Below are 57,671 nucleotides of genomic sequence, written 5' to 3'. Positions count from 1 at the left end.
CGGAACGGGTGCATGCGCCTTTTGAAAAATCTCCTAAGGACTATATCGCCTTTTTCAATGCAAAGGGGTTCTATTTTGCAAAAGGGGAGGAGGGGTTCGAGGTCAAATCCATATATACCGACAATATGACAAGTTACCGGTTGCCGAAAAGAACGAGCATATATTTGAATTCCATTCCAGATTTGAACGCATCATTGCAGGGACAACAAACCGTTATCAATGGCCTTGTTGAAGATGGTAGAAACGACCTTAAGAATCTATGGGCCGGCCACCTCATGGAAAGGAGGATGTACGATAGGACCGCCTTTATGGTATCGGTGGAAAAGGTTTACCCGAACCTACATCGGGATATCATACAACATCACATGGATAATGGGCTCCGCGAAATTCTGAAGGTGGCATCCGAAAAGCTATCGAGTATCCGACAGAACCGATCGTTACGGAAAGGCGTTTATGCGGTAAGTTCATTATTGGGTGATAGGGGCGAAAAACAAAAAGAGGTCTTTAACGGGTTCAAGGACGAGTTTACAGATTTTACAAATTACAAGGGGAAAGGTATGGGGCTTTCGTGGTAAAATTCAAAATGATGCTTTTGGACAGGCAAATTTGCGCCCTGTCGGGCGCTTTTTTGTGGATAGGGGAGAAGAAGTATGGTGCGCCGAGCAAAAGTACAGTTGCGCCCTACAAAGTTTCTTCTTAACGCTTACCTGTCGGGACGCTAAAGAAACTCCGCAGAATCCACGCGCAGGTAAGGTTATGGAAAGATTTTGGGGAGGATGGAAATTTTTCTCTTATATTCAATTAAGGGAATTGATGACTTGTGGACAATTTAATAAGAATAGGGAGAGAAAGGGCAAAGACGTTTAGAACCCTTGCGGTCCAATTTGTATCCAAAAAATCGGTTTTGCAATCTCAAATAAGTCCATATAAAACCAAATAACACCAATTTATGAGTGCAAATTGAGTGCAAATAAAAAAGACCTCAAAGAAATTAATCTGTAAAGTCTTGATTTTCAAGTGATCGCGGCAGGATTCGAACCTGCGACCGTCTGCTTAGAAGGCAGATGCTCTATCCAGCTGAGCTACGCGACCTCTTTGTTAATTAGCGTGCAAACTTACTAAAATTATGGATTTCGCAAGCTGTCAACAAGTCATAATTTTAAATTTGCCGAAATTTTTATACTGTCGCATAATAGTGGATGGTAACTACGGATCTAATAATATCTCTAAAATCTCGATGGCGGTATCCGTAAGCTTAGAACCCGGACCGAATATCGCGGTGACCCCGCTATCGAGCAGAAAATCATAGTCTTGTTGGGGAATAACCCCGCCAACGATAACCCTGATATCCCCACGCCCATAATTCCCAAGTTCCCTGATTACTTGGGGCACGAGAGTTTTATGTCCGGCCGCCAAGGAGGAAACGCCCAAGATGTGCACATCGTTTTCAACCGCTTGCTTTGCTGCCTCGGCCGGGGTTTGGAATAGGGGCCCTATATCGACATCGAAACCGAGGTCGGCGTAGCCGGTCGCCACGACCTTCGCGCCGCGGTCATGGCCGTCCTGTCCCATTTTTGCGATGAGGATGCGGGGCCGGCGACCGTCCTGTTCCGCAAAGCGGTCGGAGAGTTCGCGGGCCTTTTTAAAACTGTCGTTTTCTTGAATCTCTTTGGAATACACCCCGGTAATGGATTGAATTTTAGCCCTATGTCTGCCGAAAGCGGTTTCCAGGGCCTGGCTGATTTCGCCCAAGGTGGCCCGAACCTTGGCCGCCTCGACGGCTAAAGCTAACAAATTTTGGTCAGTGCCGTGCACATTGTTGACCGATTCGAGGCTTACTGGCGAGGTAGCGTTCAAGCTTCGGTGTTTGCCGGCAACTTCTTGGGAATCGGATTCGGAGCCATCCCTTTCTAAGGCATCGTTTTCTGCACGGGACGCTCTCGCATCTTTGGAAATATCCATTTTGCGTTGGGCCACAGCGGTCAATTTTTTCAATGCGGTTTCGACCGCGTCGTTGTCGCGCTGTCTCTTAACGGATGCCAAACGTTCAAGTTGTTCTTTTCGCACCTGTTCCGTGTCCACTTCCAAAATCTGTAATTCGTCCTCCTTATCAAGTCGGTATCTGTTCACCCCGACAATCGTTTCCTGTCCACTGTCTATCCGGGCCTGTTTTTGTGCCGCTGCCGCCTCGATGCGCATTTTCGGGATGCCCGCTTCGATGGCCTCCGTCATGCCGCCCAGATCTTCCACCTCCTGGATCAGTGCCCAAGCTTTATGCGCCAGGTCATGGGTCAGGCCTTCGATATAGTGGCTTCCTGCCCAAGGATCTACGGTCTTGGTAATCTTGGTTTCGTCCCTCAGGAAAAGCTGTGTATTGCGGGCGATCCTGGCGGAAAAATCGGTGGGCAGGGCCATCGCTTCGTCCAAGGCATTGGTATGCAGGCTTTGCGTTCCTCCGAAAACCGCAGCGGCCGCCTCGATGGTGGTACGGGCCACATTGTTGAAAGGATCTTGTGCGGTGAGGCTCCATCCACTGGTCTGGGAGTGGGCGCGGAGGGACATCGATTTTTCGTTTTTGGGATCGAAGTTTTTCACCAGCTTGGCCCAGAGCATCCGCCCGGCACGCAATTTGGCGATTTCGATAAAATGGTCCATCCCGATGCCCCAAAAAAACGATAGTCGCGGTGCAAAGTGGTCGATATACAATCCCGCATTTAGGCCTGTGCGAATGTACTCCAATCCGTCCGCCAGGGTATAGGCCAGTTCGAGTTCGGCAGTGGCGCCGGCCTCGTGCATGTGATATCCCGAAATACTGATGCTATTGAACTTGGGCATATGCTTGCTGGTGTATTCGAATATATCGGACACAATCTGCATCGATGGGGCGGGAGGGTAGATGTAGGTGTTGCGCACCATAAACTCCTTTAGGATGTCGTTTTGGATGGTACCGGTCAATTTTTTCAGGGGCACGCCCTGCTCTTGTGCTGCCACGATGTAGAAGGCCATGGTAGGCAGTACCGCTCCGTTCATGGTCATGGAAACGGACATTTCATCCAAGGGGATTCCCTCGAAGAGCATTTTCATATCCTCGACGGTGTCTATGGCCACGCCTGCCTTGCCCACATCACCGGTGACCCGTGCGTGGTCGCTGTCATACCCCCGATGGGTCGGCAGGTCAAAGGCAATGGAGAGTCCCTTTTGCCCCGCCTTCAGGTTTCGCCGGTAAAAGGCATTGCTTTCCTCGGCAGTCGAAAACCCCGCGTACTGCCGGATGGTCCAAGGCCGCTGTACATACATGCTGGCGTAGGGCCCACGCAGAAAGGGAGCCGTACCTGCCGTAAAATCGAGGTGTTCAAAATTATGAACCGATGAAATAGAATCTCGATTTTCAGGCAGTTTAATATGTTGTATATTTTTTCTTTCCATTGAATTTATTGCTTCCAACGACTAACGACTATTGACTAACGGTTACTCTCCAACCGCTCTTTCTCGATTCCCTCCGCCAAGCGCCTTTCGACGATGGGTTCGATCAGGGTTTTGCGTTGTTTTGTTTTAACAAAAGGATACAGTTCCAGGTTTTCCTTCATAGTATCCGCTGCATTTTGAAAGGAATTGGTTCCTACTAAAATTTCATCCCCTTTATCAAAGCGATGTTGCTCTTTGGCTGCGCTCTCCTTTATTTTTCTTTGGATGGTCTGGGCTTTTAACTGCTTCAAAAATCCTCCGTTTTGCTCGATACTCTTGAATAGTAACAAAGCTTTCTCCGCCAACTGTTTTGTCAACGATTCGATATAATAAGCTCCCGCGGCAGGATGTTCCCTGCCTTCGAAATAGCTCTCTTTCTTTAGGATAAGCAATTGGTTTCGGGCGATACGTTCTGAAAATTCATTGGATTTTTTATAAAGGGCGTCGTAGGGAAGGTTGCAGACGCTATCCGCTCCCCCGAGAATGGCGGACATGCATTCCGTAGTCGATCGCAGCAGGTTGACATTAAAGTCGTACAAAGTTTTGTTTCGTTTTGACGGAACGGCGAGAATATGGCAGCGCGGGGATACTTGATATTCTGCGGCCAAGGTCTGCCATAACATACGCATGGCCCTAATTTTGGCGATTTCAAAGAAGTAGTTGCCGCCCACTGCTATTTTGAAAGTGATTTTTTCATTGAGATTAGGCTCTTCAGTGGCAAGAGATCCTGTTATTAGACCTAGGTCCCCGGAAGTTTCTTTACTCCTCTCGCGTCCTCCAGCGTTGTGGCGGTCGTTCGTGTTCCTATCCTCAGAAAAACCACTCCCGTTCCGAAATTTCCCACATCGGTTCAGGTATTCGTTGGCATGAGCAAGGGCGTAGGCCAACTGTTGTACGATGTTGGCTCCGGCATTTTGGTACAGCGAGGCATCGACCCCGATAGTGTTCATGGTTCCGCCTTGCGTGTGAGCTGCCAAAAGCTCATCGAGCAATTTAAAGTCTTTCTCCAAATTATAAAACCAATTCCCGGTGCAGGCCAAATGGGCAATGATATCAAGGTTAAGATGGACATTCCCCAGGGAATCCCCGGCAAAATCCATCCCTTTTTGGATGTAATCCAGATTAAAGAATCGAAAATTGAAATGCAGTGGAACAGTGCCCGGGTCAATGTCCTTGAGCAGCACTCCCAAATCGACATCCTCGGATGGAATCGTAAAAATCAGACTCTCGGCACCCCGTTGCAGCACATCCCGTGCCTTGGCGTTCGCCCTGGCCGCGTCGGCGACAAAAACCTCTTGCGTAACCTGCCAGGAAAGCCGCTTTGTACGAGTGATTACCCCACCCTGTTGCGATAACGGCCGCTCTTTGGTAGTTTCAGCGGCCCTTTTCCCCAACGAAGGTTTCTCTTGAACCGTTTCAGCACCCTTATTTCCCGAGGAAGGCTGCTCTTGGGCAGTTTCGGCATCCCTTTGTAACCGGGAAAGTTGTTCTTGGGTAACATCGGAACCGACTTTTGGCAGGTCTTCCGCATGATAAAAAGGTTTGACCTTGATGCCTTCGGGCGATTCCCATACCACATGTTCATTGTAATCCTTGCCCTTTAGCCCGTACTGAATCTTCTGTTTCCAGGCTTTTGCGGGAACCGGATCGAATTCGGAGAACAGTTTCTTTTCCATTCCCACTAAGTTACGGAAATTCTTTTGTGCCAATAATCGCCTCCGCGTTATCTACGTCAAAACTTTTAGCGATTGTTTTAGTATATGATGGACTACCGATAAGGCGTTCCCTAAAATTAACTTAGTTTCGTCCTATAGTATTACCTAGAACCTGTTACTTTATTATGTCTTCAAAATCCGATACGGACTGGACCTTGGTCGTTACCTCCGAGACCAAATGGTCTGCAAGTACTGCACCTACTCATCCATCGGGGGCAGAGGTGTCTTTACGACATTGATTCTACTTTGTACGGCTGGGGGCTTTTGTTGCATGTGTTTATTGGGGTGAAAGGTGGACTAAATCCTATATTCTCGAACGGGGGGGTGCCATACTCCTTTGTTCAAATTAGGACGATTAGCAAACTACCATTTTAACCTTCTTAGTATGTTTCCATATCAATATATATATTTAACTCCATTACCTGAGTGACTGTTCCCAATCCGTTACATCGCTCAGCAACCAGATGGTGTCTCTGTTTTTGGTGCTGTTTTTGCGGTCTGCGATTGAGATTTTGTTCTCTGTGTTTAGATTGTTTACTTTGTCATCAAAATAGTAAGATAGTCAATTCAAGCCTGTCTTCCATCTTTGACAATACTTTGGTGCGTCATTTTATAGTAAAGCCTATATGTTGTAATTTGGCTATCGAATCGATATCAACTTAGAAATGAAATGGGTAGAAAAACCTTATATATCATAGCTTCCTTTGCGGTCGCAATAATTTTTACATCCTGCAAGGAAACCAAAAAGAGCGACAATATGAATGATGAAACCGCTTCAAAATCTGAAAAACCCATCCAAACTAATCTGCAAGAATCAGATTTCGAGACCGAAATCGACGGCAAGCCCGTCCGATTGTATTGGTTGAAAAAAGATGATTTGACAATGGCCATGACGAACTACGGCGCGCGTATCGTGGGGCTGTGGACGCCGGACAAGAACGGTGACCTTACCGATGTCGTTATCGGCCGCAGCAGCGCCCAAGCCTATGTTGACGGACCGGAATCTTACTTCGGGGCCACCATCGGAAGGGTCGGCAATCGTATCGCCCAAGGTAAATTCGAGGTTGACGGAAGGGAATATTCCATAGAGCCCAACAACAACGAAAATGCCTTGCATGGCGGAGAACACGGATTTCAGGACAAGGTATGGGATGCGAACCAGCCCAACGGCTATACTTTAGAGCTACGCTATACCTCTCCCGATGGGGAAGAGGGCTTTCCGGGGGAGCTCGAGGCCAAGGCGACTTATTCCTTGATTGACGACCATACCCTAAAAATCGAATATGAGGCCACTACCGATAAACCTACGGTGATTAACTTGACCAATCACGCCTACTTCAACCTGAACGGGGAGGGGAGTGGCAGCATTCTCGACCACAGGATCCAGATTTATGCGGACAAGTTTACGCCGGTCGATGAAGGTCTGATTCCCATCGGCGAGCTGAGGGAGGTCGCGGGTACGCCTTTCGATTTTACGAGTCCCCATACCATCGGCGAGCGTATCGATGCCGATAACGAACAGTTAGGTTTCGGGGGCGGCTACGACCACAATTTTGTGCTGGGCAGCAAGCGGGAGAAAGGCATGAACCATGCTGCCAAGGTCATCGGCGACAAGTCGGGCATTATTATGGACGTGTTTACCGAAGAACCGGGGGTGCAGTTTTATACCGGTAATTTTATGGCTTCGGAGAACACCTTGAAATCCGGTGCGAAAGACGACAAAAGATCCGCCTTCTGTCTGGAGACCCAACATTTCCCCGATGCACCGAACCAGCCGAAATTTCCATCGATTGAGCTACGGCCGGAAGATACCTATCGTACGGTTACGGAGTATCAATTTTCGACGGAATAAAATCCGAGGTGGAACATACCAATCCCTGTTCCCCCGGATCCGACATGCAGAATCAACTGTCCGCCGATGATGCAAAGGACAATAGGGGATTTATACGAGGCTCCATCCGACCTCTTCAACTTCTTCGCCATATAAATGAGGCCCGAAAGAACGGGGGCGCTCGAATCGATTTCGCATAAAGATGACCTAAATCCCCAAAAATGGGGATTGTTTCCTTTCATCCTTTTGATCATCTTACCACCCTTACCGACCAACCACCGACCGAAAAGCGGGTTTCAACATTAGCGTGAGCTACTCCCCACCGCTATGTTTTTCTACCCAGACCCTGAGGTTCCCCACCTTTACACTCCCCCAATACCAACGTTTTGACACCCGTCGACAGTACCCCAATACGTTCCCCCGATCCATTGGTTAATGACCTTATCGTATGATCGGAATAGCCTTAAAATTATTGCAGGACGAACTGGGCAGCTATATTTCCCTCAATAGCCCAGGCGACGACATTACCTCCGACGATGTCATCCTACACAATATTGCCTTGCTTGACAATGAGGAAGCCGATCTGAACAACAAGATTGTCATGACCTTGGTGAACATCGAGGAAGAAAGTACCCTAAAGAACTGTGGCAATACCGTAAAGGGTATCAACGGTACCCGATATGTCGAGCCCCCGGTATTTCTCAACCTGTACATGTTGATTTCCGCAACATTGGGACCCGATTTGGCCGATGCCTATGAGTTCGCGTTGAACAGGCTGTCGCTGATCGTCCAGTTTTTCCAATCGAAAAAAACCTTTACCGTCAAGAATTCCCCCTTTGCGACCCTTTCCGGGAATACGGTGGTCACCGAGGAAGTCAAGGAGGCACTGCGGCTGAACGTCGAACTGTACACCCTGACCTTCGAACAGATCAACCATCTGTGGGGATCTTTGGGCGGTAAGCAGGTGCCATCGGCCCTCTACAAGATTCGTCTGGTGAAAATTCAGGAGAACACAGGTCAGGAGGCCCCGGTCATCGAAAGGATCAAGACGGTTGAAACCCTGATAAACGCCGATTGTGATGAGTGAAATGCATTTTAAGAAACTGGCCGAGGTGCAAATCCTGCACGACTATTTTTTGACCACCGGTGACGGCACCTCCTTTTTTGAAAGGAACAAGGCCGGAAAGGAACCCGTCCTGGTCGAAAAATTGGCCTACGGAAATTATGACATCCACGGGGTATTGGATATCCGTCCCCTGGAACAAACGAATTCAACAATGAACGAATACCGGATGATACTATCGCGTACACCGCTCGGGTTTGTTCTCGGAATGGAAGTGACGGCCGAAGACCAGGCGGGCGACACCGTCTTCCGGCCCCGCCGCGACGTGCCCGATACCGTATCCCTCAGTTTTTCGATGCGGACCCGGATGCCGTTTTTCCGGTCGATTACCAATCTGGGCTTCCGATCGGCGCTTCCCGCCATCCATTACCTTACGAACAAAGGCAGGGCCGAACTCGATGAAGCGGTCTTTCCCACCTATAAATCCCTCCAGCTTACCGACAAATTGAGGCCGCACCAACCCGGAATGCAGTATGAGATGGGAGCCCTTGTCGATTTCGGGGGTACGCTGAGGGAAGCCCTGCAACAGACCGACGGATCAGAACCCGCCCATTGGGAGGATATCAAGCATCGGCGCTATGTGAGCGGGGCGGACCGCACCTTGCTGCCGCACGAATTCGATTATACGATAAAAAAGGAAGATGCGGTATTGGATATCGCCTTCGTTTTGGAGGATGCCGGTGGCACCCCGGTGAAGTCCATCTCAAAAAGCGCTACCGAGCCGTTGGAAAACCTATCCCTGAACTTCTCCACGGTTGGGGAAGAAGCCGATTCGGAAGGGATTCCCTCCGGCGGTTACGTCTTAAAGGTCACGGCCAACGCCGGGCCGGAGCTCGCCTATGCCGTGCACCTCGACGATACCCTCTATGACAAAACGCAATGGGGCGTTATCGATTTGCGCTTTGACGAGCCCGATTCCCCCTATAGTCTGCTGGATGGTGACGGGCTATTGAAGACCCGGATGACATCCGCCGACGTGCTGGAGCCGCATCCCGTTTTCGAGGTCCGGTTCAAGAACCGACGCGCCTACTGGCGCTATAACCGGGACACCCCCTTTACGGCGGTTGAAGTGGCCGATACGAGCGCACATCTGGCCCCGGAGACGGCGGCCAACGAGAGATTGGTATCTCTTGCGCCCAAAGCACTGACGGAAACCTTGGTGCCGTTTATGAACGGGGCGGAATTGATGCTGCCCCATCCCGAAATCTCGGGCTTGCGGGTGGAGAACGACAAAATCTATTCGGAGGTGTTTCTCGGGCTGTCGAACCGGTTATTGGACTCGTCTTGAATTTTGGTAAGGCACGGCTTCTATACAACACGTGCGGTAAACAATTGAAATTATAAACCTTAAAACAGTGCATTATGAATTACAAAACACCCGGAGTTAAGATCGAGGAGATCCCGAAACTCCCACCGTCGATCGCCCAGGTAGAGACGGCCATTCCCGCCTTTATCGGGTACACCGAAAAAGCCGAGGACCAGCGCGGCGACCCGTTAACCAACGAACCGAGAAGAATAACCTCTCTGTTGGAGTATGAGCGTTTTTTCGGGAATCCGGACGAGGAAACCGGACTAACGGTCGATATCTCCGGATCTCTCGAGAATCCCGGCGACATCAAGGTAAGCCTTGCCGACCGTTCAAAATACCTCATGCACTACGCGGTGCAGATGTTCTATGCCAATGGCGGGGGCCCCTGCTGGATCGTGTCGGTGGGCGACTATTCGACCCAGATCGTTGACAGCGACGTGCTAAAGGCAGGGCTTAACGCCACCGAAAAAGTGGACGAGATTACCTTGTATGTCTATCCCGATGCCCAAGGCATCGCAGACCAGGCCAATTTTTATAGCCTGTTCAAGGAGACTTTGGATATGTGCGTAGAGCTCAAGGATCGTTTCGCGGTGATCGATATTTGGCAGAACGAGCCGATTACCGCCCTGAACTATCTCGATTTTATAAACGGGATGCGGTCGGCCAACCTCGGTGCGAGCGAGGATATATTGAAATATGGGGCCACCTATTTTCCCAATGTGGAGACCCAACTGAACTATTACTACGGAGGGGAAGGCGATGGAGATGCCAATGTCAACGTCACAGGGGCCTTTGCGGGAACCTTAGACGGACTTAAGGCCGGGAACAACGCCCTCTATTTCCAGGCGCAGAGCAAAATAAGGGACTTTCCCATGGAGATGCCGCCCTCCCCGGGAGTGGTGGGCCTCTATGCGAGTGTCGATTCGTCCCGCGGGGTGTGGAAAGCTCCTGCCAACGTAGGCATGGACCTGGTAGTGCGGCCTATGTTGAAGATTACCGACAAACAGCAGCGCGACCTGAACGTGGATGCGGGCTCCGGGCGATCGGTAAATGCCATCCGCAGCTTTGTGGGTAGGGGCCCGGCCATCGTATGGGGTGCCCGCACCCTGGCCGGCAACAGCAATGAATGGCGCTATGTGCCGGTACGCCGCTTCTTTAACATGGTCGAGGAATCCGTGAAAAAGGCCACGATCCAGTTCGTGTTCGAACCCAACGACATCAATACCTGGTCGCGGGTCAAATCGATGATCGATAACTTTCTCGTGCAGCAATGGCGGGCGGGTGCCCTGATGGGAACCACCCCTGAACAGGCCTTTTACGTAAAGGTAGGCCTGAACGAGACTATGAACGAGCTCGATATCTGGGAGGGCAGGATGATCGTCGAAATCGGCATGGCGGTCGTAAGGCCCGCTGAATTCATCATCTTGAGATTCAGCCATAAAATGCTGTCGGAATAATTAGGATATAAAACCATAAAAAACAAGAGACATGGCAAGCAATAACGGCAACGATGGTGGAACGCAGACTCCCGATACGGTAGTTTGTGATTACCTGACCATTGTCAAAAAAGAACAGAACACGGCCACCAGCGAACAAATGGCCGACGAAACGACCCGGCTATCGAAGGAGACGGCCAAGGGATATAAGATCTGTTGTCTGGATCGGGCCTCCGAAACCCACAACATGTATCAAGACCTGCTGAGCTGTGTCGCCCTGGGGCAGTACAAAAAGACCGAGATCATCCAGACGAATATCGACGAGTTCATCAAAAAGGACGACGACATCGAAAAACTGATATCGGAATCCTCTAAACTGCTGGGCGACCTGTGTACGAAAATCGTGGAAGCCAACGATGAACTCTGTACCATGACCAACTGCGTCAAGAACAAGGTGCTCTCCAAATCCAGCAAAATAACCGAAGATGACCGAAAGGCCGTGGACGACTGTTTGAAGGAGCTGAACGGGGAATCCAACAAAATGGTCGAAAAGGGCAAGAATGCGGTAGAGTCGATAATTACCATTGCAGGCATCCAGACCTTTACCAATACAACAAGCTTGAAGGCCTTTGTCGATACCTTGGTCGAAAAGATGGCCGCCTTCAAACAGTGTACCGAAGACTATATCGAATCCACCGGGGAAGAGGTCGAGGCCGCCAGGGAAGAACTGAACGCGATTATGGAAGAGCTCGCCCAGATTGAATGCGACGCGGCCTCGGAAGGAACCACTGTCGAGGGCCTACAACTTTTGATCGATTTCATTTGCGATTGCGACTGTGACGGGGAGTGCCTCGACCTGTGCGAGGAGTTCGAGGAATGCTGTGAAGAAGCCGATGACACTCCCCCGCAAAAGGCGAGAACGATCAAAAAGGGAGATCAGAATTAATTAACCCATAAAAGAAAAATACGATGAGAAGCTTTATAAAAGACCCGCAAAGTACCTGCTGCGACGACAACGGGGGCAATGGGGACCCGGGATCCAAAACATGTCTCGAAAAATGGAGGGATGACCTTGAAACGGTCTGCGACCGGTACAGTGTCGAGGCGGCCGAGACCGCAAAACACAAAGAAGCCTACGACAATTCCCTGAACTGGGAGTCCAAACTCAAAAATTGGTGCACCCTCATCGAGACCACCGACGACAAGGTAAAAGCCGTCATCCAGGAACTCGATTTTTTGTTGGAACAGCTGAAGACCGTTTGTGTGAAATCGAAATGCACCTACGAGGTGCTACAGAAACTGACCTGTTTGGTCAAGACCATCTTCGATAGTTTCCAGACCTATGACGACAACGACCAGGGACTGAAGAAAAAGATCCTGTATTTCAAGGAGCTTATCAATTGCCTCAAGCATATCGGCGAAAACGACAAGGCCGAGGTCATCGCCTGTATCGAGGCCTATGAGGCCAAGATTACCGCCATTTGCGACCTGCAGAAAGAGGTACTAGACAAGTTGCTTGAAACCCTGAAATGTGCCGATCTGCTGTGGGCATACCTCTGCGGCGAACTGGGGCTGGAATATAAACTGGAAGGCATCCGCGATATCCTCAACGGGGAGACCACGTTCGGCGAAGACGATGATTGCGAACCGGGCGAGGAAGGCGAGGTGACCGAGCCGCAATATCCGTGTGACCACAAAGCGGCCAAACCCCAGCCGGAATTCCCCATTAGGGAAGAAACCGACGATTTGGATACCATCAGCGGAAACACCTACTACGTAAAGATCAAGGGGGAGTTCAAGGAAGCCGAGGGCCAGACCAAGGCCTTGAAGGACCTTTGGGTCGAAAGCAAAAAAACAAGCGACAAATCCCTCTCGGAAAAGAACAGCCTGACCGATGCCATTGCGGCGGCCGAGGCGCTCGAGACAGGCAAATAAGCAGTTAACCAACAATACAGCAGTACTAATATTAAAAATTAAGATATGGCAGCTATAGGAGATTATCCGTTACCCAAGTTTCATTTCTTGGTCGAATGGGGAAGCGATTTCAGGATTGGGTTCACGGAATGCAGCGGACTGGATTTTGAAACCGAAGTGATCGAATACCGGGAGGGCAGCAGCAAGAAATACAACAAGAGCAAACAGCCGGGCCTGACCAAGTACAGCAACGTGACCCTAAAAAGGGGAACGTTCGAAGGCGACTTCGACTTCTTTACCGAATGGCAAAAGACCTATTTCTTTCAGGAAGGCAACGAAACGGGATCGAAGTACCGCAGGGCCGTTACCATCAAACTGTTGAACGAGAACCACGAGCCTATCATCACCTGGGTACTCGAGAACGCCTGGCCGAGCAAGGTACAGTCCACCGACCTCAAGGCCGATGCCAACGAGGTGGCGGTCGAGACCATGGAGCTGGTCCATGAGGGGCTCACCATTTTGGAGGCGAAATAAGGAAAGCGTATGGAATTGGTATCGAATACGGTGCATCAGATCGTCGGCTTCCATTTTAGGGTGTTCTTTTTTGACCTCTCCGACGGAAAGGAAGCGGACCTGAAATTTCAGTCCGTTTCAGGGCTGGACGTGCAGATTGAAAAGGAAACCTTGAAGGAAGGCGGTGAAAACCGGTTTGAACACAATATTCCCGGTCGCAGAAAATACAGTGCCCTTACCCTCAAAAGAGGCATCCTCACGCCCGCCGATTCCGCCCTAACCGTCTGGTTGCAGAAAGCCTTCCAAGATTTGGAAATCACCCCCTTGAGCCGAGTAGACGTCGAGCTGCTGAACGAGAACCACGACATCCTCATGCAGTGGGAGCTGTCGCACGTATGGCCCGTCAGCTGGAAGGTGGGCGAGCTCAATGCCGAAAGGGGAGAGGTGCTGATCGAGACCCTCGAACTCAGCTATAACTATTTTAAGCTGGTCGCGAACTAGCGCAAACGCCCCCTTGGCAATTTCTTGATTTGGAATTGGTCCCTCGACTGCGCTCGGGATACCTTTTTTAGAAACAAGAAACAAGAAACAAGAAACAAGAAACAAGAAACAAGAAACAAGAATTTGGAATTTGGCCCCTCGACCGCAGCCGGGATACTTTTTTTGGAGTTTGAAAAGGATTCGGGATTTGGCCCCTCGACTATGCTCGGGATACTTTTTCTGGAATTTGAACCGAAGGTTTTTTAAGAGAAAGTTTTTCCCTCGTGGGTCGGCCAAAAACCGCGAACTAAAAAATAAACATTATGCCATTGGAAATCAGGGAATTGATCATCAAGGCCAAGGTCGATGAAAACGGCGGGGCCGCAACCGGGGGCGAAGGGGCGAAAACCGGCGAGGAAATCAAGGTCAACGAGATCGTCGAAAAGGTATTCGACATCCTTAAGCAAAAATCGGAAAGATAATGGACGAGAGCGGACAATTGATCAAGGTATTGATACACGCCTTTGACGACGAAGGTTTTCAAAGACGTTCCAAATTGGATAAAAATCCGATTTCCCTCCCGGTGAACCCCGAAAGTTTCAGCCAGAACTTCAAGGTAGAGCTGAACCAGCAACAGGGACAGGGCAATCAGGGCACCAATCCCGATTACATGGGCACCAAGCCCGAGGAGCTGAAGTTGGACTTCACCTTCGACGGCACCCAGACCATCGAGGGGTACGCCTACAACAGCGACGACCCTTCGGTAAAGGCGCAGCTCGACATTTTTATGAAGACGGTGTACGATATGAACGGGGAGATCCATCGGCCGCATTTTTTGTCCGTACAATGGGGCGATTTCACGTTTCCCTGCATCCTTTCGAACCTCGATCTCAACTACAGCCTGTTCAAGGCCAACGGAGATCCCCTGCGAATCAAGGCGAGCGCCACCTTTTTGAACTATATCGCACAACAGGAGCGGGTCGCCCGGGAGCGAAAAAAATCGCCCGATCTGACCCATGTCCGCCTGGTCAAGGCGGGCGACCGGTTAGACCACATGGTCCACACGATTTACGACGACCCCAAATACGTAACCCAGGTGGCCCGTGCCAACGGCCTGACCACCTTTAGAGAAATCGAACCGGGCGTTGAGATGGTTTTCCCGCCCTTGGATAAAACAGTGATATGAAAGACAGGATCATCCCGGTAGAGGCATCGCACAACGTATCCACCTTCGACATCTTGATCGATGGCCAACTGGTGGATCCGGGGTATCAGGTGATTTCCATTTCGATCATAAGGGAAATCAATGGAATTCCCTCTGCCAAGGTCGTGCTCAAGGACGGCGATGCGGCTGAGGAATCCTTTCAGATCAGTGAACAAGAAGAATTTTTGCCCGGAAAACCCATATCCCTAAAAATCGGACGCGACGGCAATAACGCCCAACTCTTTAAAGGGATTATCGTAAAACACGGGATACGCGTCAGGGAAAGCGGGGAGACCCAACTGATCCTCGATTGTAGGGACGAGGCCGTAAAAATGACCCTGGGCCGCCACAATCGCTATTATGAGAATCTAAGGGACAGTGAGATTATGGAAGAGGTGATCGACCGCTACGGGATGTTGGACCATGAGGTCGAGGCAACCGGCATCTCGCACAAAGAGATGGTGCAGCACCATAGCACCGATTGGGATTTCTTAATGCTGCGCGCCGAGGCCAATGGGAAACTGGTCCTATGCGACGACGGCAAAATCAACGTCAAGATGCCCAATACCGATACAGATGCCGCACTTTCAGTACTGTTCGGCGCGACCTTGATCGATTTTGAGGCGGAGATGGACGGCCGGACCCAGTGGAACGCGGTCGAGGCCAGATCGTGGGATTACGGGGCCCAAGGCCTGTTCGAGCACGAGACCGATAGCGTGGAGATCAACGAACCGGGCAATGTCGATGGGGCGGTGATGGCGGCTGACCTGTCCCCCGAAAAATACGAACTGCGGCACTCCGGGCAGGCCATCGCCGAGGAACTGCAGGAATGGACCCGGTCGATGATGCAGATCAGCCGCCTGGCCAAGATCAGGGGGCGGGCCAAGTTCACGGGATTCGGCGAACTGAAACCGGGGCAGCTGATCGACTTGCAGGGGGTAGGGAGCCGGTTTACCGGTAAGGCCTACGTGAGTGCGGTACGGCACGACGTGTACAAGGGCTCCTGGTACACCCAAGCCCAATTCGGACTGCCCCCCGATTGCTATTCGCGACAATACGACGACATCGCCGATGCGCCCGCCGCGGGCCTGGTACCCGCCATCAGCGGTCTCCAGATCGGAAAAGTGGTGCAATTGCAGGACGATCCCGACGGGGAGAACCGGATACTGGTGCGCTTGCCCATCATAGACAACGCGGCCAGGGGCGTATGGGCCAGGGTCGCCACCCTCGACGCGGGGCAGGGAAGCACCAATGGAGGAAGGGGCTCGTTCTTTCTCCCCGAGATCGAGGACGAGGTCATCGTAGGCTTCGTGAACGACGATCCCCGAGACGCGGTGGTGTTGGGAATGCTCAATAGCAGTCCCCAACCCGCCCCGATAAATGCTCAGGATGCCAATCACGAAAAGGGCTTTGTGACCCGGTCGAAAATGCGGGTCCACTTTAACGACGAGACCAAGACCATTACCATCGATACCCCGGCCGGAAACAGTATCACGCTCGACGAGGACAGTTCCTCGATCAGTATTGACGACCAAAACGGGAACACGGTTACGATGGACCCGTCGGGCATCGCGATCGAGAGTGCCTCGGACATCAAAATGGAGGCTACCGGAAAAATCGATATCAAGGCGGGGGCCGCCCTTACCCTGGCCGCTGCCCAGATGGCCATTTCGGCCCAGTCGAGTATGGAGGTCAAAGGTGCGACCGCCAAGCTTTCCTCCGACGGGATTACAGAGATCAAGGGTTCCTTGGTAAACATTAATTGATAAAACGAGAAACATGCCACCAGCGGCGCGAATATCCGATATGCATACCTGCCCCCTGTCCAACGGGCCGGTGCCCCACGTTGGCGGCCCCATCGTAGGGCCCTCGGTGCCCAACGTGCTGATCGGGGGGCAGCCGGCAGCGGTTATCGGCGATATGTGCGTTTGCACGGGCCCGCCCGATACGATCGTAAAAGGCTCTGGCACCGTGCTGATCGGCGGGAGGCCTGCCGCCCGGATGGGGGACAGTACGGCCCACGGCGGGGTCATCGTGCAGGGTATGCCCACGGTGATGATCGGGGGGTGAGATTGTCTTAGGTCGTACCCTCTTACGTCATGTTCGACAACGGGTCGTTAGGTAGAAAAGCATTAAAAAAAATTGACATAGGATATAACGGTCGCCAAGAACAAGAACGACAACAATGGAAAATAACAACAAAGCATATTTGGGCACGGGCTGGTCCTTTCCACCCGACTTCGATAAAGAGGCCGCTACCGTTACCCTGGTCAGTGCCGAAAAGGATATCGAACAAAGTCTCGAGATCCTGCTTTCCACCAGTCTGGGGGAACGGGTCATGCAGCCGGACTATGGCTGTAACCTAAAGGATTACCAGTTTGAGAGTATGGACAATTCCCTGATCGGTTTTTTGAAGGATCTGGTCGAAAGGGCCATCCTTTTTTACGAGCCCCGTATTAAGCTGGAAAAGGTCGATATCACCGAAGCTGAGTCCTTTGAGCTCATCCAGGGCATCCTCAGGATTACCGTCCATTATGAGATCGAGGGCACCAACACCCGGTATAACTATGTCTATGACTTTTACCTAAGGGAAGCCGACCGGGCCATCTGAACAATTAAAAGATTTTATGCAACAAGCGTCGAAAATAGCACATCCGTTAAAGCACCGTACCGGCACCAGCCAACGGACGAGGGTCATCGATGCCCTGGCACCCGAATCGGCCCCGATTGACGGCAAGACCCTGGCGGACCGGCTCTACCTGATTGGCGAATATGCGCGCTATATCAATTTTTACACCCACATCGACGACCCCGTGGCGGGCGAATACCAACAATTGGATTCCTGGACCTCCTTTTTTGCGGACAGCCTTCCCTTTCAATTGGCAAAGCTTGCGAAGGTCCCGACCGACGACCTGGAAAGGCGCTTCCAGGCCCTGTACGGGGGGCTCCAGGCCGATCCGACCCAACAATCCCTCGAATCCCTCCTCCGGTTTATCGACGACAGGCTGCTGACCCCCGTTGACACCCTCTACCACACCGTGGCCGCAGTCAAAAATAGTTTTACGGTACCCTTGTTGGCGACCCTAAAATCGTCGTTCGTCGAACCGGCAAAGCGCTACATCGCCCTGCATAATGCCAGCGCGACCTTTTTATGTACGGGAAAGGGGCAGTTTACCGCCTATCTGTCCCCTCCGTGGCAACTCGAGGTCAACGAGGTATATGCCCTCGATCGGCGCATACAACAGGTGCGACACGGAAAACGGGAGGCCTTTATGATCGCGGCGGAAACCTTGAACATCCTGTTCCATCAAATGCTGAACGGCTTCGGGGAGATCGTCGAGGCGGCCCCAGGGTACATCGAGGAGAGCCTAAGACCCTTGGAAGCGGAGCTGCGGCAAAGCCATGAGGCGCACCTGGCGCTGCTGTTTACCTTTTTGGAGCTGTTCCGGTATTTTCAGGGAAACATCAACGAACTCGGGAAAAAACACTTGGATTTTTTCTACCAACAGGTGTTGAGGATGGCACCTAGGGAAGCGGTGCCCGACCAAGCGCATATTGTCTTTGAGGTCGCCAAACACCTTGAGGCCTATCCGCTCCCGGAATGCCTGTTGCTTAAGGATGGCAAGGACGCCAACAAAAAGGATATCGTATTCGGCCTTGATCAGGAAATCGTATTGGACAAGGCGCAGGTCAAGGACCTTAGAACCCTTGCCCTGCCCACGGTCACCGGGGCCGACAATACCTATCTTGAGGGGGTCTATATGGCCCCTATGGCCAATTCCCTTGACGGGCAGGGAAAGGAGTTTTCCGACGACGAACCGACGAACTGGTCCACCCTGGGCTCGAAGTACAGTAAATATGTAGGGGAAGGTTCGCCCGTAGTGCAGGAGCATCCGAAGGCCCGGATTGGCTTTGTGCTTTCCTCCCCGGTGCTGCTGCTGCAGGAGGGCAGGCGCGAGATCAAGATAAGGTTGACCTGCGAACTGCCATCGGATATCGGGTTTACCGGCTCCGATATCGAAAACGCCATAAACGCACTGCAGGCCCAAAAGTGGTACACTCTGACCAAAGACCTGTTGGAAGATTGTGGAGATACCCTTTCAGAAGGGGCAAAAGCGCATCTGGAAGCCTTGCTTGCCGAAGAGCATCCCTTTATCATCGGCGAGGATTTGCGGAGCTTCCTGTTTCAAAAAGATCCGATCAGTTGCCGGCCCATGTTCGGGCAAGGCGACCGGGCGGTGCTCTGTAGGTGTCTCGACGAAAACGCGACCACCCCCGGCGGGTCTTTCCTAAGCGTTTCCCTTAGCGGGGAAAAAGACTGGGTAAGGCCGAATCCCGATAACCCGGTCGACATTTCGGTCAGTAGCTCCTCCGCCTCTGAGGTGGTACTGGAATTGGAGGTTACTTTGGAGGCCGAAGACCCCCCGGTGGTCTTTTTCGATCCGGAGAAATTGAAGGAAGAAATTGAGATAGGAAGAAACCTTCCCGCGGTAAAGATCGAACTGGACAAGGAGGCCCGCATTAAAAGGAACGCGTTTGATTGTGATGATTTGGATAAACCGGATACCCCTGTTCGGCCGGATTGCTGCCTTGAAAAGCCGCCGGTCCGCCACCAGGAGCGCTATGTATCCCTGTACCATTATTTCAGGGAACTCCGGCTCGGCGATGCCCAGATCGAGGTCGATGTCTGCGGGGTCAAGAACCTGATCGTTCAAAACGACGAAGGGGTGTTGGACCCCAACAGCCAGATCCATCCCTTTGGCATCCGGCCCGAAGTGCCGGGTTTCGACCCGATGAACCAGGTGGATCTGGGCGCCCCCGCAGACCCTGTCACCAATCCCGAACTCTTCCTGGGTCCCAGCTTTTACATAGGCAGCAAGGAAATCCTCTATAAAAAATGGGAGGCCGTCCGGGTCAACATGGAATGGAAGGAAAAACCGCACGACTTTCACGATTATTACAAGGCCTACCTCAAACACGAGGCCGATACGAACGATCCACCGGCAGGGGAGCATTTCGGGCTGTTTGAAGGCGACTTTAAGGTCAAGATCGACCTCTTGGACACCGGTACCTGGGCCCACCTCGATAAAATGGAACTGTTCAGCGAGCCCGACCTAGCTGATCTCGAATTTCAGGATCTGGACTGTGACGTGACCCAATATGCATGGCAGTTTACCAATGGCCTGACCGACCGCTTCATCGACTACGACCAACCGATCGACCTGTTCAAAAATTCACAGAACGGTTTCCTGAAGTTCACCCTGGCGGACCAAGATTTTCTACATAAGGAATACGCCTTTGTCCTGGCCCGGCAAATGCTGGCCTATTCGTATGCCGGTACCGGGGAGAACAAAAAGCTTGCGGATGCCATTTATGTCGACGATTCCAGTAAAATCGTCATCTCGCCCATCGTCGATTTCCTGAACGAGGACGAGATCATCGAGGCCGTAAGCGACCTGACCGGCGATCTGATTACCGCCGTCAGGGGCGTTTTTCAATTTATCGAAGACAACGAGGCCGCTCTAAAGGGTGATATTGCCGCTGTCAAGGAGGACATCGAAGACGCCAAGACGGCCCTCGACAACGATCTGACCCAATACTTTAACGATGTGGTCGGGGCCATCCTTGACTTCGCGGCCTCCTTTCCGGCCAAGCAGGGAGAGATCATTACCGCCCTCAACAATATAGCCATAGGCAGTGCCCAGACCGCCATCGACAACCTGAACCTCTTTTTGACGGACCTCAAGGCGCACTTTACGGATCCGGACGGCATCGATGCCCTGATTGTAGAGGTCGAACAGGCCTTCGAGGATTTCGACAACCTGTTGGACGATACGGGCATCTTCAACTTTCTCTATGGGTCGGGCTTCCAGGCCCTGATCCCGAAGGAACCCTGGACTCCTATTATCAAGAATCTGTTCCTCGATTATTCCGCAAAGGCGATCCGTGAAGATATTGCCATTACCCATCTCTACCCCTTTGAAAACACCTCGAAAGGCGAGGATATCGAACAGGTACCGACCCTGTTCCCCTACTTTGACGACGAGGGAACGCTGTTTATCGGGCTGGAGGCCCTTACTCCGGGGGGCAACCTCTCGCTGTTGTTCCAGTTGGCGGAGGCCACGGCGGATTCGGAACAGGACCGGGCCCATATCGATTGGCATTATCTGACGGGCAATACCTGGGTGCAGCTCTTGCCCGATTTTGACGTTATCGATGACGGCACCGACGGCCTTACGGTCTCCGGCATCGTGACCATCGCCGTGCCCGACGCCATTGACGACATTGGCACTACGGTAATGCCCGCGGGACTGTATTGGATCAAGGTGAGTGCCGCGGAAAATGTCAGGGCCGTGGCCGAGACCATCGGCGTCCATGCCCAGGCGGCCAAGGCGTCCGCGCGCTTAGACGATGCGAACGATACCGGCCGCCTGGAAACCGCCCTTGAAGCGGGCAGCATCACAAAACTACGGGAAGGCGATTTCAGTGTAAAAAAAGTGGGGCAACCCTATGCCTCCTTCGGCGGACGAAAACCCGAGGCAGAGGGCCACTTCTATACTCGGGTCAGCGAACACCTGAAACACAAGGGCAGGGGCCTGATGATCGGCGATTACGAAAAAACGGTATTGGAAGGTTTCTCCGAGATCTATAAGGTAAAGTGTATCTCGCATACGATGGGGCTTTCCGCCAACTCGTACCGCAGGGACCTTGAGGTGGCGCCGGGCTTTGTGGTCGTAGCGGTCATTCCCGACCTGACCAAGCTAAAGGCGGGCAATCAGTTGGAACCCAAGGCACCCCTCAGCCTGCTCGAAAAGATAGGGGACCATCTCAGGAAGCGGATATCGCCCTTCGCCCGGCTAAAGATCATGAACCCGAGGTACGAACCGGTAGACGTCTGTGTTTCGGTACGCCTGTACCGCGGAAAATCGGAAAGTTTTTACGCGAAAAAGTTACAGGATGACCTGGTGGCTTTCCTGGCACCGTGGTTCTTGGGTGATACCGAAAAACTGGCCTTCGGCGAAGAGGTGCTGTTTTCCGATGTCGTCGGGTTTATCGAAGGCTTGGAGTATGTGGATTTTATAGCGGACCTAAAGCTCGAGGGTCCGTGCGAACAGACCGGATCCCGTATCCGGCCCCTCACCGCCAGGTCCGTTTTGACCGCCGGAAAGATCTGTGTGGGCATCGATAGAGAAAAATGTTCGGAGCCATCGGTGGGGAACGGAATATCGACAGAATTGATTTGATATGGCAGATGCAGCAGAACATAACGTAAACGTGTTATCGCCCGTGGACCCCCATGTCCCGGAATTCCTCGATTTCAAAAAGCTCCGAAGGGAGGGCCTGGAGCATATCGGGGAGCTTGCGGGCAAGATGTGGACGGACCACAACGTGCACGACCCGGGAATCACCATCCTCGAGACGCTGGTCTATGCCCTGATGGACCTCGGGTATCGGACCAACCTTCCCTTTGAAGATCTCATTACCACGGATAGCGGCGCGGCTACGGACGACAACTTTCCGACCCCCCTGCAGGTCTTGACCGTCAACCCGGTTACGATTACGGACTATAGAAAACTGTTGCTGGAGGTAGGCGGGGTCCGGAATGCCTGGTTGGAACCTGCGGACCAGGAGGTGCCCCTGTTCATCGATGGCCGCCGGAACCAGCTGGACTGTAAGAGCGCGCAATACTCTGACAACCAGCGCTGTATGCGCGATTTAAAATATCCTTTTATGGACGTTCGGTTGAACGGACTCTATAAAGTATATATCGAAAAGGACACCGAACGGGTCCGCAGCCAGACAGACCATGGGAATTTGGTGCGGGAGGTGCGGCGTATCTTGATGGCCCACCGGAACCTCTGCGAGGATTTCAGGGAGGAAATATGCCTGTTGCAGCCCCTTGATATCGGGATATGCGCCGAGGTGGAGATCGCCAACGGGTTCTTGCCCGAAAAGGTCTACGCCCAGCTCATTGCCGCCCTGCGTGAATTCGTTCAGCCCCGGGTACGGTATTACACCTTAAAGGAACTGTTGGAAAAAGGACGGCCGATCGACGAAATCTTTGCGGGCCGACCGTATCGAAAGCATAGCTACGGCTTTGTCGATACCGACGAGTTCGAGGCCTTGGAACGCAGGAAGGAACTCCGCCTTTCCGACCTCTACACGGTACTTTTAGGTGTCGAGGGCGTGTTGCGGGTCAAGAACATCCATATCAATGGGGGCACGCCGCTTCCAGCCCCGGAATTCTGTCCAAAAGAGGACGGGGAGACCGGACCATGGGCCACCGGTATCCGAATTTCCGACGATCAGGTACCGGTGTTTTCCCTAGAGACCACCTGTGTTGACGTGTACGGCGAACAGGGGTATATCGCCTTGGACAAACCCAAGGTCCATAAAAGCTTTTCGTTCCCGAAAAAGTTCCATCTGCCCGAAAACAAGCTCGACGCCCAGATCCCCTCCGGTAGGTATCGCGACGATCTCGGGGCATACCGGAGCATCCAGCACGATTTTCCGGTCGTTTACGGTATCGGTGACGACGGCCTGCCCGAACGGGCCTCGTTGCTGCGAAAGACCCAGGCCCTGCAACTCAAGGGATACCTGTTATTCTACGACCAGATGCTGGCGAACTACGCCGCGCAGCTGACCCGTATCCGCTCCCTCTTCGCCCTAACGCCCGAATCCGATAGGCCATCGACCGATAGGCACACTTATTTTACGCAGCTTGCAGAGACCGTCCCAGGCCTTGAAGATCTTCTACAATCGTATGAGGCGGACGCGAAAATGGACGCCGGCGCGCGCCTGGCCCTTGCCGTGGCCCGCGACGACAAATGGCACATGGCCCTCACGGCACTCGATGCCTCGCCCCGACCGAGCTTGACCGTCTCGGGCTATTGCGACGATGACCGGGCCCCACTGGGTATCCTGACCTTTGGCTCCGCCGCCGTCCGTGCCATCTATATCGACCAGATGGTCGAATCGTTCTCGGGAGATCGGTATGAGGTCGAGGTCCTTATCGATCGCGGCGGTCATTTTTTTGTTTTATACCCCTCGCTTCCGGGCGATGTGGCCCTGGTGGGGCCAAAAAGGTTCGCGAGCTTTGGCGAGGCCTATAACGACGCGAAATCCACCGCTTTTCTCTGTGGTCTCCGGGAAAGCTATAACCCGGTATCCGACCTGTCAAATCCTGGCGGTTCCGACGTCCATTATTTCAACCTGAACTACGATCCCCTTTCCTATATGGACCTCCTTCAGGGCCTTACCGAGAATGGTACCGAATACGAAGGCCGCCGCAAGCGGTTTTTAGACCACCTATTGGCCCGGTTCGGGGAACAGTTTACCGATTACACCCTATTACAGTATCAATACAGGATGGGCGATACCGACCTCGACCGGCGTACCATCGACGATCAGTCCGACTACCTCCATCAGGTTGCGGACCTCGGTAGAAACCGGGCCAGGGCCTTCAACTATGGCGAGGCCTCATGGAACACCGATAACGTATCCGGTTTCGAAAAACGGACGTCCCTCTTGGCCGGGCTGGAAAACTACCGGCGCAGGAACCTTTGCAATTTTGAGGTATCGCAATGTTTTCGGATACAGCTGCGCGGCCCCGGGGAGAACGTCTTTTTCCACGGCAATCGCAGCTATGATACCAAGGAAGAACTCTACCGTGCCGCGGAAAGGGTATTGGTCGATCTGCGGCATCCCGCTACCTATGACCGGCTGGAAAAGGAATTGAACGGGTTTAACAGGACCACCATACACCGGCTGTTTTCGGTACGGACCGCCCAGGAAAATATCACCGTGGCCCGCTACCGGTACCATCAGCAAATATTGAATGCCGAAGATGAGGTCATCGTATTCGATAAAGGATCCAGCCTGGCCTCGGAAAAAGCGGCCCGGGAAAAAAAAGGGGAATTTATCCGTCGTATCAACGAAGGGGAGGTTCAAGTTGGGAGCCAAGGGCAACAAGAGGAGGACGGGAAGAATGGCCTGCGTAAAATCGATGAAGGGTTCCAGAGGGAAGAACAAACCAAGGAAGGCGGAAAAGGGGCAACGGACGGGGGTAAAACCCACGAGCGGACCAAAGGGCAGGCCGACGCGGAGCGCGGGGGCGCTAAACGGAAAGGAGATTCTAGGTTACGCCTACTTCCCGTAGACGGCGACTTCTACCTCGATACCGCGGCCCTGGATTTCCAAATCGGGACCCTGATCAGTTACAATTGGCATATCGACGTGCCCGGAGCGGATAGAAAGAAAAAGGGCGGGCAGGTCTTTGAAAATGAAGACGAGGCATGGGAAAAGCTGATCGGGCAAGCCGAAATCCGCGACTATCTTACCGAACACGACGATTCCTGGCATTGGAAATTGGTCATCAAGGGAAATATCGAATTGAGGGGCGCCCAATACTATCCCGATAGGCAGCGGGCGGTGACCGCGTGGCGACAGGCCAAAACCTTGGGAACCGAGGCGGCGCATTATGCCTTTGTCGAAACGGACGGCGGATCGATATTGGAACTGAGGAACGAAAAAGGGGGCCGCGTTGCCGTGTCGGGTCCACTTCCCGACAACGGGTACGACAATGAAGCCTTGATAGGGGAATGTACCCAGATATTCGGCAACAGGAACAATGCCCCTCATTACAAAAAATCGGATAAAAAATACGGTTTCCGGATCTTGGATGGCAAGAGTGCCACGATTTTGGTCTCCTATAGCTGTTTCGGGTCGCAAAGGCAGGCCCTTGAACAAATGGGCCGGGTATTTACCCTGGGTGCCCAAAAAAAGAACTACTTGCGGTCTGGCGATGAGGGCAATCCCGAATACCGTTTCCTCCTTCGGGACGACTCCGATACCTTTGTGGCCTGGCCCCCGGGGCATTTGGAAACCGCTTCCGAGAGGGACAGGGCCCTGAACACTGCCGTGCAGTTTTTAAAAAAGAACGAAAGACCCGTTTATGTCAAGGAAGAGCCCCGCCGCTATGTTTGGTCGGTATCGGACAAGGGCGGTCCCTACCTCGAGTCCGACTCGGAATTTCCTTCAAAAAACAAGGCACAGGCCGATTTTGACCGGTGTATCGTCGAGCGGGCAAGGAAAAACGGATCTAAATTCCTGGCCCCGCACCGGTACCGTTTTTACGTGCTGTCAGTGCCCTCGCGTTTCGGTTTTGTCTATGGCGGCAGCGACGAACAGGGCCGTTTCGATCCCTTGTTCAAGGGAAAGAACACCTACCCATCACATAAGGAGGCGGCCGCGGGCTATAGGGTCTTCGCGGAAAAACTGCCGGCCCTGCGTCTAGAACCCGTAACGAAAAAAGGAAGAAGGTTCGATTTCGCCCTGTTCGAAAGGGATAAAAAAACGCCCATCGCCGTTCAGTACCGGGCGGGCGGGGAGAAGGCCTCGATGGATACCGCAAGGGCGGCTGTCGGGTATATCCAGGACATCTATACGCAAGAGGGTACCCCCAGGGTGCGGTTTATCGAGGGGGAGATCGCCCAGCATCCGGAAGGAAAATACGAATGGCGATTCTATAAAAAGAACGCGCCCATCGCTAGGAGTCCCTATAACTGTGGGACCAAGGAGATGGCTGAGCGCATCAAGTTCCAGATCTGCGATGTGGTCCCCCCTATCGACCTGAAGGAATGTCCCCCGAAGAAAAAGGTGGTCTGTCCCGAAAAAAATCCCCATTTCTACCACTATCAGGTCTGTTTTACGGCCCAGGGCGACCGGGAGTTCAGGTTGATCAGTTACAGGGGCTACGAAAGTTACGAGGAAGCCGAGGCCGCCTGGGAGGCCCAGTGGTTGACGGTTATCGATGTGGCAAGGGACCCCGATAACTACGGAGAAAACGGAAAAATAAGCTTGGAGGAAACCTATCGGGACCCCGATTCCGCGGCCTGTGACGAGGTCTCCTTCTTTGCCGTGGTACCCGAGGCCCTGACTGACCGATCTGCCGACGAAGGCCTGCCTGTGATAAAATATTTTGTCGCCCTCGCCCATCTGTATCCCATTGTTCCGATTCCGGACGGCCAGAACGGGGCGGGCGGCACGAAGTACATGTACCGGGTCGTGCTCGCCGATGCCGAATTGATCGATACCGATTGCCTGATCGATCCCCTGGCGCCAACTTTAGGAAGCCTGCTTTGGGAAAGTACCGTATGTTTCGGGAGCAGTGCCGAAGCCCTTGAGGCCTACCGCCATTTTTATACCCTGGCGGGAATATCGAACAATTGTAGGGTGTTGTGCGAAAGGGGCGAATATTTTGTGGGCCTGGTGGAAGTCTTAGTGGAAAGTCTTTGCGCATACGAAAGCGAGGAAGAAGCCTGGGACGAAGCCTTTCCGAATCCCGAGGACAAGGACGCCTGCGGCGACTGCCTACCAAGGGGGGTAAGGGAGTTCGTCTATGCGGCGGAGGATGATAAAAACTACATCGTCTTCTGCGACCGTATCTATTGGAAATTCAAAGTGGTCTCCCCCGGGTACTACGTGATGGACCACGCCCGTCACTACGATTCGGAAGCGGAACGGGACGAGCAGGTGGGCCGATGGATGGAGGTCCTGAAGAAATTGGACTGGGATCGCTACTTGCCCGAAAAAGGTCCCAGAGCGGGAGAGAACACCTATTTCCCCATCCATGGTACGGACGAGGGCTACTGCATTCGGCTGTTCGTTCCGGCGGAAGGCGAGACGATCACCGAGGAGGGCCTACAGCCCTGTGGTTGCGACGATGTTGACAAGACCACCGGTACGGCGGAAATCATCGGCTTTACCGGGAGCCGTTGCTACCCCTGTTATGAGGAGGCGGTCAAGGCCTTTGGAGATTTCCGCGATCGCGTACTGCAGGGGAAGTTGTCCCCGGAACCTACTGAAAGGTCGCCGAACGGTCCCTACTCCTTCCGTCTTGTTGATGCCGGAAAGCTTATCGGTTACCATCCCCAGCAATACGAATGCGCCCAAGACGTGTTCGACGCCATAGCGGATACCAAGGCTTGTGTGCAGCAAACTGGCATGCATGTGTTGGAGCATATCCTGATGCGCCCCAAGTCCGGTGACGAATGCGGGTACCAGATCCCGATAGGCGACAACGAATTCCGGTTTAAGAGCTGCCTGCTTCCCATTTGTCCCGATTACTGCTGTAATATCGCCTGGCAACCCGATAGGGACAGGGACGATCCCTGCGCCGAGGCCAAGGTCGGGGCGGGTCCCGATAACGGAATCGGGGTGGACCCCGACACCATTTATTACTTGCCCGGCAGCGACCCCTATTCCTTTTGGGCGACCGTAATATTGCCCGCGTGGGACCGACGTTTTAGGACGAGGGACAGTAGAAAGGCCATCGAGATGTTGCTGTATAAGGAGGCACCCGCCTTGGTGGGACTGAACATCCTGTGGTTAAGTCCCCGTGACCTCTGTAAGTTCGAGGAGGTATTTAGAAAATGGCTGGATTGGAAACAAGATCCGGGGGCGGCGCTTTGCGATCCCGAGGGCATCTCCCCGAACTGTCAGTTGGTGGACTGTATCCGGGAGTTGGGCTCCGAGCCTCCCTGTGCCACCCGGCCCGGGGCGACCGGCGAATGCGAGTGCGGCCCCTCGGAGGAGGAAAGCGACGACTCCTGTTGCCTTCCGCCCGAAACCGAAGGCAGCCTGTTCTGGGGCGAATGCCAGCCCGACATGCCGGAGGGCGATGTCGCCCAAGCCTTCGAGGACTTTTCGACCGGTTCGGAACTGTCGGGGGAACCCCCCGCCAAAACCGCGACATCCAGTACCAAAAAGAAGAACGCTACAGAAAGGAAGAACGCTGTAGAGGGTGGGGAAGCCGACCCAAAACCGGGAGCATCCGATGGGGAAGAAGGCGAGGAAGTGGGAGCCGTCCCAAAACCGGGGGCATCCGATGGGGAAGCTGTCGAAAGGCCGGAAGCCGGGCAAACCCTGGACCTCGTGCAAAAAAGAAATGCCCGGTACCGGGTCAATGCTGCCGAAGGGGCCGATAAAGCCACGCAGCGGACCAAAAGCTATCAGCGGGTCCAATCCTTCCTTAAAAATCCACCAACAATTTCGGAGTACGGGAAGTTGGTAAGCTTTTTCGATCGCTATAGCCTTCACGAAGGCAACAACCTTTCGGGATTTCTGGAACTCTTAAAAAATGCGACCTGGCACCTGCTCGATATGTTGCTGCTGAAGGGGAAAAAGTTGAGCAAAAAAGATACGAAGGCCCTGAAGCAAAGCCTGCAAAAATTAAGGGCAAAGGGCTTTTCGTACGAACAGCTGCGCATGGATTGGAACCTGGACGAAATGCAAGCGTCGGCAAATAAAGAAATTAAGGCACAATTGGAGCAGCTTTTAAACTAGGGGTATGAATTAAATAGGGGATATGGATAACGGGCACCTAATCGGGAAACAGGTCATGGAGTTGGAAATTAGGGACTCTAAAAATTCCTATGCGCTGCAACAGCGTGTCAGCGACCTGGTATGGAACGCCCTGGTACCGGAAATGGAGCGCCTGTTCGACCGCTTGGTGGCCCCCGACGAAATCGTCCGGCTGTCCAGACTCGAACTGGACCTAGGGGTAATCTCCCTTGAAAAGAAGGAAATGAAAGACCTTGTAGCCCGGATTATCGGGCTCATGGAAGCACGTTGTACGGAGGCCATTCAACGCACGACAAGGGAAGATCGCACAAGTCGCACGGAACGGCTCCGGCCGGTCCATCAACCTATCCGCGGGCACCATTTTAACCTGTGGCTATACTGGTTGGAACACGGCAGCCTGCCCCCGTACGCGGTAGCGCCCCGACCCGATTGGCTGAACGGCGTACTGGAGACCCTGGCGCTGGAAGATGGGGCCATCGAACAGTTGAGGTCCCTTGCAAAAGACCGGCCCCTGGTTCTGCACCGCCTGGTGCTGCAGCATGACCTAGAAATCCTGAAATCGCTGGTCGAGCTGTACACCGGCCATTCGCAGACCGACCTGCCGGATTTTTTCAGGGAACTCCGCAGTTGGAGGGCAGGATGGCGAGCCAAAGCGCGGCAACCGGCCTGGAGGACCTTGGAAACGGAATTGTGGAAATCTGTCTTTCAACAGGTCGTTCTACGACGGGCGAAGCCGTCCGGTTCCGACCTGATGCAAACACTTGTCCGGCATCCCGAGCTCTGGCCGTACAAGTCGGAATTTATCGGGAAACCGAAGAGATATGCCCAACGCTATCCCTTGCTTTTCAAGACCTTTCAAAAGATAAAGGAAGATGACGAGGGCAACGAAAACAGGGTTCCCGCCCACCGGCCGGGATCGCAGATAAAGGAAAAAGGCCCTGCGACACCGCGGACCGAGGTCCGGGAAAGTATGGACGACCTGGTGGTCCCCCAGTTCCTTTCCCATGCCGGCATGGTGCTGCTGCATCCGCTCCTAAAGCGGTTTTTCGAAAAGTTGGGACTGCTGGAAGACACGGGGTTCAAAGATTTCGAGCGCCAATGCAGGGCGGTATTGCTGCTGCATGATCTGGCTGGAGGCGGGGAGAAAACCGCCGATTACGCCCTGGTGCTTCCCAAGTTTTTATGTGGGATGCCCGTAAACCTGCCGATAGACCATACCCTGAGGTTGACGGCCTTTGAAAAGGACGAGGGCACCCAACTGTTGCAGGCGGTAATCGACCATTGGGGCGTCTTGGGAAACACCTCCCCCGATGGACTGCGGGAAGGTTTCCTGCAGCGCGAGGGAAAATTGATCCGGGAAGCTGCCGGCTGGAAACTGTTTGTAGAGCAAAAGGCCCTTGACGTGCTGCTCGATAGATTACCGTGGAACCTGGGCCTGGTCAAACTGCCGTGGATGAAGGAACTGTTGTATGTGGAGTGGCGATAATCAATTTGTAAATGTATCAGTAGGTCAATTTGAAGATTTCAAAATGTATCAGAATGGACGTAATCAGGGGGGCTCGTTCTTCTCAGGGTTATATGGAATCGATCTGGTCCACCACATCCAATCTTTCGAACAATAAAAATAAACGGATGAAAATCATAAACAATATCAACGGCATTCCACTCCACTATGCAAGGTTGACGGGTAACCCTTATGGAACGCGAGGAATCCCACGTGATTTCGCAGTCGATGACCTGTTTTTGAAAACCTTGGAAGCTGCGTTTAAGGAGGTTTTCAAAAATTGTCCCCTTGGAGTGCCCGAAGTAATTACGACGGCCGGTATTTTGGTAAACAAACCCGGACAGCACGGCCACGGGAGGGCCTTTGACCTCGATGCTATTTTTTGGCAAAACGATACTTTGGTCACCCTCAATTTCTTGCACCAAAAGGAGCTTTATATTGGGGTCGAATCCTATTTAAGACGACATTTTGGAATCGTACTGAACTATTTTTATCCAAACCACCAAGACCATTGGCACGTCGACACCAGTGTACCCGTCGATTTTAACGAAAGCTCTCGATCGGAGACGTACTACTTGCAAATGGCCCTGAAGTATATCTTCGGAATGGAGGTTCTGGTAGACGGAAGCTGGGGACGGCAGACCCAAGCAGCAGTGAGGGCAGTTTTTGAGAGGCTCGGAATACGCCTCCCTATCACCACCAAGAAAAATTATTTGCAATTCTTGGAAACGACCGGAAACCTCGCCTTCGAACTTTCAAAGGCCGAAGCGTCGCCGGCACGATTGCTCGCCAACCTGACCGACGTGCTGCGAGGCTTACCGGTACGCTATAAAAACGGTGCGCTGGAGGCGTTGAACAGTTTTGCGGACCATCAAGAGACCGTTGAATGGCTAAACGGCCTTGATGGAGACCCCCATGCCCACGGGTAGTCGTTTACGAAGCATCGGAGAACCCATAGTAAAATGATACTTCCCCCATGAGCTTATAAATGAAATAGTTACAAACCCATAATCCAGTTGCAGGTAACCAAAACAAAAACAAGCACTTCCACCGGCTCGAACGTTCAGGCCAAGCGGCAACCTTTCTTCAATAAAGAAGGGCAGGGCTCTTTTTTCTCTAAGTCTACCCTCCCCAAATCAAATAATTCCGACCCCTCTTTTTTTGGTCCGACGACGTTACAACCGAAGCTGAGCATCGGACGGCCCAATGACAAATACGAGGTAGAGGCCGATGCCATGGCAGATAGGGTGATGCAGCGGCTGAACGGGCAGACCGCTTCGGACGGTCCCAGCATCGACCAGACCCGATCGGACGGCCCAAAAGGAGGTAATAACAACATCCAAGCAAAATCGATCGGTACGCTTCAGGCAAAATGCGCCGATGTTCAACCAAAACCTATTGACCGCCCCCTTGTGCAGGCCAAATGCGAGAGCTGCGAAGAAGAGGAAATTCAGAGGAAGGAGGCCCCCCTCTTTGACGGCTCATCCGCTAGGGACATGATCGGGGTGCGGCGCAAACCGATTTTCGAGAGCGAGGCCGGCATGTCCGAACCTGATTTGCAAACGCACCCCGAGCTCCAAATGAAACTCGACCTGCAGACGAAACCGGACGTTCAGACTCGACTCGACGTACAGCTCAAACCCATTTGGACTAAGGGGCGATCCGAACCATTTGGCATCCCCACGGCACAGGCAAAATGCAGTACCTGTGAGGAAAAGGAAAAGGTACAGAAAAAAGAAGAGGAAACATCAGAACCGGTGGAACAGGAAGATATCTTGAAAAAACCCACATTGGAAAGCGATACAGAGCGAACGCTACAGTCCGAGCCAAACATTGCGAAGGCTTCAAAACCTATAACAATGGCCGGTAATACCGGGGATACTTCCCCTGCGATAAGTCCATCCATCCACCTCAAATGTGAGGAATGTGAAAAGGAAGAAATGGACGATAGCCGTGAGGAGCAAGAACTGCATCGAAAGGAGGTAGGGGATGTCACGGGCAATCCCACCGATGAGGAAGAAGACATACAGGCCAACTCCGAAAACGGTGTCGGACAAACCCCCATGAATCTACAATCCCGCTTAGACGCCACAAAGGGCAGGGGGAGTCCACTGTCCTCAGGGACTGGTGAGGCCATGGGATCTGCCTTTGGTGCCGATTTCAGCGATGTACACATACATACCGGATCCGAGGCCGCTCAAATGGCCAAGGACCTTAAGGCCCATGCCTTTACCCATGGGAGCGATATCTATTTTAATGAAGGCAAATATGATACCCAGTCACGCAGCGGGCAGCATTTATTGGCCCATGAGCTGACGCATACCATTCAACAAGGTCGAAGCCCAGTTCAGGCCAAAAAAGAGAATCCGACCGAAGTTCCGGACCTTCAAAAGCTTCCTTGGGCCGCGCCTGTGGCAATATGGGGCGGGCGCTATCTCGCAAAAAAGCTCGTGAAATGGGGTATCAAAAAAGTGATGGAAGACGAGGGCGATCTTCTTCATATTAGTGCGGCGGCGGTAAAAGCCGTAAAAACCACGCGTATCGACTTTATGGGATTAAACAAGTTCGACCCTCCAATGATATTGGCCAAGCACATTCAAATGTTCGCCTATATGGAACAGTGGTGGCTAAGCAATAGCTATTTGGCTCCGTATCTCGGAAAAAAGTATTTAAAGGAAATGACGGAGGGTCCTGAATTGAATATCAAATACGGAAAAATGGGCCATCGTGACAATGTTCGGATCCGTTACCATATAGCGAGCGATACCTATGAAATGAAGCCTTATTTCTTTGAGATCAAGCACTCGGCCTTCAATACGGACAAAAGAAAGCAAACGACTTACATCGGGCTGGGAATCGATAAGGCAACCAGCGATATTTATGGAGGAATGGCCTTTTTGCCAAAAGGCTTGCTCATTCAGGCCGATACCAAAGCCGCTATGCGGTTTCTCATGGATGAGGATACGCTCACCCAATTGGTATTTGGCAATGACTATCAAAAAGACAAGTACACCAAGGTGGTTTTTACAAACGAGGTTAAAAATGGCAAACTGGTCCTTGAACTTGCAGGTCTGTGCGAAACGGGAGGTGGGCAGCTACTCCAGGGGGCTTTCGTGTCTTGGGATGACCTGCACGCCTGGAGCGGAAAAATGAACTTGGATGTCCAAGGCTTGGAAACGACCCAAATGCCCGTTGAGCGGGATCCGTTTTCCGAGCTACTGGGGAGATTGGGAGACCTTCAACTCGAAAAGAGTTGGAACATAAATAACATCAAGGTCAAATTAAAGGCTTCCTATCTTAATGGGAATCTTGAGATAAGGGGAAACGCCAAATACGCCCCGAAGAAAGATGAAGGTAGCAGAATTAAACAAGCGGAGGTGACACTTTTGGTAACTACGAAAAGAAAAGCTTGGGACGAAGTGAAGAATCAACTTCCGGAAAATGAAGGCAAGGAAGCCCTGCACTTACCCTCCATGGATGAGTCCGATAAAGAACTATCCCTGATCGGTTGGGGGTCGGTGTCTTTGTCCATTGTCAAGGACGAAAAAGGGAAGGATGTGATAACCGGACAGGCCGGTTTGGTGCTCGACCCGGATAGTCACCTTACAGTTTTCGGAACCATCAGGGTAGCGTCTAAATATAAACTGTTGGAAGAAAAGGGAATCGATTGGAAACCCATTTCACCTAAATTGGTCGCCGAATTCGGGCCATTTTTTGTAAAAATTCCAAGGATACCGGCCGGATTGAACTTCACCGGTAAAGGAGGCCTTTACTATAAGTACATGTTCGGCCCCCTCACCTTATATGACATTCATATTGATGGGATTTATTCTACGAATCCCAAGATAAATAAAGAACTATCTGTGACTGCCCGGTTAAACCTCTCTGCCGAGCTCAATGGAAAGGTAGGTGTAACCGGGCGGATGGCCGCAAGGGTCGGCACAAGTTTTCCATATTTGGGCTTAGACGTAACGGCTGTTGAAATGGGTGTTGGGGGAACAGCATCCCTAAAGGGCTATTCAGACCTGGAAGCCACCTTTGGAAAACGGGAGCAACCCACCGAAGACGGGAAAGTTGTACGGGATTTCATCAAGGGCACCCTTCAAATAGCTGGTGAATTGTCACTTGGACTGGAGGGAAATCTTAGTTTCGAAGTGTTATACGGTACACTCAAGGACAAAAAATTAGAAGGAAATTGGCCTATAGCCAATGCGGGAATTGCCATTGATTTTGATTACAACATCGGGGATGAACTTTCTAAGGAAAAATTGGCGAAAATTATAGACATCAAAAAGACCAAGTTCAATCGCAAACATTTTGTAAAAGGCGTTTTGAAAGACAAAATGCCTAAAGAAACAGGGCTGGTAAAAGGAGGATTTATAGACGAGACGGGCAAAAAAATTGGCGAGGTAAAGGATAAACCCATTCCAATACCTGAAGAGACCGTTACACCGGTAAAGGTAAAGGATGATTTTAATATGGATGGAACCTGGCACTACCTGGAACTCGAAATCGGAGCGCCGGGACAGGACATAGTGCTGAAAATGGCCACCACGCCGGAAATCTTATTGGACAAGATGAGAGAACATCGTAAGGCCACGGAACTCTTGCTTCACCGGACGACGGATAAGCAGGAAAAAAAACGCTTAAAACAGATGTTGATAGACTTAAAGGAATTGCAAAAAACTACCACAAACCTGATCATTCGGCTGAAAAGAATGGGAATTGACCCTGAGGAATCTACGGACAAAAGCAAATTGCCCGGTTTTGAAGCCCTTGGTGAGCAGATAGGGGCATTCGGGGAGCGATACGACCTAAGCGATTTTGGAAACCCGCTTTCCGGAGATCCGGACAGAAACCCCTCGAGTGAAATAGGGGATGGCACTTATGATTACCCCATTACGATACGTTGGACGAAGAGAAGTTGGCACAATCCGATTACCCTTAAGCCCAAAAATAGTGGCTGGACGCGTAAGGGTAAAACGCCTCCACCTGCAGTGGATGTCTATCCGGATATGGACAGTACAACAGAAATAGAGGTCGCACCGACCCAATATCTCGGTTCTAAATTCACACCATTTCCCGGACAGAAAGATAAAATTCGTGACGGCGATGGCGAAGCGATAAAGGTAGTGGATATAGGCGTAGATGGACTCCGTAAACCCCAAATCGATAAAAAAATGAAACGCACCCGTTCCAAGCCTAAGAGAAAAGGCATGGAAGGACGGTTCAGAACCCTTCTCAAAAACTATAGTTATGATTGGAGCGATATGAGTCCTGATCATGTGCAAGATCTCGGCTGGGACGGTCCCGATGCAGTTGACAATTTATGGCCACTTTATAGAGATATGAACGCTGGCATAGGCAATAAGATCTATAACCAAACCGTAGAGTATATAGAAAATGGCCAAATCAAGACCAACAGACCATACTACATGGTCGGTAAGTGGTTTATCATCAAATCATGGGGAGACATTGAATAAAACATACAAATAATACGAAATAAAACATAAAGATCATGGCAACAAAAAAGAGTTTCACGCCCAGCAAAGCCCACCAATGGAACCGGCTCGTCTGCGATGCCATCCATTGTGTCAACTTTGCGCCTACCATAGCAGCCCGGGCCTTGGCCGTGGTACATACCGCGATGTACGATGCATGGACGAACTACAACGACGGGGGCTGCGAGGTCAGCACCACTACGGGCAGCCGCCTAAAACGGAGCGATAGCGAATGCACCTCCGAAAACCGTGAAAGGGCATACAGCCACGCCGCCTTTACCGTGGCACAGGCCCTCTTCTGGGGAAGACTTCCTCCTGAAAAGAAATCCATGTTTCGCGATTTTATGTGCGACTGCGGATACGATCCCGACGACAAAAACCTGAAAACGGACAATGCCGTCGGTATCGGCAACCTGTCCGGCCTCCTGGTCCTCGAATGCCGGGCGGGCGATGCCTCGAACCTCCATGCGACCCTGCACATGGGCGGCTACTCCGATTTTAGCGGCTACTGGCCGGTCAATCCCCCCGTACCGCAGCCCATGAAATACGAAGACCGTTGGCAGCCCCAAATGCGGGACAACAAACCCCAGGAGTTCTTGACCGCCCATTGGGGCCTGGTCAAGCCTTTCGCACTGACCTGGTCGGGACAATACAGGCCCCCGGCACCTGCCAGCTGTGGCAAAGGTGATTTTAAAAAGCAGGTCGACGAGGTATTGCGGTATAGTGCCAACCTGACCGACGAAGAGAAACTGATCGCCGAATTTTGGGCGGGCATGCACGAAGACAAGTTCGTCGACGCCATCAAAGACGAGAGCCAACGCTGGGCCACCCCCCCGGAACAGTGCTCTAGGCATGCACGGTACTTGTCAAAGAAATACGGACATAAGAACGCCTACGATATCAAGATGTTCTTTCTGGTCTGCAACGCCCTGCTCGATGCCGGTATTGCGGCGTGGGACTGTAAGGTGCACTACGACTATGTAAGGCCTATTTCAGCCATCCGCAACATGTATCGGGGCAAGACCATCGAGGCATGGGGCGGGCCCTGTGAGGGCACCCAAGAGATCGAGGGGGAGAACTGGCTGCCCTACATCCCCACCCCGCCCTTTGCGGAATACGTCTCCGGCCACAGTACCTTCAGTGCGGCCGCCCAAGAGGTGCTGTCGTCCTTTTGCGAGAGCGATGATTACGGCGAAACGGCTATCATCCCAAAAGGAGGTTCGCGCATCGAACCAGGGTGTACGCCGGCCGAAGACCTGACCCTGAAATGGAAGTTGATAAGGGATGCTTCCGACCAGGCGGGAATCTCACGGCTCTATGGAGGCATCCATTTCAGGGACGGCGACCAAGAAGGCCGTGAATTGGGCCGTAAAGTGGGCTGCGAGGTCTGGAACAGGGCTGTGGAATATTTTAACGGGAAACTGGGGTAAGGATTTTAAGATAGGCGGTTGGTGGATATAGTCGGGTGTTTAAATGGAATGGGCAGACCCGGTTGATGATGGCGGTTTTAAACGATAAATTTAGTAGTGATGAAAAGTATATTTCGTAGCAGTAGACATAAGAGTTCCCATCAAGTCGGGGAAAAAAGGAAACAGAAAACCCCTTTCTTCGCAAAGGAAAGCAAAAGTCCGTTTTTCAACGCTTCCCAAGGTGTAGTGTTGCAACCCAAGCTAAAAATAGGCCGACCGGGCGACCGGTACGAAAAGGAAGCCGACCGCATGGCCGATGCCGTGGTCAACGGTTCCGCAAAACCGGATATTCAGAACATGGAGATCGGAAGCATCCAAAGGGAATCGCTCGCTACCCCAATAGAGGATGAAAAATTGGGTACTGCCGAACAACGCATGGAAGAGGATAAACTGGTACAGGAAAAACCCGACCTCAAGAAAATGGGAGACGAAGAGGAGGAAGAAATGCAAATGAAAAGGGACGAAGGAGCGGGGATGATCAATAGGATGGAAGATGAAAAGGAGGAGGAAATGCAAATGAAAATGGAGGATGAGGAAGAATCCCTTCAGACGAAAGGCTCCGGAAATACCGCTACAACGACCGGTCCTGCCATTACCCAAAGGGTAAAAAGTAGGTCGGGTAGGGGAAAGGCACTTCCCAAAAACACCCGTGACGAAATGGAGGCTTCCTTTGCGACGGATTTTAGCGATGTAACCATCCATACTGATCAAGAGGCGGCAAGTATGAGCAAGGCCTTGGGCGCGCAGGCATTTACTTATGGAAACAATATTTTCTTCAATCAAGGGAAATATGATACCTCAACGCGTGACGGCAAACATTTGTTGGCACACGAGCTGACCCACACCGTTCAGCAGAAGGGACTGCCTGAAAAAAAAGCCCAAAAAGCGAATGGCGCGTGGCGATATACACCACCAAAGGTAGTAAAACGTTCGATAGCCGAGATTCAGGCCATCGTGGGGACGACCCCCGATGGCGTATATGGATTAAAGACCAGGTCGGCGGTCATTGAATATCAGAAAATACTCAAGGCCAAAAGTCTTTATACCGATACCATCGATGGCAAATGGGGCAAAAATACCGACGCGGCACACAATCTTTTCGCGGTCGCCCCAAATGCAAAAAGACGGGGTTACAACTGTGCGGGCTTTGCCTTTAAAAAATTCAAATGGATAAATATGGTTCCCACAAAAACCATATATTCAAAGATGAAAAAACTGAAGAATTGTTCGACCCAATGCAATCCGTTCGAGTATAAATTCTGGTATTGGGAAATGGACGTTCAAGTGTTGGATACCAGAACTGGGATATTATCGAAAAAGCATAGGGATTTTCATACCGTGGGGGGGCAGACCCATAAGGATGGCAGCGACCCAAAAAGTGTAATGTCAAAAAATGGAGGGCGTCCCGTTGAGGGACCGCGGCCTCCAATGTTCTGGAAAGTGGCCTCCGGTCCGGCAATGGACATTAATGGCAACCCTTCCCCACACCTGAATTGGGTAATTTCAAACCTGGACGAACAATGTTTCTGTAGCAATAAACTGCCGTAGTCGATACCATGAAAGTCGCAGTTTTAATTTTAAGTATGGTTTTGGTTTCCGGCAATCTATCATGTAAAAAGCACAGCAAAGTGAAAAAAGAAAATGAACAGATAACCATAAAAAACGATAATGGGGATATTGTCGGTGAAATGACCCTGAAAAACGGTGCCCTTAACGGGCTGTGCATTTGGTACAATAGCAACCAAAATCCCGTTTCATGCGGACTTTTCAGCGACGGAGAACCCTATACGGGAACATTCATAGACTGGTCCAAATTCATCCCCGATTTGGAAAAAGAACCTTATAGAAGCAACCTCTATTGCAAAGATTGGGTCACGATGTTCGAAATATCACATTTGTCCACCGAGGTCAGGTACAACCATCTGATAGAAACGTATATAAATGGTCAGAAGATAGATTAAACCATGTACCATAGAATCAAATCATCCCTGACAGAGATCAAAAACCGGTTCATGAACCTGAGCGTATGATCTATGATGAATTCAAATACCTGGAAAAGTTCATCCAATATTGTTTGGATACCCATTTCGATGGCCAAAGCGGTTCTGGCGCACCCCAATTGCCGCCAATGGAAGAATGGTCGGTGCACGTACCCGATATACTATGGGAGGCCGATTTGACCAAGGACGAAAAGACCCTTTTGCTCCTTGCCCTATGTCCGCACGTATATGGCAATCTACTGGATAGCGTAATACAGGGGAAGTTGGATTCCACCGGCGATTTTCCACAGTTGGGCGGAGTGCGCGGAAAGAATTTCAGGGGATTTCTTCCCACTGGGGAGACCGTGCTTTTTTTGCTGGGGGGAACGGAACTAGAGCATCGGAAAAAGGTATACCGCTATTTCAGCGCGGACCACTTTTTTGCCGAAAACTATATCCTTTGGCTGGAAGAGGCACCGGAGGGGGAACCCATGACAAGCGGAAAACTGGTATTGTCCCAAGATTACGTTGACCTCTTTCTTCAAGGGAAGGTAAGCAAGCCCCGTTTTAGCCTCAAATTCCCGGCCGAACGCATCACCACCGAGATGGAATGGGACGACCTGGTACTCAACCCCGAAACCCAAGATCAGATCCGGGAACTACGTACCTGGTTGGCCCATGGCGATACCCTGATGTACGATTGGGGCATGTCAAAAAAGCTGAAGCCGGGCTACCGGGCCCTGTTCCATGGTCCGCCGGGAACGGGAAAGACACTGACCGCAAGCCTACTGGGAAAATATACGGGAAAGGAGGTCTATAAAATCGACCTGTCGATGGTCGTCTCGAAATTTATCGGGGAGACCGAAAAGAACCTGGCCAATCTCTTGGCCCGGACCGAAAAGACCGATAGCATCCTTTTTTTCGACGAGGCCGATGCCCTTTTCGGAAAACGGACCAGCGTTCGCGATGCCCATGACAAATATGCCAACCAAGAAGTGTCGTATCTGTTGCAGCGTATCGAGAACTATTCGGGTCTGGTCATTTTGGCCTCCAACCTAAAAAGCAATATCGACGATGCCTTCGTACGGCGGTTCCAGGCCATCATCAACTTTCCCTTGCCCAAGGCCTCCGAAAGGCTGTTGATATGGCAAAAGGCGTTTCCGAAAAAAGTGCGGTTGCACACTGATGTGGACCTCCCCGGCATTTCCCAAAAATACGAGCTCTCGGGAGCGGAAATCATGAATGTGGTACAGTTCGCCTGCCTACGTGCACTACAGGTCGGCAAGGAAACCATCCATGGCCCCGATATCCTCAAGGGTGTGAAAAGGGAGTTTCAAAAAGGGGGCAGAATTATGCGGTAAAAAAGCCGATCCGGTGACCTCCCGTTTACCACATCATTATCCCCGTATCCCTAACCTTGTGCGAACACACGGCTCGTACTTTATTCGCATCCTGTCCCAAACTCACCATTCCATCACCAATGACGCGTTTTTAATAAGTTGAGCAGTATTACGTACCCCGAATTTCGCAATCAAATTTTTGCGGTGCGTTATGGCCGTATGGTTACTGATACATAACATACCCGCGATTTGTTTAGACGAATATCCATCGGCAATGAGTTCCAATACTTCCTTTTCCCGAGGAGATATCCGGTCGAAACGCTTACCATAATTGTTTTGATAATGCTTATCGCGGCTCAGTAACCGTTCGATTCGTTCCCTTTCCGAAATATCGAAAAGATAGTTTATCGCCAAGGTGCAGTCCCGTAGCCGATAAAGGACGATTTCGTGACGGACCAAAATGCTGCTTTCGTCGGCATCGTTAATATGATATTTCAGGCTTATCGGTTTCCGTTCAGTCGCTACCGACAAAAAATTCCGTATCCGGTTTCTAATCCCGGGCGACTCGTGGTACGCCACGTTCGTAAACCATAGGTTCCACCCTTCAAGGAGGATTTTTTTCGCCTTGTTTCCCAATTTTTGTCTCAAGGTTCTGCTGAAATACAGAAAGCGTTTTTCCTCGACCTGGTATATGGCAAGCAGAAGACCCGGCGAGGTATTCTCCGCATCGGAAATTCCGGGAATTTTTGATAGGAATGCCCTGGCCCCCAAGGAGGTTATTCTTGCTGTGGATGGATACTCCGTGTCAATCATTCTGGGGCGGCGGTTTGACTTAAAGATAATTGAACTTACATCGAATATAGTTTGTTTTTGTATGGATTGTAGGATTTATTGTATGGATAGTAGTTGGCGTATGGGTAGGAGAGGGGTGCAGCGGCATCCCAAAGTTCAGGACTCAACTAGTTGCCCTTCGCATCGATTGTGGTGCAGTATGACAAGCTTTCGATAGGGCTAAGCGTGTCGAGATGCTTAAATTTCCTCGTTGTTACTGCTTCTGTCAAGAAATAGGTTTCGATAAGATCGTTGCATTCTTTTTTTGCGAATTGCGAAAAACTGCTTTTTCTTTCACCGGTAATTTTAATCCGGTCAGAAACGGGGACTGTGCTTCGAAATCTATAAAAATAGTGTAGCATCATCTTGACCATAATGAACCTAAACGTCTCTCTCTTCCCTTCTTTCTTTCGTGGAAGGACACTAATCTGCAACGGTAGTAGGTTTTGACCAATTCAATACATTTTATCGAGGACTCAACCCGTTGCGATCCTTAACGTCCAATAAAAATTGGTGCTAAATGCCGGTCCAGTTCCGAATATAGGGTATTGAGGTCAAAGGGGCTGTCCGAGGGATTATCGGATTAGGCCTTTGCACAAAAGCATTTATCCTATTATAGTTTCAATAGATCCGTTGCATTGGTTACATATATTTTTTTAAGGACATCGGTAGGTAAAGAGAGTCCAACATTGGCCTGACCTCTGATCAAAACGGAATCAGACGTGCTCAAATAAGTATGCAATCTGTCATAATCAGAAGCCAGTTCCTCTCGTTCAGCTGCAAGTTCCTCGGAATCTAAGTTAGCTTGGTCACCACTATTTCCGAAGTCCGTTCCGAATAATATACGGTCTTGGTATTTCTCAAAAAAGGCTCTTACTTTTTCAGATTCTTGAGTGGCGAGATCTCCAAATCTGGCGGCCAGTTCCACTTTCATGTTCGGATATTTGTCTAACCGCTCTGCCACCATATCAACGTCATGGGACATACTTCCAACGTGAGCGCACAGAATCTGTAGATCGGGATTATTTGCTATCCAATTGTCCCTAGCAGCTATGATGGTTTCATAGGAAGGAATCTTGGGGAAATTAAAGGCATGATATTCTGGATGATCGCTATAATAACCAAAATGGGGACTATTGGGATTTAGGGGTCTCCAGGCTTGTAGTGGTTCTGCTATATGCGCCATTACCGGTATATTCTGTTCCTTTAGAAAATCCCAGATTGGCTGTAGCCTGGGGTCGTCTATCTGAATGTATTTGTCCGACTTGTCTTTTGTCACCATTCCAAAATTTTTCCACACTTTCACCATTTTGGCCCCTTCGGCAATTTCTTTCCTGAGGCGCGCAATTTCTTTTTCTGCGAAATCAGGGGTATCGATTCCTACGCCCATCAAAGAAGAACATAGCCAAAAGAGGTTAGGGTGCTTGTTCGCCAAAGCAACATAGTCCTTCCAACTTCGCTTAACCTTTGCAGAGTCTGAAACGTTGTGTTTGGCAACATCTACCAAAACCGTTTTCATTTTGCGCTCTTTCATGAAGTCATTGAGATAATTACGGTCATTGTGAAAATGGGTGTGGACATCTATGATTTCAATCTCATCGAGTTCAGTGGTAGCCTTTGTTTCGGCTCCTGTTTCGTCATTAGCGTTTTTTTGTTTACATGAGAAAAGAACGAAAATGATGAAAAAAAGAAAAATTGCTCTCATTTTTAAAGGACGTTAGCGGTGAATATTTGATTTAAATATAAACTTTCTTCTCTTATATTTAATACTTTTTTACTGAATATGGGAATTCGATAGAACGATGATAATGATTCAATTAGCTTTGGCAACTTTATCATTTTTCTCGGCTGTGACTTTCACTTTGATTTGATACGTTTAATATTTCCAAATATTCCGATTATCAGGTGTATATGTAAAAAAGGCGGTTTATCTAATGGTCTCAAATCAGTTTTTTGCCACATAGACCTACAAATTTAAATCCGCCAAAGCAGACTACTGGTCCATCAAAGAACGATCGACCGTAGCCTTAAACTCCGTGGCATAATCCGTTTCCCCACCCATCAACTGGGTATAGCCGATAACGATAAGGTTGTTGGTAGGGTCTATCCAAAATTTGGTTGCGGCGGCACCGCCCCAGCTATATTCTCCCGTATCGAGCCTTACCGTTCCGGAGAGTCCGTGGCCCATTCCCGGTTGTTTCTCAACTTCGGTCGGAAATTGGTCGGTCATTATCAACTCAACCGCTTTTTCCGACAATACACGTTTGCCGTTCAATTCCCCTTTGTTCAGGAGCATTCGGCAAAATTTTTCATAATCGCCCAAGGTCGAAAACAAGCCTGCTCCACCTAATAATAATTTCGGTGGTTCAGTAACTTCGAAGGTCATGCCCTTTTCAGGCGTCTTTATTTTGCCCTCTTCATCATGGGTGTAGATTAGGGCCGTTCGATCCATTTTTTCTTCGGGAACATAAAATGCGGTGTTATCCATTTCTAACGGATCAAAAATTACCGATTTGAAATAGTCATCCAACTTTTTGCCAGAAATTACTTCCACGATATAGCCCGCCACATCGATACCCAGACCATAATTATATTTTGTGCCCGGCTGGAATTTTAAGGGTACCGTAGCCAATTCCTTCGTCATTTCCTCAATGGTCCAGTCTTGCCCCATAAATTGTTTGGTAGCGTAAATGGAATCCGTGTAACTCTTCTCCCATCCGTAGGGGATGCCCGAAGTGTGGGTCAATAAATGACGGATGGTCATCTCATTTTTTTGCGGCTCCGTACTGTGCTTGCCATCGACTTCTTTGTATACCTGAGTTTGAGCGAATTCGGGAATGTATTTAGAGACTTTATCGTCCAAACTTAGTTTTCCTTGGTCGTAAAGCGTCATGATTGCCGTGGCGGTAACGGGCTTTGTCATCGAGAAAATACGGTATAAGGAATTTTCTTGGGTCGGCGTATTATTGGCGACATCGATATGACCGTATTTATCGTCATAGATGACCTCGCCATCTTTGATCACCCTCATAAAGGTACCTGGTAACTTGCCCTCGTCCACATGTTTATGCAGTCTCTCGGTGGCCGCGGCCAGGGAATCGGAGGATATGCCTACCGTTTCAGGTTTAACGATATTGGTGGTTTCCGATGTATTGGCATTGGACTTACAAGATGTGGCCAGTACCAAAATGGCCAATCCAGATAAAAACTGATTTAGGTATTTTTTCATGTTCTACTTTGTTCTATTATTGAAATCGTTTAGATTTTTTCTTTCACTTGTTTACGAAGTCTCTGAAGCGGTTTCAACTAAAAAGTTTAATGAGCTATTTTTTTTGAGGTTCCCTTTTACAATTCTTTTTTCCTTTCGCCGGTAACTTTATATTGGGTATGTGCCGGGCCTGTCATACCGGTAAATGTATCTTCCTTAAAGTTCAAGCTTGACTTAAAAGTCTCCCCTTGCGGGGTCACTTCAAAATTAACGGTATGGGCTTCTTTTATCTCCAGAGATTTCATGGTCCATGATTGACCGTCGCTACTGACTACTTTCCCGGCCAGTTTCCCCTTTTCTTCGGCGAAGTTCAGGGTTCCTGTCAAGGGCCCTTGATCGGTCGAGACATTATACTTCCAAGTTCCGATAAGTTCTTTTTCGTTAAGTTGGGCGAAGGCCTGGGTTACAAATCCTAAAAACATACATACAAATACTAACTTCTTCATGATAGATCGATTTTAAATGTTAATTATTAATGTTCTTGTTTATTATAATTATTGGGATAAATCGAAGATCCGCATCAAGGTAATTCATTTTTACTGCTTCAACCCCGCTTTACTAAAAATATACTCCGGTATTTCGGTGTTGAATTCTATTTGGGTCACGATGAAATCGATGCCTTTGCCGTCTTTGAGCACGTCTTTATAGTTCATGGCCATGGGATACCAGCAGCCGTCTTCTTGCTGTACATCGCTGAGCAACAACCTTTTTTTAATAATTGTCCGCTTTTGGCATACATCTCTTATTTTTAAGGTACGAGCCGTTCTTGGTGTACCCACATTTTCTGTTTTTCGTAGGTGGCATCATCCACTTTGGCGTTGAGTTCAAGTATTCAGACATTTCAGTCGTCCATGGTCTTTTCGCCAATGATTTCCACATCGTACATTTCATAGAGTTTTCGATCTTCCATCGCATCTTCGTACGACCTATCGGATCCCCATGACGGACTGCCGCAACATATGCCCCGAAAGCTGAATGGTACGGTCGGTGGAGGTGGTTAGGCCCAATCTCCCTTTGCAGCTATTGGATCATCATAGGGAAAAAGGGTTTAGGGAAATACTGCATACCGTTTCCCAAGTACAGATGGGTGAAAAACAGGCCCGATTGCTTCGAAAGGGCGTCTATGCCCTTGGCAATCTATTGGGAAGCAAAAAGCCCACAGAGGAAGAGATCTTCAACGGATTTAAGGATGAACTTACCGATTACTCGAAGTTCAAGGGCAGGAAGAGATCAAACGCATTGAAAACGTGGGACTAGAGGAAGACAGCCCTATGTGGCATACCCGAAACGTCTGGTTTGTTCTCTTATTATTTTGCAGGAATCCGGATTTCGGACGTGCTGCAAATGAAATGGGCCGATTTGATGGACGGCCGTCTCTATTATACCATGAACAAAAACGAAAAGCCGGTAAGCCTAAAAATTCCCGATCAGGCCGAGGAGATATTAGGTTTTTACCGACCGTTGCGCCAGTCAAATGCCGGTTATATTTTTCCCTATCTGAAAAAAGCGAATCCCAATAGCAAGCGAGACATATTTGTAAAGACCCGCAGTGGAACCGCTGTACTTAACAAATATCTAAAAGAGATTGCCGAAAAATGCGGGATTACAAAAACGCTTTCCAACCATATTGCCCGCCACTCTTTTGGTAATATTGCAGGGGATGCCATTTCGCCCCTGATGCTGCAAAAACTGTATCGGCATAGCGATTTAAAAACGACCATCATGTATCAGGCAAATTTTATCCATAAAGATGCGGATGATGCCTTGGATGCTGTTTTGAATTCTTAAAAAGGTTATTGAACTCGTCTTGAGTTCATCTTTTACCTGCGAATTTCGCATTTTGTGTCCTGATTTTGCCATTTTTGGCTTCATCAGACCACAAAAGCCTTCATTCTCGGTTCCAAACATCAACTCAAGACGAGTTCATTGTAAAATTTTTAAAAATAAATGAAATTTACAGGTTGGATTATTGATATTTGCTATTTTAGCATTTAATAATAATTTTAACACAGCATCAATTAATAATTATCACACATCTTCTAATAATAATTTAAGCACAACATCAGTTAATAATTAACGTCCGATATTGGACTTAGGTTATGCCTAGAAATTTATGAAGGCGTATCCGCAAAATTAAAATATTAAAATGGCAACACCGGGAGAAAAACTAGCGGAATCATTGGAAAGGCTCAAAGCACTACAAGATTCGGGCATCGTTGCTATTAAGGCCGATGATCTGTCCAGGGTGCATAAAGAGAGATTGATTAAAAATGGATTTATAAAGGAAGTAGTTAAAGGATGGTACATCGGCACACCGCATGACGAACAACAAGGCGATAGTACCTCTTGGTTTACCTCCTTTTGGGACTTTTCCGCAAGATATTTACAAGATCGCTACGGAGAGGATTACTGTATTTCGGCAGAGCAATCTTTGATGTTCCATGCCGGAAACAATGTTGTGCCAGGGCAATTGATCGTAAGGTCTACCAAAGGCAACAATTCAGTTACAAAATTACTATTTGGTACTTCGATATTCGTTATGAAATCGCCCTTGCCAGATGTAGCGGAAATCGAAACCCGCAACGGAATACGAATTGTTAGTCTAGCTTCTTCCATAGTGCATAGTACTCCGTCAACATTCACGAAACAATCCATTGATTCGAGAACCGCACTTATGATGATACGGGACGCATCCGAATTGCTTCCAATCTTACTCGAAGGCGGACACTCCACCATTGCCGGAAGACTGGTCGGCGCGTATCGAAATCTGGGACAAGATAAAATTGCAGACGAGATTTCAAAAACAATGATAGCTGCCGGATATGATGTCAGGGAAACGGATCCGTTCAAAGAACCGTCTCCGATAAAATTTGACCCAAGAGAACGATCTCCGTATGTAAATCGAATAAAATTGATGTGGCAAGAAATGAGGGAAGTTGTAATTGCAGCCTTTCCAAAAGCCCCAGGCATTCCTGATGATTTGAAATCATACATGGAAAAAATCGATGAAATCTATGTAACCGATGCCTATCATTCGTTATCCATTGAAAAATATAAGGTAACTCCGGAACTGATCGAGCGCGTTCGAAGTGGAGAATGGAATCTGGAAGATAATGAAGCAGACTTGAAACAAAAAGATGCCATGGCCGCTAGGGGGTACTGGTTGGCATTCAACGCGGTCAAGAAAAGTATTCAGCGAATTTTCGAAGGAGAGAATCCGGGGAAGGTCACAGATGAAGAACACGGTGATTGGTACAGGGAATTATTTGGTCCCAGCATTACCACTGGAATATTAAAACCTTCGGATTTGGCAGGGTACCGAAATGCCCAAGTCTATATTGGTCAGTCCATTCATACCCCGATTAATGTGCACGGTGTACGGGAAGTAATGCCCTTGCTCTTTGAGTTGCTGGCATCTGAAAAAGTGGCTGGCGTACGTGCGGTACTGGGACATTTTTTCTTTGTGCACATACACCCCTATATGGATGGAAACGGTCGTATGGGTCGTTTCTTAATGAACGTGATGCTTATCTCAGGGGGGTATCCATGGACTGTAATTCCGATAGAAGAAAGGGACAGCTATATGCAGGCACTTGAAAGTGCGAGTGTTGAAAATAATATCGAACCTTTTGCCAAATTTATGGCGTATCTCGTAGATGCCGGTTTACAGGGAAAGCCGATAGCGAAGAAATTAGTATGAAAGTATTTATCCAAGAAATTAAACTACCGTTCAAGCACATTCATTCGGACACAACGCAGGGGATGCCATTTCGCCCCTAATGTTGCAAAAACTATATCGACATAGTGATTTAAAAACGACCATCATGTATCAGGCAAATTTTATCCAGAAAGATGCCGATGATGCGTTGGATGCGGTTTTGAATTCTTGAATTCCAAATCCATTATACCCCAATTAACCATAGTATGTTACCAGCAACTTCTAATCTGAAACTCAAAAGTCTCTAACCTACATATTCTGTTTGCGATAAGCTACATAATTTGTAGTATATCGCAACTATTTTATTGGTCATCCTTTAAGAGATTGGATACACCATGGACGAACCGACATAGGATCTATGGAATTTTTGCTTCACGCTTGCCTGCTCCACTTGAAAAAATGATTTCCAAGGTGCATGCTTCTGCCATTGTGCGATGTCCGGTCTGGGTATCATATATCGCTCTCCAATTCAAGATTTATAGCCACTTTCCATCCATTGTCAACTGCCCCCGGTCTGCCCTTGTCAAAGGTGTTCAGTAAAACGGGATAATATCGGTTATTTACTAAGTAGGTCATTATAGGGTTCAGCAATTCGCTTTCAGGCTGTAGATACTCGATCAGAAAGCCCAAGCGCTGTAAAACACTTTTATTTGGATACCATTTTAAGAGTTCTTGCAAATCTGACAGTTGCACTTCTTCAAGAAGCTCTTCGATATTGGCCAACATTCTATTTAGACCGCCCAATTTCGTTTGATGATAAATCAGATCCGCAATGGTCAAAATAGGATCCGAGACATTAAAATATCCGGCATCCGATTTTTTACGAATGATATTCGATTTTGGCCAATTGGAAAGTGTAAAAAATTGGATGTCCATACCTCCTTTTGAGATGGATAACAAAGCAGGCTTTGTGGTAAAGACGTATTCTTTTTGAATTTGTTGATGAGATGCCCCATGAAACTTTGCCGCGGAGAACCCTCCCAAATAATATTCCCTATTGAGATATTTAAACAATTTGTGTATGTAAAGTTCAATCGGAAGTTTCCCTTGGGTGGCATACCTAGGGGGTATTATCAAATAGAAATTTTGCCGTAAGGCAATTAACTCCTTTTTGGAGGTTAAATAGGTTACTTCTTTTTTGATGGCAGTGGTGGGTTTACCAATGGCACCCCTTAGCTCATCCCAAGTAAAGGAGTATTCTTCCCTTGATAAACAGACTTTTATGTATTCGGATACATCCAACCTTAGTAAAATTTCGAGTAAATTACCATTTTTTGGGGATAAACTCGAATTTTTACTAAAAAAATTCAAAAATAAACTCTTCTTGTTGTTCCTATTCCTATTTAACATCGAAAGCTGAAAAGCATATGGCAGACCAAACTACTAGATTTAAGGTATCACAAAATGTGATACCTCTTTGGTCAAAGAGCCATTTATAATCTCATGCCGATTCCTCTCTTTTTGTTCGGAATTTCCGTTTTAAGTTTGAGGACAAAAGACCAAGCGACCGAAGAAGAATTGTCCGCCTGCGTTTTGCTGCCCAACACTTTTCGAGATTTTCCGAATTTAGAATAGCCAAATTCTATTATGAATCGACGATTTTCAAAACCCCTTCATTGCTTTCGGTAAAGGCGTTGCTTGCCCGTAAAACAACTTCCATCGCCTCCATGTTGTTTCCTAAAAGAGTGTCGCTAAATGCCTGTGCACGCTCTAACATCCTGATATAAACTTTAGGGTCGTTGTTTCTTGTCAATCTCCGTAATCCTCCTAAATAATCCTCGCGATAGACGGTGGGGACAATGATTTTGGTCTGATCGACCGTGGATAGTTCAGCGTTCATCATTACGCGCGCGATACGGCCATTGCCGTCCAAAAAAGGATGTACTTCGCTTACGACGAACATCATATAAACAGCCTTTGCAAAAGGATGTGTCAATGCTTTATAAAAGTCAAAGCTCTGTAACAATGTGCCTCGTACCAGTTCCATATCAACGAATGTTGTGTCGCCTGCCTGATTGTTCTTATCCTTGAATTTGCCGGGTTTTTTATCGGTGCGCGCGCTGAGTAGAATTGCATGGCGGTATTGAAGAATTTCTAAAAAATTCTCAGCGGAGTATGGAACTATTTTCATTTCCCGTTTACTGGAAACCAATTGATAGGTTCCTAGCACATCGTGCGAATCTTCGTTTCGTGCAGGTAGGGGCTGCTGAGTGGCGATTACTTGCTTTGCTTCGTTAATCTCAAAAACGGTGCCTTCGATATAGTTGGAAAAGTAACTTTCGTAGAACGCAAAATTTCGATATGCCTCCGTACTCGTATTCTGTTCCTCACGGTATTTGAACTCTTGTTGTTTCAATTCCCTAAAAAGGATTTCGAATAATTGCATACGGGCAGGGTCATAAGGACTGTTTATTGCCCGTGCCTTTGCCACGGGCGATTTCAGCTCTCTGGCAGGTCGTGTGGCCAATAAGGCACTTATAATTTTATTGAGCTTCTTGAACTCCTTCTCCATTCCCAATTCTTTGGAAATATCCCTGGCACGGTCACGAACTTGGTTGAGTTCATCTTCTCCATTAACGCGGATGATTTTTTCTAGTTTTTCCTCTATTTGAGGATAGGCAAGCGTTTTGGAATCCGCACCAGTCTGTCGTGAAACCTGAAGGTTTTCGAGCAAGGCACGTTCTCGTTGCGAAACCATCAACGCTCCTGAGAAAGAAGTGTCGCCCTCGATCGCTTTTGGTCCATCCATAAAACGTATGGTAATGCCGGGAAGTTGTATTTTTTTAGTGTATTTATAGGTCACGAAGATTTGGTCGTTTGCCGTTGGAGCGAACTCGAAAGCAGATCGATGGCTTAATATGGCATCGGGATATAAATTTCCAAGAATAGGAAACAGGTTACGGCGTATAATAGCTGCCGGGATATCTTCAAGATTCGAGGTGTAGATTCTTGGTGCAATTTTGCGTACGATACCTTCGTCTTCCCACTTTGATATCCTACGGGAAGTTACCGAGTCTGGCGAACCATAGATGATTTCTTGCAGATGTAAAGGCGTATTTTTTTCCACTATAACTATTTTAAAGACAAAATTGCAAAATATTTTCCAATATAACCCATTTAAAGTAAAATATTTTCTACTGTAATCGTTTCTATGTCCTTCCAATAAAACGCTGACGATTCGTTTTGGGCAAAATACTTTCTAGTATAGCCTACTTTTAGCAAAATATTTTCCAACACAAGACTTATGGTATCACAATTTGTGATACCTAATCAGGCAAATGGTAATAGTTGAATTTGTGCCGGTCTTTCTCTTTTCTTAGTCTAAAGTTTCCATCTTAAGCGTAATCATCGCGTAATTTCTTTTCATGTATTTTCATCTGTTTTCAGATTTGGAAATACCAAAAATCATTTGTTATATTGGCAATCTATGAACGTAATCTGTATAGAAGAAAAAGCATTTTTGACCCTAATTGGGGAAGTTATAAAGTATGTCAAATCCGAAATAAAACCTGTCATTGCAGATAAGTGGGTCGGCAAAAAAGAAGCGATGCAGATGCTGAGAATAAAATCTCCTACCACCTTACAGAAATTAAGGGATGAGGGCAAGATCAGGTTTTCGCAGCCCGAAAAGAAACACATCGTTTACGACCGGGATTCCATCATCGAATATCTTGAAGCACACGCCAAAGAGCCTTTTTGATGACAACTAATTTCTTCATGTCAAATCGGAATTACTAACTCCATAGATTATACGCTTTCCCATTATATATCATTTAGCGATAAACCCCAATTTTTAGGGTTTATCGCTAAATGAAATGTCAAAAGGATTCTACTTTTTGACCATTTGTTTCTAGGACATATTGTGCCCAAGCTCCTGGGGAAGTCATGCAATCCTTTCACTCCAATCCTCCCGAGCGGACGACCTTCGCCCGCCCGCTTTCGGTCGTCTTTCCGTTCCAGTTTTGAACGACAACCTCGCGGCCGCACAAAAGCCCAAGCGGTAAAAAAACCGCTTGCCCTTTTCTCCCCCTGCCCACAAAAAACCTGAATATTCCATATTTCCTTAATTTTTTAAAGACCATATTAGACCGGATAGATTTCGTTTTTGTACCCAAATAGTCTCATATGGTTCGATATGATTTTACGAGTCAAATAATAGATAATAAGTTAGTTATATTCAAATTCTATATACTGTATTTATCCACGAAGGTGGATAGCAAGTGATGTTTTGCACAGCGCAAAACTGCCTACTTCTACGAAGTGAAATCCGATTAAAATCGAGATAAAAAATGGCTAGCAACAAAGGTGGTAGAAAACGATTGGGGGACAAGAAAAGGATGCATGCCATTACGCTTAGGTTCAACGGCACGGAACTGGAAAAAGTAAAGACCATATTGCAATCCTACAATCTTGATTTTGGAAAAAGGGGAACTGTCGGTCCGTTCCTGAGAAAGCTTATTTTGAACAAAGAAACTGTAAAGGAAAAACGTATTCCCGACGGTATCTCGAACCTTAGTTACCAGATCAATAAGATAGGCACCAACATCAACCAACTGGTCAAGGTGGCCAACCACAAGAACATGCGCAGTCCGAACTCGAACCTCGAACGGGAGATGGAAAAGACCAGTGAACTGATGCTCGAACTTATCGAAATCATAAACGTCAAGAACCAAAAATGATAGCAAGGGTACTTTATCGGAAAAGCGTACAGGGCGTGCTGAAGTATGTATTGGGAAAAGAAGAAAGTACAATACTCGGGTTCCAGAATACGTATTCCGATACCAGTACCGACATGAAGTTTTTCGGCAGGGTATTGTATCATCTTGGCAATCGTCATGATTCAGAAAAAAGATATCTACACGCTTCATTGAACCTTCCCCGTGGGGAGCACTTGAACGACAGGGACTTCTTTGAACTCTCCAAAAGTTATATGGAACACATGGGCTATGGCGAACAGCCCTATGTCGTTATCCGTCATCATGATACCAAGCACGAACATGTGCATATCGTCTCGTCCACCAAACAGGAAGACTGCTTGCAGATCAACCTCTCCAACGATATCAGAAGGAGCATAGCCATCCAGAAATACCTCGAAAAAGAATTCGGACTTTCCCCATCGCCCGCTACGAAACTGACCAAGGAACTTCCCAAATACGAGATGCCCGAATTCAGGAACCGCGACATTAACGGGGTCAGGTTCTATATACAGGACATCGTGAACATCGCCCTGCAAAAGTACAAGGTGCGCAGTTTTAAGGAACTGGCCGGGCACCTCAAAGACCATCATATCGAATTAAGAACCGTTGAGCGAAACGGTAGGATAGGAGTGTCTTACGGTGTTGCCATAAAAGATGGCTACAAATCGAGATTTATTAACGGCTATACTGTGCACCCCCAATTAAGCGGCCCAAAACTGCAAAAGGTGTTCGAACAGAACTAAAGCTCAAAACTGTTGCCGATGGTAAAAAAACGGCTGGAAAAACAATTGGAGACTACCTACGGACTTTTCCAGAGCATAAATCTCGAACAGTTGCCCGACATTCTGGAATCCTATCAAAATCTGGATTGTAAAATAGAATATGACGAGCAAGAAAACCCCGTGGATTTTACCATCTATGACAAATCGGGATACGTTCTTAGAAGCGACGAAATCGCACCTTATATCCCAATCCGCAAGAACCCCGAAAAGTTCAAGACTGGAGACACTCAGATTAATGCGGAAAGTAAGCAGCTAAAACTGGAACTTCAAAAGTGCATCAAGGAGGCATATGAAAACACCTATCGAAATTCGGGGAAGAAGTTCCTTTTTTCTAAACATATCGATAGGATAGGCATAAAACCACTGGCCAAGGAAATGATAAAATTGGAACGTTTCCTGTTCTTGGAGAAATACCTGCCTACCGACGATAGGAGTTTGGGCAATAGGATACAGGAACATTTCCACTACGTAAAGGACAAACTTTATGTTGCGGAATCGGTCAAGGAAGAACAACGATTAAAAGGCAAGGTCGAACTCATAAAACAGGCGAGCGACAGGCAGTTGTTCGATACGCCAAAAGAACGGGAGATTCTTTTCGAGCTCGTTCGAAGCCTTGGCATCGATTACGGTCGGGGCATGCTCCGATTTTCGAATTCCCATCGACATCGGGTCAAACTGAACATGGGCCAAATACCATTGCCTAAGCAAATCGATTTTTATGCTTCTCCCGGCTTTATCCAAGAAAACGAAAAAGTATTGGACGGACAGCTGAACGACAAGCCCGAAAAGGAAATCCGCCCAAGCCCGACGGCCATATTCCTGCCGTGGATGTTCCCGAACCTCTATGGGGCCATGAGGCAAAAATATAGAGAACGGTTCGAACGGTTGAGCCTTAAGTCGTATTGCCAATATGCGGAGGGCAAACAGGTATCCTTCGAGAAATCCCCGAAGGACTGCATAGAATTTTTTAACACCAGGGGAGGAAAGGCATAGGTATGGGCTAACATGATGAAATTCAGAGATAGGGTTTGGATAACGAATCCTGAGGCTTTACGGATACTTTTAATGTGCCAGCTAGTTGTGGCCTCAACAATGATGAATCGAGGGTAAACTTAAGGTGGGGTCTTGAAATGGTAATGAAAGGGTGTTTAAAAAAATCAGTAGGACACACCATAGGTATTTATGGTAAGCCCGTCATTGTACATTTTGCTTTCGCGAAGTTCAAGTTGACCGGTGTTTTTTGACGCACCAAACATGGTGATGCCGTCACCTAAAATCAATGGGTTCAACTTGATTTTTAACACGTCTATCATTTTGTGTTCCAACAGCCAACCGGCAAAAATACCGCCCCCGCAGAGATAAATGTCGGTTTCCGAGGATTGCTTTAGCTTTTTTATAATGTCGAGGTCATAGTCGCAAATAGTCAGTTGATCACTTTGATCCTCGAAATTTAGCGTCTTTGAAAATATATAGTGTTGCATGTGCGGATAGGCAGGTTGGCCCGGCTCCAATCCGAATTTGTAACCGAACTCATAGGTTCTACGGCCCATAATGACTGTTTGGAAGTCCTTCAAATCGGCCAAATATTGATTTACCCCTTCTCCCGCTGCGGTAAAATCGCTGGCGTCCTCGTCTGGCCCAGCGATAAAACCGTCAATGGAGGTGGCAACGTAATAGATGATTTTTTTCATAGCATTTACCCTTCATTTAGTAGCGCACCCCGATGCTCGTCCCAAAATTTCCCGTTTTTGAATACGGCCTTTTTGGAGATGCCTTCTTTGACAAATTCGTTCTTTTCCAAAACGCGCATCGAACCTACGTTGTATTCGAATATTCCGGCATATAAACGAACTAACACCAATTTGTCGAAAGCATACCTTGTCAAAAGTCCCACGGCTTGGGTAGCGATGCCCTGGCCCCAAAACGGTTCGCCGATCCAATAGCCGATCTCGGCAGATTTTCGATACACATCTTTCTGGAGAATTAAACCGACCAGTCCGCAGAGTTCGCCGTTGTAATCGACTGCAAAAACCTTTTCCGTATCGCTCTGGCTTTGCTTTTCAATAAATTCCCTGGCATTTTTTTCGGTATAGGGGTGACCGAAAGCGTCCCGTACATTATTCCAGATCTTTTTGTTGTTGGCTAGTCGGGCCATGGTGCTGACATCCGAATGTTTTAACGCCCGCAACTGTACACTTGCCTTTTGCATACCTTAAAGTTAGTATTTGTTTGGTTGCTGTAATCCGTTCAATGTTCTTCAAGGAATTCCATGACCGCCCGATCCGCATCCCCGGGGTTTTCAAAATACAATCCGTGGGAGGAATTTTTCAAGGTCACCAATTCACTGTTGGGCAGCAAGCCGTCCAGTTCCCTTGAAATTTCCACCAGCCATTGTGGGGAGCGATTGCCGACCAACAACAATACAGGAACTTTCAACGATTTTATTCTTGAGGGATCCAACCGCAAAAAACTCTCCGTAATGGCCGATCCCCAGAGTTCCAACAGATTGTCCATCCATGCTTGCCTGCCCTCTGGCGGTACTTGGGCCAATCGAAAGTCTGCGCCCATCACTCCCTGAACGAAATGTTCCAGACCTTCTTGATTTCTATCGGCCCTGAAATCATCGGCCGCCGGTCTGAGATTGTTTACCATGAATGCATTGAAACTCTCTTGACCCTTTTCGGAATTTTCGACCAAAGAGGCTGCCGGGGGTTCGCCCAGCACCAATGATTGTACTACCTCAGGATGGTCCAAGGTCATGGTTAGGGCAGTTAATGCCCCGTATGAATGCCCGACCAAATGTACCTTCTCAAAACCGAGTTCCTGAATCAAGGCGTACAGATCATCGGCATGGATACGTACGGAATAATCGACCAAACTGTCGAACTCCTGTTCATTCGGCCAAGCATAGCGGCGACTGTAGGATACGACATGGTAGTTTTTCGAATAGGGTTCCATACGGGAAATCCATGCCCGGTAATCGCCGATGGTGCCATGAATGAATATGAGGGGTTCGCCTGACCCTTGTTCAATGTAGTGGAGATCTTCTCCGCGGATGTCGACCGATTTGGGCTGGTCGACCGACCTGCCTTCCGTTTGAGTTTGTACCCGTATATTGTGCGTTTTACAGCCCACGAAGACCACTAAAAGCAGTAGTATCTGAATCAATTTTGAGATTTTCATAACGTTCATTTTAGTGTTCATTCATTGCTCAAGACATAAAGCCTT

Annotated in this window: 42 protein-coding genes and 1 tRNA gene (1 of these 43 cut by a window edge); 30 read left to right on the top strand and 13 right to left on the bottom strand. The window is 49.2% G+C overall.

The window, feature by feature from the left end:
• Positions 1-575, top strand: partial view of a hypothetical protein gene (locus RQM65_RS06250; protein ID WP_314013482.1) — the end only. It extends 661 nt beyond the left edge of the window; the window shows 575 of its 1,236 coding nt (coding positions 662-1,236); its start codon lies beyond the left edge, outside the window; it ends in the stop codon at positions 573-575.
• A 443-nt stretch (positions 576-1,018) separates the two neighbouring features.
• Here the strand turns inward: RQM65_RS06250 and RQM65_RS06245 are convergent.
• The 3 genes from RQM65_RS06245 to RQM65_RS06235 form a co-directional block, all read right to left on the bottom strand.
• Positions 1,019-1,092: transfer RNA gene (locus tag RQM65_RS06245), tRNA-Arg, on the bottom strand.
• A gap of 114 nt (positions 1,093-1,206) precedes the next feature.
• On the bottom strand, positions 1,207-3,426 hold the full coding sequence (gene scpA / locus RQM65_RS06240) for a methylmalonyl-CoA mutase (RefSeq protein ID WP_314013481.1): 2,220 nt from the start codon (positions 3,424-3,426) through the stop codon (positions 1,207-1,209).
• A gap of 35 nt (positions 3,427-3,461) precedes the next feature.
• The gene (locus tag RQM65_RS06235; protein ID WP_314013480.1) at positions 3,462-5,141 is read right to left on the bottom strand and encodes a methylmalonyl-CoA mutase subunit beta; all 1,680 of its coding nucleotides are present in this window, start codon (positions 5,139-5,141) and stop codon (positions 3,462-3,464) included.
• A gap of 709 nt (positions 5,142-5,850) precedes the next feature.
• Here RQM65_RS06235 and RQM65_RS06230 point away from each other — a divergent pair.
• The 22 genes from RQM65_RS06230 (at position 5,851) to RQM65_RS06125 (ending at position 41,168) form a co-directional block, all read left to right on the top strand.
• Positions 5,851-7,032: an aldose epimerase family protein gene (locus RQM65_RS06230; RefSeq protein WP_314013478.1), complete on the top strand. Its 1,182-nt coding sequence runs from the start codon at positions 5,851-5,853 to the stop codon at positions 7,030-7,032.
• A 427-nt stretch (positions 7,033-7,459) separates the two neighbouring features.
• Positions 7,460-8,098 carry a Pvc16 family protein gene (locus RQM65_RS06225; RefSeq protein WP_314013476.1) on the top strand — a complete coding sequence of 213 codons (639 nt, stop codon included), beginning with the start codon at positions 7,460-7,462 and terminating at the stop codon, positions 8,096-8,098.
• On the top strand, positions 8,091-9,422 hold the full coding sequence (locus tag RQM65_RS06220) for a hypothetical protein (RefSeq protein ID WP_314013474.1): 1,332 nt from the start codon (positions 8,091-8,093) through the stop codon (positions 9,420-9,422). Before RQM65_RS06225 ends, RQM65_RS06220 begins: the two co-directional genes overlap by 8 nt.
• Positions 9,423-9,496: 74 nt before the next feature.
• A complete protein-coding gene (locus tag RQM65_RS06215) occupies positions 9,497-10,900 on the top strand; it encodes a phage tail sheath family protein (protein ID WP_314013472.1) in 1,404 nt (467 codons plus the stop codon).
• Positions 10,901-10,931: 31 nt separating this feature from the next.
• Positions 10,932-11,825: a hypothetical protein gene (locus RQM65_RS06210; protein WP_314013470.1), complete on the top strand. Its 894-nt coding sequence runs from the start codon at positions 10,932-10,934 to the stop codon at positions 11,823-11,825.
• A 23-nt stretch (positions 11,826-11,848) separates the two neighbouring features.
• Complete coding sequence (locus RQM65_RS06205) at positions 11,849-12,814, top strand: hypothetical protein (protein WP_314013468.1); 966 nt, start codon at positions 11,849-11,851, stop codon at positions 12,812-12,814.
• Between the two features lie 45 nt (positions 12,815-12,859).
• The gene (locus RQM65_RS06200) at positions 12,860-13,327 is read left to right on the top strand and encodes a phage tail protein (protein WP_314013466.1); all 468 of its coding nucleotides are present in this window, start codon (positions 12,860-12,862) and stop codon (positions 13,325-13,327) included.
• Between the two features lie 9 nt (positions 13,328-13,336).
• A complete protein-coding gene (locus RQM65_RS06195; RefSeq protein ID WP_314013465.1) occupies positions 13,337-13,807 on the top strand; it encodes a phage tail protein in 471 nt (156 codons plus the stop codon).
• 302 nt (positions 13,808-14,109) lie between these two features.
• Complete coding sequence (locus RQM65_RS06190) at positions 14,110-14,268, top strand: DUF5908 family protein (protein ID WP_314013463.1); 159 nt, start codon at positions 14,110-14,112, stop codon at positions 14,266-14,268.
• Positions 14,268-14,972, top strand: a complete 705-nt coding sequence (locus RQM65_RS06185) for a CIS tube protein (RefSeq protein WP_314013461.1) — start codon at positions 14,268-14,270, stop codon at positions 14,970-14,972. The genes RQM65_RS06190 and RQM65_RS06185 overlap by 1 nt, the downstream gene beginning before the upstream one ends.
• Entirely contained in the window at positions 14,969-16,756 is a 1,788-nt protein-coding gene (vgrG, locus tag RQM65_RS06180) for a type VI secretion system tip protein VgrG (RefSeq protein ID WP_314013459.1), read from the top strand. The genes RQM65_RS06185 and vgrG overlap by 4 nt, the downstream gene beginning before the upstream one ends.
• 13 nt (positions 16,757-16,769) lie before the next feature.
• Positions 16,770-17,060: a PAAR domain-containing protein gene (locus RQM65_RS06175; RefSeq protein WP_314013458.1), complete on the top strand. Its 291-nt coding sequence runs from the start codon at positions 16,770-16,772 to the stop codon at positions 17,058-17,060.
• A 115-nt stretch (positions 17,061-17,175) separates the two neighbouring features.
• Positions 17,176-17,601 carry a GPW/gp25 family protein gene (locus tag RQM65_RS06170; protein ID WP_314013456.1) on the top strand — a complete coding sequence of 142 codons (426 nt, stop codon included), beginning with the start codon at positions 17,176-17,178 and terminating at the stop codon, positions 17,599-17,601.
• Between the two features lie 16 nt (positions 17,602-17,617).
• On the top strand, positions 17,618-22,234 hold the full coding sequence (locus RQM65_RS06165; RefSeq protein WP_314013454.1) for a baseplate J/gp47 family protein: 4,617 nt from the start codon (positions 17,618-17,620) through the stop codon (positions 22,232-22,234).
• A 1-nt stretch (position 22,235) separates the two neighbouring features.
• Positions 22,236-29,336 (top strand): ICP22 family protein, encoded by a 7,101-nt coding sequence (locus RQM65_RS06160; RefSeq protein ID WP_314013452.1) that lies wholly within the window; start codon positions 22,236-22,238, stop codon positions 29,334-29,336.
• 22 nt (positions 29,337-29,358) lie between these two features.
• Positions 29,359-30,840, top strand: coding sequence for a contractile injection system tape measure protein (locus RQM65_RS06155; RefSeq protein WP_314013451.1), 1,482 nt, complete (start codon positions 29,359-29,361; stop codon positions 30,838-30,840).
• A gap of 146 nt (positions 30,841-30,986) precedes the next feature.
• Positions 30,987-31,787 (top strand): hypothetical protein, encoded by an 801-nt coding sequence (locus tag RQM65_RS06150; protein ID WP_314013450.1) that lies wholly within the window; start codon positions 30,987-30,989, stop codon positions 31,785-31,787.
• Positions 31,788-31,874: 87 nt separating this feature from the next.
• Entirely contained in the window at positions 31,875-36,341 is a 4,467-nt protein-coding gene (locus tag RQM65_RS06145; RefSeq protein ID WP_314013448.1) for an eCIS core domain-containing protein, read from the top strand.
• A 35-nt stretch (positions 36,342-36,376) separates the two neighbouring features.
• Positions 36,377-37,789 (top strand): vanadium-dependent haloperoxidase, encoded by a 1,413-nt coding sequence (locus tag RQM65_RS06140; RefSeq protein ID WP_314013446.1) that lies wholly within the window; start codon positions 36,377-36,379, stop codon positions 37,787-37,789.
• A 99-nt stretch (positions 37,790-37,888) separates the two neighbouring features.
• Entirely contained in the window at positions 37,889-39,376 is a 1,488-nt protein-coding gene (locus RQM65_RS06135; protein WP_314013444.1) for an eCIS core domain-containing protein, read from the top strand.
• Between the two features lie 80 nt (positions 39,377-39,456).
• Positions 39,457-39,789: a hypothetical protein gene (locus RQM65_RS06130; protein ID WP_314013442.1), complete on the top strand. Its 333-nt coding sequence runs from the start codon at positions 39,457-39,459 to the stop codon at positions 39,787-39,789.
• 65 nt (positions 39,790-39,854) lie between these two features.
• Positions 39,855-41,168, top strand: coding sequence for an ATP-binding protein (locus RQM65_RS06125; RefSeq protein WP_314013440.1), 1,314 nt, complete (start codon positions 39,855-39,857; stop codon positions 41,166-41,168).
• A gap of 102 nt (positions 41,169-41,270) precedes the next feature.
• Here the strand turns inward: RQM65_RS06125 and RQM65_RS06120 are convergent, their stop codons facing one another.
• The 5 genes from RQM65_RS06120 to RQM65_RS06100 form a co-directional block, all read right to left on the bottom strand.
• Positions 41,271-41,960 (bottom strand): response regulator transcription factor, encoded by a 690-nt coding sequence (locus tag RQM65_RS06120; RefSeq protein ID WP_314013439.1) that lies wholly within the window; start codon positions 41,958-41,960, stop codon positions 41,271-41,273.
• A 631-nt stretch (positions 41,961-42,591) separates the two neighbouring features.
• A complete protein-coding gene (locus tag RQM65_RS06115) occupies positions 42,592-43,683 on the bottom strand; it encodes an amidohydrolase family protein (protein WP_314013438.1) in 1,092 nt (363 codons plus the stop codon).
• Positions 43,684-43,971: 288 nt separating this feature from the next.
• Positions 43,972-45,207: a serine hydrolase domain-containing protein gene (locus RQM65_RS06110; RefSeq protein WP_314013437.1), complete on the bottom strand. Its 1,236-nt coding sequence runs from the start codon at positions 45,205-45,207 to the stop codon at positions 43,972-43,974.
• A gap of 116 nt (positions 45,208-45,323) precedes the next feature.
• Positions 45,324-45,692, bottom strand: a complete 369-nt coding sequence (locus RQM65_RS06105; protein WP_314013435.1) for a hypothetical protein — start codon at positions 45,690-45,692, stop codon at positions 45,324-45,326.
• Between the two features lie 90 nt (positions 45,693-45,782).
• The gene (locus tag RQM65_RS06100) at positions 45,783-46,025 is read right to left on the bottom strand and encodes an outer membrane lipoprotein-sorting protein (protein WP_314013434.1); all 243 of its coding nucleotides are present in this window, start codon (positions 46,023-46,025) and stop codon (positions 45,783-45,785) included.
• 196 nt (positions 46,026-46,221) lie between these two features.
• Between RQM65_RS06100 and RQM65_RS06095 the strand changes: the two genes are divergently transcribed.
• The 3 genes from RQM65_RS06095 to RQM65_RS06085 all read left to right on the top strand — a co-directional run bounded on the left by RQM65_RS06095 (position 46,222) and on the right by RQM65_RS06085 (position 48,946).
• Positions 46,222-46,503: a hypothetical protein gene (locus RQM65_RS06095; RefSeq protein ID WP_314013433.1), complete on the top strand. Its 282-nt coding sequence runs from the start codon at positions 46,222-46,224 to the stop codon at positions 46,501-46,503.
• Positions 46,504-46,542: 39 nt separating this feature from the next.
• Positions 46,543-47,034, top strand: a complete 492-nt coding sequence (locus tag RQM65_RS06090; protein ID WP_314013431.1) for a tyrosine-type recombinase/integrase — start codon at positions 46,543-46,545, stop codon at positions 47,032-47,034.
• A 358-nt stretch (positions 47,035-47,392) separates the two neighbouring features.
• The gene (locus RQM65_RS06085; protein WP_314013429.1) at positions 47,393-48,946 is read left to right on the top strand and encodes a Fic family protein; all 1,554 of its coding nucleotides are present in this window, start codon (positions 47,393-47,395) and stop codon (positions 48,944-48,946) included.
• A 468-nt stretch (positions 48,947-49,414) separates the two neighbouring features.
• Here RQM65_RS06085 and RQM65_RS06080 read toward each other — a convergent pair whose 3' ends face one another.
• Both RQM65_RS06080 and RQM65_RS06075 read right to left on the bottom strand, forming a co-directional pair.
• The gene (locus RQM65_RS06080; RefSeq protein ID WP_314013427.1) at positions 49,415-50,206 is read right to left on the bottom strand and encodes a type IV toxin-antitoxin system AbiEi family antitoxin domain-containing protein; all 792 of its coding nucleotides are present in this window, start codon (positions 50,204-50,206) and stop codon (positions 49,415-49,417) included.
• Between the two features lie 343 nt (positions 50,207-50,549).
• Positions 50,550-52,031, bottom strand: coding sequence for a Fic family protein (locus RQM65_RS06075; RefSeq protein ID WP_314013425.1), 1,482 nt, complete (start codon positions 52,029-52,031; stop codon positions 50,550-50,552).
• A 360-nt stretch (positions 52,032-52,391) separates the two neighbouring features.
• Here RQM65_RS06075 and RQM65_RS06070 point away from each other — a divergent pair, with 360 nt between their 5' ends.
• The 4 genes from RQM65_RS06070 to RQM65_RS06055 all read left to right on the top strand — a co-directional run bounded on the left by RQM65_RS06070 (position 52,392) and on the right by RQM65_RS06055 (position 55,436).
• Positions 52,392-52,664, top strand: a complete 273-nt coding sequence (locus RQM65_RS06070; protein WP_314013423.1) for a helix-turn-helix domain-containing protein — start codon at positions 52,392-52,394, stop codon at positions 52,662-52,664.
• 589 nt (positions 52,665-53,253) lie between these two features.
• Positions 53,254-53,643 carry a plasmid mobilization relaxosome protein MobC gene (locus tag RQM65_RS06065; protein WP_314013421.1) on the top strand — a complete coding sequence of 130 codons (390 nt, stop codon included), beginning with the start codon at positions 53,254-53,256 and terminating at the stop codon, positions 53,641-53,643.
• Positions 53,640-54,404 (top strand): relaxase/mobilization nuclease domain-containing protein, encoded by a 765-nt coding sequence (locus RQM65_RS06060; protein ID WP_314013419.1) that lies wholly within the window; start codon positions 53,640-53,642, stop codon positions 54,402-54,404. The genes RQM65_RS06065 and RQM65_RS06060 overlap by 4 nt, the downstream gene beginning before the upstream one ends.
• An 18-nt stretch (positions 54,405-54,422) precedes the next feature.
• Complete coding sequence (locus RQM65_RS06055; protein WP_314013417.1) at positions 54,423-55,436, top strand: hypothetical protein; 1,014 nt, start codon at positions 54,423-54,425, stop codon at positions 55,434-55,436.
• Between the two features lie 164 nt (positions 55,437-55,600).
• On the opposite strand, the gene RQM65_RS06050 is transcribed toward RQM65_RS06055, so the two are convergent.
• From RQM65_RS06050 to RQM65_RS06040, 3 genes are read right to left on the bottom strand one after another with little or no spacing between them, the layout of a single operon-like run.
• Positions 55,601-56,134, bottom strand: a complete 534-nt coding sequence (locus tag RQM65_RS06050; protein ID WP_314013415.1) for a dihydrofolate reductase family protein — start codon at positions 56,132-56,134, stop codon at positions 55,601-55,603.
• 5 nt (positions 56,135-56,139) lie between these two features.
• Positions 56,140-56,652: a GNAT family N-acetyltransferase gene (locus tag RQM65_RS06045; RefSeq protein WP_314013413.1), complete on the bottom strand. Its 513-nt coding sequence runs from the start codon at positions 56,650-56,652 to the stop codon at positions 56,140-56,142.
• Positions 56,653-56,690: 38 nt separating this feature from the next.
• Entirely contained in the window at positions 56,691-57,626 is a 936-nt protein-coding gene (locus RQM65_RS06040) for an alpha/beta fold hydrolase (RefSeq protein WP_314013411.1), read from the bottom strand.
• Positions 57,627-57,671: the final 45 nt, after the last annotated feature.

Source organism: Pricia mediterranea, from assembly GCF_032248455.1.
Lineage (GTDB): Bacteria > Bacteroidota > Bacteroidia > Flavobacteriales > Flavobacteriaceae > Pricia > Pricia mediterranea.
Note: the sequence above shows the minus strand (reverse complement) of the source record. Positions and strands in the feature narration are given on the sequence as shown.

Bases quoted from the DNA above. Each gene is read 5' to 3' on its own strand.
- scpA (WP_314013481.1), bottom strand. From the start codon at position 3,426: ATGGAAAGAAAAAATATACAACATATTAAACTGCCTGAAAATCGAGAT.
- RQM65_RS06235 (WP_314013480.1), bottom strand. From the start codon at position 5,141: ATGGAAAAGAAACTGTTCTCCGAATTCGATCCGGTTCCCGCAAAAGCC.
- RQM65_RS06230 (WP_314013478.1), top strand. From the start codon at position 5,851: ATGGGTAGAAAAACCTTATATATCATAGCTTCCTTTGCGGTCGCAATA.
- RQM65_RS06225 (WP_314013476.1), top strand. From the start codon at position 7,460: ATGATCGGAATAGCCTTAAAATTATTGCAGGACGAACTGGGCAGCTAT.
- RQM65_RS06220 (WP_314013474.1), top strand. From the start codon at position 8,091: ATGAGTGAAATGCATTTTAAGAAACTGGCCGAGGTGCAAATCCTGCAC.
- RQM65_RS06215 (WP_314013472.1), top strand. From the start codon at position 9,497: ATGAATTACAAAACACCCGGAGTTAAGATCGAGGAGATCCCGAAACTC.
- RQM65_RS06210 (WP_314013470.1), top strand. From the start codon at position 10,932: ATGGCAAGCAATAACGGCAACGATGGTGGAACGCAGACTCCCGATACG.
- RQM65_RS06205 (WP_314013468.1), top strand. From the start codon at position 11,849: ATGAGAAGCTTTATAAAAGACCCGCAAAGTACCTGCTGCGACGACAAC.
- RQM65_RS06200 (WP_314013466.1), top strand. From the start codon at position 12,860: ATGGCAGCTATAGGAGATTATCCGTTACCCAAGTTTCATTTCTTGGTC.
- RQM65_RS06195 (WP_314013465.1), top strand. From the start codon at position 13,337: ATGGAATTGGTATCGAATACGGTGCATCAGATCGTCGGCTTCCATTTT.
- RQM65_RS06190 (WP_314013463.1), top strand. From the start codon at position 14,110: ATGCCATTGGAAATCAGGGAATTGATCATCAAGGCCAAGGTCGATGAA.
- RQM65_RS06185 (WP_314013461.1), top strand. From the start codon at position 14,268: ATGGACGAGAGCGGACAATTGATCAAGGTATTGATACACGCCTTTGAC.
- vgrG (WP_314013459.1), top strand. From the start codon at position 14,969: ATGAAAGACAGGATCATCCCGGTAGAGGCATCGCACAACGTATCCACC.
- RQM65_RS06175 (WP_314013458.1), top strand. From the start codon at position 16,770: ATGCCACCAGCGGCGCGAATATCCGATATGCATACCTGCCCCCTGTCC.
- RQM65_RS06170 (WP_314013456.1), top strand. From the start codon at position 17,176: ATGGAAAATAACAACAAAGCATATTTGGGCACGGGCTGGTCCTTTCCA.
- RQM65_RS06165 (WP_314013454.1), top strand. From the start codon at position 17,618: ATGCAACAAGCGTCGAAAATAGCACATCCGTTAAAGCACCGTACCGGC.
- RQM65_RS06160 (WP_314013452.1), top strand. From the start codon at position 22,236: ATGGCAGATGCAGCAGAACATAACGTAAACGTGTTATCGCCCGTGGAC.
- RQM65_RS06155 (WP_314013451.1), top strand. From the start codon at position 29,359: ATGGATAACGGGCACCTAATCGGGAAACAGGTCATGGAGTTGGAAATT.
- RQM65_RS06150 (WP_314013450.1), top strand. From the start codon at position 30,987: ATGAAAATCATAAACAATATCAACGGCATTCCACTCCACTATGCAAGG.
- RQM65_RS06140 (WP_314013446.1), top strand. From the start codon at position 36,377: ATGGCAACAAAAAAGAGTTTCACGCCCAGCAAAGCCCACCAATGGAAC.
- RQM65_RS06135 (WP_314013444.1), top strand. From the start codon at position 37,889: ATGAAAAGTATATTTCGTAGCAGTAGACATAAGAGTTCCCATCAAGTC.
- RQM65_RS06125 (WP_314013440.1), top strand. From the start codon at position 39,855: ATGATCTATGATGAATTCAAATACCTGGAAAAGTTCATCCAATATTGT.
- RQM65_RS06120 (WP_314013439.1), bottom strand. From the start codon at position 41,960: ATGATTGACACGGAGTATCCATCCACAGCAAGAATAACCTCCTTGGGG.
- RQM65_RS06115 (WP_314013438.1), bottom strand. From the start codon at position 43,683: ATGAGAGCAATTTTTCTTTTTTTCATCATTTTCGTTCTTTTCTCATGT.
- RQM65_RS06110 (WP_314013437.1), bottom strand. From the start codon at position 45,207: ATGAAAAAATACCTAAATCAGTTTTTATCTGGATTGGCCATTTTGGTA.
- RQM65_RS06105 (WP_314013435.1), bottom strand. From the start codon at position 45,692: ATGAAGAAGTTAGTATTTGTATGTATGTTTTTAGGATTTGTAACCCAG.
- RQM65_RS06095 (WP_314013433.1), top strand. From the start codon at position 46,222: ATGGTACGGTCGGTGGAGGTGGTTAGGCCCAATCTCCCTTTGCAGCTA.
- RQM65_RS06085 (WP_314013429.1), top strand. From the start codon at position 47,393: ATGGCAACACCGGGAGAAAAACTAGCGGAATCATTGGAAAGGCTCAAA.
- RQM65_RS06070 (WP_314013423.1), top strand. From the start codon at position 52,392: ATGAACGTAATCTGTATAGAAGAAAAAGCATTTTTGACCCTAATTGGG.
- RQM65_RS06065 (WP_314013421.1), top strand. From the start codon at position 53,254: ATGGCTAGCAACAAAGGTGGTAGAAAACGATTGGGGGACAAGAAAAGG.
- RQM65_RS06060 (WP_314013419.1), top strand. From the start codon at position 53,640: ATGATAGCAAGGGTACTTTATCGGAAAAGCGTACAGGGCGTGCTGAAG.
- RQM65_RS06055 (WP_314013417.1), top strand. From the start codon at position 54,423: ATGGTAAAAAAACGGCTGGAAAAACAATTGGAGACTACCTACGGACTT.
- RQM65_RS06050 (WP_314013415.1), bottom strand. From the start codon at position 56,134: ATGAAAAAAATCATCTATTACGTTGCCACCTCCATTGACGGTTTTATC.
- RQM65_RS06045 (WP_314013413.1), bottom strand. From the start codon at position 56,652: ATGCAAAAGGCAAGTGTACAGTTGCGGGCGTTAAAACATTCGGATGTC.
- RQM65_RS06040 (WP_314013411.1), bottom strand. From the start codon at position 57,626: ATGAAAATCTCAAAATTGATTCAGATACTACTGCTTTTAGTGGTCTTC.